This is a genomic window from Pandoraea nosoerga (assembly GCF_902459585.1).
Classification (GTDB): Bacteria; Pseudomonadota; Gammaproteobacteria; order Burkholderiales; family Burkholderiaceae; genus Pandoraea; species Pandoraea nosoerga.
The window spans coordinates 281,205-337,454 of the sequence record NZ_CABPSC010000003.1 but is presented as its reverse complement, the minus strand read 5'-3'; the positions used below and the strand labels follow the sequence as shown (position 1 = coordinate 337,454).

Genomic DNA, 56,250 nt, shown 5'->3' with positions numbered 1-56,250 from the left:
GAGGTGGGCGTCGACGACGGGCACTATCTGCCCATCGACAAACCTCACCCCTGGCTGGCGCAACGCGCGATCGAGTAATTGGGGCGTCGGCAAAACCTGCCGTCCCAATGCAAACGAGCCACCCAAGGGCGGCTCGCGGACGTAGCGCAGTCGATGTCGACTTACAGGCCACCCTTCGTCGAGTGCTTCTGGATCAGCTCGATCTTGTAGCCGTCCGGATCTTCGACGAAGGCGATGACCGTGGTGCCGCCCTTGACCGGACCGGCTTCGCGCGTGACCTTGCCGCCCGCGGCGCGGATGGCGTCGCATGCCTTGTACGCGTCGTCGACTTCCACGGCCAGATGACCGAAGGCGGTGCCGATCTCGTACTTGTCCACGCCCCAGTTGTAGGTCAACTCGAGCACGGTATTCTCCGATTCGGGGCCGTAACCGACGAAAGCCAGCGTGTATTTGTATTCGGCGTTCTCGCTCTGGCGCAGCAGTTGCATGCCGAGCACGCGCGTATAGAAGTCGATCGAGCGCTGCAGGTCGCCAACGCGCAGCATGGTGTGGAGCATTCGCATGATGTTTTCACGGTGTGGGGACAACGAAGCCTCGATTGTACCCGCGCCCGTGGGAATGAGCCCAGTTCACGTGGCGTTGAAACAATCTACGCGGTGAGGCTTGCGCGGGCTCGAGGGCGGCAGTGCACGCTCAGAATTCCGGCAGCCATTCGGGGGCGTGCGACTTGAGCGTGTCGCGGGCGGCCTCGAACTCCGGGAAGATCGACGCCACGGCTTGCCAGAAGCGCGGGCCGTGATTCATCTCCTTCAGATGCGCCAGCTCGTGCGCGACCACGTAGTCGATCACGCCCAGCGGGAAGTGAATCAGACGCCAGTTCAGCCGGATGCGCCCATCGGCGCTGCAACTGCCCCAGCGCGTGGCGGCCGACGACAGGCCCAGCGCGCTGTAGCGCACGCCAAGCCGCTCGCCGTAGACCTCCAGGCGCGTCGTGAAGAGCTTGCGGGCTTCCTGTTGCAGCCAGCCCTGCACGCGGTCGCGCATTTGTTCGGCGGCGGCCTGCGGCGGCAGGTCGAGCCACAGCGTATGCGTGTGGATGTCGTATTGCGCTGCGCCGGCGCGCCCGCCCAGCCGCACGGTCAGCGTGTGGCCGAGGTAGGGCAGCGTGGCGCCGTCGGTCCAGCTCACGCGCGGGATCACGCGCCGCGCGGCACGTTCGCGAAATTCGGCGATCTTGTTGAAGATCCACCGCTTCTTCTCGACGATGGCCGCTTCGACGTCGGCCAGCGTGACCCAGCGCGGCGCCGTCACCGCGAGGCCCGACTCGTCGATGATGAAGCCGATGGTGCGGCGCGACGAGCGCTTGAAGCGGTAGTAGAGCGCGTGCCCGTCGAGCATGATCACGCGCTCGCCGTTGGCGGGCGTGCGGCGCGGGCCGGGCGGCGCCTGCAGCGTGTTGGTGTCGGACGGGGAAGGGCTCAATGCGGCCGTGCCGCTGGGTACGGCCGGCGTGATGGGTGCCGGCCGCGCGAGGGGCGCTGGCGGGGCGAGAGGGGAGAGTGTGACGTCGGTGGCGACGCCGTTCGCTTCCGCGCCCGGGCTGCCGAACAGATCGAGCTCCATCTGGGGAGCAGGCGTCTCATGCCGGGATCGGGTGTCGCGGGTAGCGGGCTGGTCTTTCGACATGAGACGGTCTCGGAATGCGGATCAGGTTCGTGGTGTCGCGTCGGAGGTGTCGGTCGCATCGGCGGCGTGCGTCCTCGGTTTCGACGTATAGGCCGCCGGGTCGATGCGCACCATTTCGCGCTCGATCCATTCGGCCACCTCGGCGTTGACGGCTTCGGCCGTGCGGCCTTCGGTCTGGATCACCGGGCCGATCGACACGATCACTTCCCCCGGGTATTTCATGAACGAATTGCGCGGCCAGACGCGTCCTGCATTATGCGCCACGGGCACGACGGGCGTGCCGGTGGTCGCGGCCAGACGCGCGCCGCCGGATTTGTACTTGTTGCGCGAACCGGTCTTCGTGCGCGTGCCTTCGGGGAACATGATGATCCATGCGCCCTCGGCGAGCCGCAGCCGGCCTTGCTGGACGACGGATTGGAACGCATCCGTGCCCTTGCTGCGATCGATGTGGATCATGCTCAGCAGGCCCAGCGCCCAGCCGAAGAACGGCACATAGAGCAGTTCGCGCTTGAAGACGTAGCACAGCGGGCGCGACATGAGCGCGGGCAACGCGATAGTCTCCCACGCCGACTGGTGCTTCGACAGGATGATCGCCGGCGTGTCCGGCAGGTTCTCGCGGCCGATCACGCGGTAGCGGATGCCGCACAGCGCCTCGGCCACGCGCAGCACCACCCGGCACCAGCCCACCGCGAACCAGTAGCGTTGCACGCGCGACAGGAACGGGAACGAGACGATGCACGCGATCGCATAGGGGACCGTCCAGACGATCAGGAAGATGAAGAACAGAATCGAGCGGAGTCGCAGCATCGGTGGGGTGTGTCGGTATGAGTCGCCTGAGCGATTGTCCTATGCCATTCGATGGCCGTCTTGCGTGATGCGGCGGCCGCCGTTCATGCGCCTTTGGTCTCTGCCTGGGCGAGCAAGTCGGTCACGAACGCCGCCAGGTTGTCGTGAACGCGCGTGCCCTCGGGCAGATCGCCGGCCGCCAGCGTCTTTCGGCCCTTGCCGGTGAGCACGAGGTGGGGCTGCGCGCCCACGGCGGCAGCGGCCTGCAGATCGCGCAGCGAATCGCCCACGGCCGGCACGCCGGTCAGGTCGATCTCGTAGCGTCGCGCGATTTCCTGGAACAGCCCCGGCTTAGGCTTGCGGCAATCGCAGGCGTCGGCCGACGTGTGCGGACAGAAGAATACCGCGTCGATGCGCCCGCCGGCGGCGGCGATCAGCTTCGACATCTTCGCGTGCATCGCGCCCAGCGTCGCCATGTCGAACAGCCCGCGGCCAACGCCCGACTGGTTCGTCGCGACCACCACCCGGTAGCCGGCCTGGTTCAGCCGGCCGATGGCCTCGAGGCTGCCGGGCAGCGGCACCCATTCGTCGGTCGACTTGATGAACTGGTCGGAGTCGGCGTTGATCACGCCGTCCCGGTCGAGAATTACCAGTTTGCGAGCGGCGGGGCCGAGGGTGCGGTCTTTGCGCGAATCCATGTGCGAGCGTCGGAGGCGAAGTGATGCGAAGAGATTATGCGGCGAGCTTCGACAGGTCGGCCACCTGGTTCATCTGCACGTGCAGTTGCCACAGCAGCGCGAGGCGGTTGTTGCGAAGCGTCTCGTCCTCGGCCATCACCATCACGTCGTTGAAGAACGCATCGACGGCGTCGCGCAACTGGGCCAGCGCCGACAGGGCCTGGGTGTACTCGTGCGCCTGCGAGTGGCGCGTGAGCTCGGGCGTGACTTTCTGCAGCGCGGCATGGAGCGCGATTTCGGCCGGCTCCACGAGCGCCGATTCGTGTACCTTGCCCTCGGCCGGATGCGCCGTCTTCTTGAGGATGTTGCCGATGCGCTTGTTGGCCGCCGCGAGGGCTTCGGCCTGAGGCAGCGCCGAGAACGCGCGCACGGCCTCCAGCCGGTCGAGCAGGTCGCCCAGGCTCGCGTCCATCGCATGCGGGTGCGCAAGCACGGCCTCGATGTCGTTCGCCGCGTAGCCGCGCTCGCGCAGATAGCCGCGCAGGCGATCGAGCACGAAGGCTTCCACGTCTGCCAGATAGCCCGACTCGGCCACACCGGAAGCGAACTGCGCGTAGGCCGCTTTCAGCAGGTCCCGGAGCATGAGCGGCAGGCGCTTTTCCACGAGCATGCGCACGACGCCGAGCGCATGGCGGCGCAGCGCGAACGGATCCTTCTCGCCGGTCGGTTGCAGGCCGATGCCCCAGATGCCCACCAGCGTCTCGAGCTTGTCGGCCAGCGCCACGACCGTGCCGGTATAGCCGGCGGGCAGCGCGTCGCCCGCAAAGCGCGGTTGATAGTGCGCCGAGCAGGCGAGTGCGACGGCGGACGGCTCGTTGTCGTGACGGGCGTAGTACGTGCCCATCGTGCCTTGCAGTTCGGGGAACTCGCCGACCATGTCGGTCAACAGATCGGCTTTCGCGAGCAGCGCGCCGCGTTGGGCGAGCTCGGTCAGCGGGCGGTCGCGATCGTCCGCCTGCGCTGTCTCGTCGCCGAGTTCGGCGAGTGTGAGATTGCCCCCGAGCATCTGCGCGATCGCACCGGCGAGCTTGACGAGGCGCTCGGTGCGCGCCAGCTGCGAGCCCAGTTTGTTGTGATACACGACGTTGGCCAACTGCGGCACGCGCTCGGCAAGCGTCTTCTTCTTGTCCTGCTCGAAGAAGAACTTCGCATCGGCCAGACGCGGGCGCACCACGCGCTCGTTGCCCGTGATGATCTGCTCGGGATGCGCGGTGGCGATGTTCGAGACGATCAGGAAGCGATTCGTCAGACGGCCGCCCTCGGCGAGCGGCTTGTCCGTCAGGGCGAAATACTTCTGGTTCGTCTGCATCGTGAGAATCAGACATTCCTGCGGCACGGCGAGGAATTCCTTCTCGAAGTGGCAGGCGTAGATCGCGGGCCATTCGACGAGCGCGGTGACTTCGTCGAGCAGCGCGTCCGGCATGACCACGTGGTCGCTGCCGGCCGTCGCGAGCAATTGCTCGCGGATGGCGTCGCGGCGGCCCGTGAAGCTGGCGAGCACCTTGCCCTCGCTCTCCAGCGTCGCCGCGTAGGCATCGGCATTGGCGACGACGACTTCACCCCTGGAGAGGAAGCGGTGACCTTGCGTCTTGTTACTCGACGTAAGGCCGATGGCCGTGGCCGGCACGATCGTCTCGCCGTGCAGGGCGATGAGGCCGTGCACCGGACGCACGAACTGCACCGTCTCGCCGTCCGGGCGCTGATAGCTCATCACCTTCGGGATCGGCAGCTTGCCGAGCGTTTCATCGAGCGCGGCCTGCAGTGCGTCGGCCAACCGGGCGCCCGCGGCGGTGTAGGTGTGGAAGAACGCTTCGGCCTTGCCGTCCATCGCGCGCTCCAGGCTCGCGAGCGGCAGGTCCGCGAAACCCATGGCGGCGAGTTTCTTGGCCAGCGGCGGCGTGGGGTTGCCGTTGGCGTCCAGCGCCACGGACACGGGCAGCACCTTCGCGCGGATGGTGGCGTCGGGCGCGCGCTCGAGCACGTTCGAGATCGAGACGGCGAGGCGGCGCGGCGTGGCGTAGGGCGTCACGACGCTCTCGCCCGTGACGAGCCCGCGCGCGCGCAGGCCGTTGGCGATGCCGTCGGCAAACGCGTCACCCAGACGCGCCAGCGCCTTCGGCGGCAATTCTTCGGTCAGCAGTTCGACCAGCAGGGTGCGTTGTGCGGTGCTCATCATGCGGCTTGCGTTTGGTGTTGGGCGGCGGGGGCGTTGAGCATCGGGAAGCCGAGCTTCTCGCGCGAGGCGTAGTAGGCCTGGGCGACCAGACGCGAGAGCGCCCGGATGCGGCCGATGTAGGCCGCGCGTTCGGTCACCGAGATGGCGCCGCGCGCGTCGAGCAGGTTGAACGTGTGCGCGGCCTTGAGGATCATTTCGTAGGCGGGCAGCGCCAGTTCGGCCTCGATGAGGCGCTTCGCTTCGCTCTCGTAGTTGTCGAAGAAGCCGAACAGCATCGTCTGATTCGAATGCTCGAAGTTGTAGGTCGACTGCTCGACTTCGTTCTGGTGGAACACGTCGCCATAGGTCAGGCGGCGCTTGACGGGGCCGTTGGCCGTCTGCTCCTCCCACTCGGTCCACACGAGGTCGTACACGTTCTCGACCTGTTGCAGATACATGGCCAGACGCTCGATGCCGTAGGTGATTTCGCCCAGCACCGGCTTGCAGTCGAGGCCGCCGACCTGCTGGAAGTAAGTGAACTGGGTCACTTCCATGCCGTTGAGCCAGACTTCCCAGCCCAGGCCCCAGGCGCCGAGCGTGGGGTTTTCCCAGTCGTCCTCGACGAAGCGCACGTCGTTCTCGGTCAGATCCAGGCCGAGCGCGCGCAGCGAACCCAGATACAGGTCGAGAATGTTCTCCGGCGCCGGCTTGAGCACCACCTGGTACTGGTAGTAGTGCTGCATGCGGTTCGGATTCTCACCGTAACGGCCATCCTTGGGACGGCGCGACGGCTGCACATAGGCGGCGCGCCACGGCTCCGGGCCGATCGCGCGCAGGAACGTGGCAGTGTGCGAGGTGCCGGCGCCGACCTCCATGTCGTAAGGCTGGAGCAACGCACAGCCTTGCTTGTCCCAGTAATCCTGCAACGTCAGGATGACTTGTTGAAAGGTAAGCATGATGAATTCGCGCGGACGAACAGGGAAAAATGCGGATTTTGCGCAGTCTGCTGGCCCGGCCGCGAGCGCGGCCAGCGGACTAAAACGTTGAATTTTAGCGGGAATTCGACCCGAATGGGGGGTTGCCGCCCAGTGCGAGCGGCAACAGGGGGATTTTCACGTCCGCCGGCATCGCGTCAGCGCTTGCGGCGCGTCATCGCCAGACCCAGGCCCAGGGCGACGATGGCAAGGCCCAGCGCGGGTCCATTGCCGAAACGCACGTAGGGAGTGAGGCCGCTGTACGGCTGCACGCTGCCGGTGAGCGCGCCGGTGGTCATCGTCGGCAGACGGCCCTGTACGCGCCCGTGGGCGTCGATGATGGCGCTCGCGCCCGTATTGGTCGCGCGCAGCATCGGGCGACCCGTCTCGAGCGTGCGCATGCGCGCGATCTGCAAATGCTGGTCGAGCGCGATGGTATCGCCAAACCAGGCCAGGTTGGTCGCGTTGGCCAGTACGGTGGCGGGCTCGGCAACCTCGCGCAGCGAGCGTGCGATCTCTTCGCCGAACAAGTCCTCGTAGCAGATGTCGAGCGCCACGCGCTGCCCCCGCACAGGGAAGCCGGACGGCGTGGCGGTGCCGCGCCGAAAGTCGCCCAGCGGGATGTGCATCATTTCGACGAACCAGCGAAAGCCCCAGGGGATGAACTCGCCGAAGGGCACGAGGTGATGCTTGTCGTAACGATAGAGCGTCTGGTCGCGCGGCGTCACGCCGAACAGGCTGTTGGTCAGGTCGGTCGGTCCCCGCTCGGTGAGCGTGGCGCCCACGGCGCCCAGCACCACGTGAGAGCCGGTGCGATCGGCAAACTCGCGCACGGGGCCGGCCACTTCGGGCGGGATGCCCTGCAGCAGCACGGGGAAGGCCGTCTCCGGCGTGATGATCAGATCGGCCGGCGCCGCGACGATCATGTCGCGATACATCGCCATGGCGTGCTCGATGCCGGCGCGCTCGAATTTCATGTCCTGCGCCACGTTGCCTTGCAGCAGACGCACGGTGAGCGGCGTGCCCGACGGGCTCGTCCACGCGTGCCGCGCCAGTCCCGCGCCGGCGCCCAGCAATATCAGCACGCCGAGCACGGCCGCGAGGCGCCGGGCCGGGCGCGCGCCGGCGTGCGCGGGCAGCACGCCGCGCGCGAGCCATGCCGCCGCGAGCGCGGCGAGCCCACCGATGCCGTAGACGCCCACGAGCGGCGCGAAGCCGGCAAGCGGGCCGTCGACGTGGGCGTAGCCGGGCGAGAGCCACGGGAAGCCGGTGAAGACAGTGCCGCGCAGCCATTCGGCAAGCGTCCAGGCGCCGGCGAAGGCGAGCGCGCGCCAGGGGCCGGTCGCCCCCACCCAGCGGGTGAAGAACGCCGCGAGCGCCGGGTAGATCGCGAGATAGACCGAGAACAGGACGACTGCCGCGCCGGCCATCGCGCCGGGCATGCCGCCATACGTGTGCATGCTGATGTAGAGCCACCAGATGCCCGAGACGAACGACGCCACGCCGAAGCCGCCCCCGAGCCACAATGCGTCACGACGCGAGGCGGTGCGCTCGACGAGCGCGAACAGCGCGGCGGCGGCGAGCAGTTGCAGCCACCACGCGTCGCGTGGCGCGAAGGCGAGCGTTTGGGCGATACCGGCCAGACCGGCGAGCGCACGCGCACGCCAGGCCGGCCACGAGCGCCGCTCGGGCGCGTGGACGGTCATTTCCTGCATGGATCGATGGAGGATTACTCGGGCTGAACGGCCGGCGCCGGCTCCACGCGCCGCAGCAGCAGCATGTGGATCTGGCGGCCGTCGGCGCGCAGCACCTCGAACACGAGATTGCCGATGCGCAAACGTTCGCCGCGACGGGGCACACGACCGAACTGGTGCGTGATCATACCGCCGATCGTGTCGTTCTCGGGGTCGACGAACTGGGTGCCGAACGCCTCGTTGAACTGCTCGATCTCGGTGAGCGCGCGGATGCGATACGTGCCGTCCGGTGCGGCGATGATGTTGTCTTCTTCCTCGTCGAAGTCGTACTCGTCCTCGATGTCGCCGACGATCTGTTCGAGCACGTCCTCGATGGTGATGAGGCCGGCCACGCCGCCATATTCATCCACGACGATGGCGATGTGATTGCGGTTGACGCGAAAGTCGTGCAGCAGCACGTTCAGGCGCTTCGACTCCGGAATGAACACGGCCGGGCGCAGCATGTCGCGCACGTCGAAATCGTGATTGGCGTAGTAACGCAGCAGGTCCTTCGCGAGCAGGATGCCGATGATGTTGTCGCGGTTGCCTTCGTAGACCGGATAGCGCGAGTGCGCTTGCTCCAGCACGAACGGCATGAACTCTTCGGGCGTCTGTTCGATGTTGACGGCGTCCATCTGCGCGCGCGGCACCATGATGTCGCGCGCGCACAGATCGGCCACCTGGAATACGCCCTCGATCATCGCCAGGGAATCGGCGTCCATCAGGTTGCGGGCGTGAGCGTCTTGCAGAATTTCGAGCAACTCTGCACGCGACTCCGGCTCCGGGGAAATCAGATCGGTGAGGCGTTCGAGCAGAGAGCGAGGTTTGTCGGTTTTCTTTGGACCGGGTCGACTGGGATAAGGGTCGTTCATGACGGCGCGTCCAAGTTGGGCGGACGCCGAGCTGTTACAGGAAGCTCAAGGATACAACAAATGCGCGGCGGTGCTGCGACAGCCGGTCGCATTGCCGGGGCGGCGGCCCGGCCGCGCGGCGCACGGAATTACGGCGTATTGCGGCGCGCACCGCAGCGGTGCAGCACGGCTTCGAGCGCCGGATCGGGCATGCCGGCCTCGCGCAGCGCCTTGACCGTGCGCGCCACGTAGTCGTGGGTGGTGCCGTAGCGTCCCTGCGCCTGCTCGAACACCTGGCGGATGATGTCGTCGGGCAGCCGGCCCGCGTAACTCTGCACGTCGCGGCGCATCACGAAAGCCAGCGCCGACACGGTGCGGCCGTCGGCGAGCGCGCAATTGAGCCACGCGGGACGGTACGAACCCATGGCCATCTCGCGATACCAGAGCGTCTCGAGCCGCTCGCGGGCCCCGGCCGCCGCGAGCCGCATCGCTACGCCGGCGCACGAGCCGCCGCGGTCGAGCGCGAGCACCAGTCCCGGGCGCTCCGGTGTGCCCCGGTTGACGCGCGACCACAGGTACAGGCCGCGATGATAGCCGTACACGCGGCCGTGCAGGCTTTCCTCGATGGGCAGACCGGGATTCCAGATGAGCGAGCCATACGCGAAGATCCACAGATCCTGCCGGCCGTCCCAGCCGGTGAGGGCGGCGTCGAGCGACGAGGCGAGTTCTTCGGGGCTCAGATGGCGGCCCAGGCCGATGTCCGGCGGATATTGCGTACACCCCGGCCCCCACGATGCGCTGGCCGGTGCGGGCTCGGGGGCGGTCGGGCGCTCGGGATTGCGGTCCATGCGGTTCTGGCGGTGTCGGGTCAGGCCCGGCGCGCGCGGGCGGGCGCCTTTGCTGCCGGTTTGGCGGTTTTCGCGGGAACGGCGCCTGCGGGCGCGGCCGCTGCGGGCTTCTCCGACGCGTAGGGATCGGCATAGCCGAGCCCGGCGAGAATCTCCGTCTCGAGCCCCTCCATCTCCTGCGCCTCGTCGTCGTCCTCGTGGTCGTAGCCTTGCGCGTGGAGCACGCCGTGTACGATCAGATGCGCGTAGTGCGCTTCGAGCGCGATGCCTTGTTCGTTCGCCTCGCGCTCGACGACCGGGCAGCACAGCACGATGTCGCCGCTCACCGGATCGCTCTCGTGCTGCGCGTATGCGAACGTGAGTACGTTCGTGGCGTAATCCTTGCCGCGATAGCCGCGATTGAGTTCCTGGCCTTCCTCGGCGTCGACGAAGCGCAGCGTGAGTTCCGCGTCGGCCAGCAGCGCTGCCTGCACCCAGCGGCGCAGGCGCGCGCGCGTGAGCAGCGCCTTGTGCGCGGCGAAGTCCGCGCCGGCCACGAACTGGCTCGTCAGCGTGAGCGCGTGGCGCGGCGCCGCGGCGCTCATGCCTTGCCTCGCGGCGCGCGCGCGGTGCGCAGTTCCTGCTCGGTCGATGCGGGCAGGTCCAGGCCGGCTTCGGTGTGCTGGGCGTGCGCGTCGTAGGCCTCGACGATGCGCGCGACGAGCGGGTGGCGCACCACGTCCACGCTGGTAAAGCGCGTCATGGCGATGCCGCGCACGTTCTTCAGGATGAGTTGCGCCTCCATCAGCCCGCTCTTCTGGCCGCGAGGCAGGTCCACCTGCGTGGTATCGCCGGTGACGACGGCCTTGCTGCCGAAGCCAATGCGCGTGAGGAACATCTTCATCTGCTCGGGCGTGGTGTTCTGCGCCTCGTCCAGGATGATGAACGCGTGGTTGAGCGTGCGCCCGCGCATGTACGCGAGCGGCGCGATCTCGATCATCTGCTTCTCGAAGTACTTCTGCGTCTTGTCGAAGCCGAGCAGATCGTAGAGCGCGTCGTAGAGCGGGCGCAGGTACGGGTCGACCTTCTGGGCGAGATCGCCCGGCAGGAAGCCCAGACGCTCGCCCGCTTCCACGGCCGGGCGCGTGAGCACGATGCGCTTGACGGCGTCGCGCTCGAGCGCGTCCACGGCGCACGCCACGGCGAGATACGTCTTGCCGGTGCCGGCCGGGCCGATGCCGAAGGTCACATCGTGCGAGAGGATCTGCTTGAGATACTCGCGCTGCGCCGGCGTGCGGCCGTGCAGGTCGCTGCGCCGCGTGTGCAGCACCGGCGAGCCGTCTTCCGACTCGCCCGTGGCGAACGGGTTGTCGTCGCCATGGCGCACGCTCGGGACGTGCCCTTGCCGGGTCTCCACGAGGCCGAGCTGGATGTCGTCGACCGACAGCGGCTCGCTGGCGCGGTTGTAGAAGCTCTCGAGGGCCTGTGTGGCGACTACGGCGCTCTTGCCGCGAATGGAGAAGCGATGGCCGCGCCGCGAGATCGAGACGTCGAGCGCCTGTTCGATCTGGCGCAGGTTTTCGTCGAGCGGGCCACAGAGGTTGGCCAGACGGCGGTTGTCGTCGCGCGGGGCGGTGAATTCCTGGGTGGGTGCTTTCAAGATGGTCCGGCCGGATGCCTGTTCAGGTCAGTCGAGCGAGTCGTCGGGCGGCGGGTGCGCAGCGGCGGTACGCCGGTCCGCTGGCATCGCGCCCGTTCATGTTCGCGGCTTCGTTCAGTGCGTGGTGGCCAGTTCGCCGCGCAGCGAGTGCGGGTAGGCGAACGTGATCACCACGTCGGTCATCTGACCGATCAGCGCGGCGCGCTGCGCCTCGGGGACCGGGAAGTTGACCACGCGGTTGTTCTCCGTGCGGCCCTGCAGCTCGTTCGGATCCTTGCGCGAAACGCCTTCGACCAGAATCCGCTGGCGCGAGCCGACCATGCGCTGGCTGATGCGCGCGGCGTTCTCTTCGATCACGGCCTGCAGGTGTTGCAGGCGCCGCAGCTTCACTTCGCGCGGCGTGTCATCCGGCAGGTTGGCCGCCGGCGTGCCGGGGCGCGGGCTGTAGATGAACGAGAAGCTCGTGTCGTAGCCGATCTCGTGGATCATCGCCATGAGTTTGTCGAAGTCTTCCTCGGTCTCGCCGGGGAAGCCGACGATGAAGTCCGACGACATCGACATGTCGGGACGCACCTGGCGCAGGCGACGGATGATGGACTTGTACTCCAGCACCGTATAGCCACGCTTCATGGCCGAGAGCACGCGATCGGCGCCGTGCTGCACGGGCAGATGCAGGTGGCTCACGAGCTTGGGCACCTTGGCGTAGGTGTCGATCAGGCGTTGCGTGAATTCCTTCGGATGGCTCGTCGTGTAACGAATGCGCTCGATGCCCGGCACTTCGGCCACGTATTCGATGAGCAGCGCGAAGTCGGCGATTTCACCGTCGGCCATCAGGCCGCGATAGGCATTCACGTTCTGGCCCAGCAGCGTGACTTCGCGCACGCCCTGCTCGGCGAGACCGGCGATTTCGGTGAGCACGTCCTCGAACGGGCGAGAGACCTCGTCGCCGCGCGTGTACGGCACCACGCAGTAGCTGCAGTATTTCGAGCAGCCTTCCATGATCGACACGAACGCGGTCGGGCCTTCCACCTTGGCCGGCGGCAGATGGTCGAACTTCTCGATCTCCGGGAACGAGATGTCGACCTGCGCGCGACCCGTCGCGCGGCGCGCCTCGAGCATCTGCGGCAGGCGATGCAGCGTTTGCGGGCCGAACACCACGTCCACGTAGGGCGCGCGCTGCACGATCGCGGCGCCTTCCTGGCTCGCCACGCAGCCGCCGACGCCGATCACCAGCTCCGGCTTGATTTCCTTGAGGGCGCGCATGCGGCCCAGGTCCGAGAATACCTTCTCCTGCGCCTTTTCGCGCACCGAGCAGGTGTTGAACAGAATGACGTCGGCGTCTTCGGGAGTGTCCGTCTTTTCGAGGCCTTCCGCCGCGCCGAGCACGTCCGCCATCTTGTCGGAGTCGTACTCGTTCATCTGACAGCCGAACGTCTTGATGTAAATCTTCTTTGCCATTGAGTGTGCGCCGTTCGCAGTGGTTGACCTGGGGGCGTCCGTTCTGGATGTTTCAGGGGTTCAGTTTCGTGGGGCCGCGGGAGAAAAGCGGCGGCCCAAACGCAAAAGCCGGCGTGGCCGGCCTGTCCGGACCTCCTGGCGGGGCCGGTGTGTGGTGCACGCATTATACCGCGTGCACCGTCCAGGCGCGGCACGCCTAGCGGTTGTCCTTCATTGCCGCGGCGATGGCGCGAATGTTGTGCTGGAACAACTGGAGATATGTCGACGCTTCGGGGTTCTGCGACAGGGCGTCGGAGTAGAGCTTGCCGTCGACCGTGACCTTGGCGTCGTGGGCAATGCGCTGGATCAGACGGGGATTCGAGATGTTCTCCATGAACACCGCGCGGATGCCGGTGCGGCGGATCACGCGGATCAGGTTGGCGACGTCCCTGGCGCTCGCCTCGCTTTCGGTCGATACGCCTTCGGGCGCCACGAACCTGATGCCGAAACGCTGGCCGAGGTAGCCGAACGCGTCGTGCGAGGTCAGCACCACGCGGCGCGCCGGCGCAATCGGCGCGAGCTGCTTGTTGGCCCAGGTGATGAGATCGTCGAGCGCGCCGCGGTAGTTCTTCGCCCGCTCGGCGTAGTACGCGCGCCCGGCCGGGTCGGCCTGCGACAGGGCGGCGGCGATGTTGTCCACCATCGTCTTCACGCGCTCCGGGTCCTGGAACATGTGCGGGTCGGCCACCGTGCGACCCTCGTCGAGCATCGTGCGCGGCTTGAGGCCCCGGGTCACGGTGACGAGCGTGCCGGCGTAGTGGCTCGACTTGATCAGGCGCGGCAGCCAGCCTTCGAAGCCCAGGCCGTTTACGAAGAACAGCTTCGTGCCGGAGATCCGGGCCACGTCCGCGGGCGTCGGCTCGTAGACGTGCGTGTCCTGGTCGGGGCCCACGAGCGTGGTGACGTCGACGCGGTCGCCGCCGACCACTTTCACGATGTCGGAGAGGATGCTGAAGCTCGCGCCGACGGGCAGACGTGTGTCCTGCGCACGCGCCGGGGCGGCGAACGCCAGCGCGAGGGCGAACCCCGCGGCGAGAAGCGTTGCCAGCCACGACCCGCGGCCCGATTTTTCCAATCCGAACATGTTTTCCTCTCTCAAAGCGCCGGGGCACCGGACGTGCCGGACCGGCCCGACGAGGCAAGCAGCGCGCCTAGATAGGCGATGCCCGCCGTCAAAACGATGGCCGGTCCCGAAGGACAGGCCAGGTAATACGAAATCAACAGGCCGATCACGCTCGACGCGCTTGCCACGACCCACGCGACGAGCAGCATGCCGGGCAGCGTGCGGGCAAGCAGCCGTGCCGCGGCGGCCGGCAGCATCATGAGCCCTACGGCCATGAGCGTGCCCATCGCCTGGAAACCCGCGACCAGGTTCATCACCGTGAGCACCGTGAAGCCGAGGTGGTAGCGCAGCACGCTCCCGCCTCGGCCTTGACCGAGGAACGCCGGGTCGGCGCTATCGAGCACGAGACCGCGATAATGCCATCCGAACCACAACAGCGTCACGGAGGCGATCGCGGCGACGAGCAGCAGCGACGGATCGTCCACCGCCAGCACCGAGCCGAATAACAAATGCATCAGGTCGACGCTGTTGCCCCACTTGGAGACGATCACCACGCCGCCCGCGAGCGCCAGCAGATAGAAGCCGGCGAACGAGGCACCTTCGTCCAGGCGCGTGCGGCGGCTCGAGACGCCCGCGAGCAGCGCGACGAGCAGCCCCGCCGCCATGCCCCCGCCCGCCATCCACGGCAGCGACAGGCCGCCGATCAGGTAGCCGATGGCCGCACCGGGCAGCACCGCGTGCGAGAGCGAGTCGCCCATCAGGCTCATGCGCCGCAGCAGCAGGAACACGCCCACGGGCGTGCAGCCGAGCGACAGCGCGAGACTGCCGACGAGCGCGTGGCGCATGAAGTCGAATTCCGCGAACGGACCGATGAGCAGACTCACCACCTGACTCACCGCCGGCCTCCCGGAGCGGGTGATGCGCGCTGCGCCGTCGCTGGCCGCGGCGCGAACGCCGTGTAGCCGCCCGCACCCCACAGGCCGCCATGGTCGCCGCCATGGTCACCGCCGTTCGGCGTGCGGCCCTCCCGCGCACCGCGGCCGCCATAGAGGCAGTCGGCCGGTGCGCCGGCGGCCATCAGCCGGCCGGCGATCACGGCCACGTATTCGAAGCGGTCCATCACCAGCGGCAGGTCGTGGAGCACGGTCACCACCGTGCGGCCCTCGCTGCGCCATTGATCCAGCAAGGCCAGCAACAGTTCCGCAGATGGGACGTCGATGCCGGTGAGCGGTTCGTCCAGCAAAACGACCGGCGTGTCCTCGACGATCAGCCGGGCGAAGCGCGCCCGCTGCCATTGCCCGCCGGACAGGGCTTCGAGCGCCTGGGCGCGCTTGTCGGCCAGCCCGACGCGGGCGAGCGCCTCGTGGGCTCGCCCGAATTCCTCGCGGCTGAGACGGCGCGCGTCGCCGGTGCGGCGCCAGGTGCCGGTGAGGACATATTCCTCGACGCACATGGGGAAGCGGTGATCGGTCTCGGGACGCTGCGACAGATACGCCACCGCCGCGTCGCTGACGACTTCGCCGCTCGACGCTTTCTGCAACCCGGCGAGCGCGCGCAGCAGGGTGGTCTTGCCCCCGCCGTTCGGCCCGACCACGGCGCTCAGCACGCCCGGTGCGAACGTGATGCTCACCGCTTCGAGCGCCACGTTCGGCCCGTAGCGCACCGACAGGTCGCGACAGCCGATCACGAGCCTACCCCTTGCAGCGCCCAGTAGACGAGCGCCCACAGCGGGGCGAGCACCAGCAGCGTCAGGGCGGTGCGCTCCCAGCCGGCGAGACGGTAGAGCCAAACGGAAAAGCGGATCATGAGCGGGACGATGCGCAGGCAAGCCGAGCGGATTGCAACTGGATAATAAATGCAACAAAGTTGCATTATTGCACGAAATATCGCGGCGGCGTATTGGAGCCGACTATTGGCGCCAACATCGGGGCGAATATATCGAGCGCGCATGCGGAGCAGATATATGGGGGAATGCCGACGCGAACCTCGGGGCGAATATCGGGGAATGTCCGGGGAATGCCGACGCGAACCTTGGCGCGAACCTCGGGGCGAATATCGGGGACCAAGCACTCGAAAGCGGCGCGCCGGCAGTGCGAGGGCGGATCGGGCCGACGCGCCGCCGGCAGCAGGGCGGCGCGCCGCGGCGGCCATGCTGGCGTGCCGAAGCCCGCTGCGGCGGGCGATCACGGGCGGCTACACAAGACGTTACATATCGGGGCAGCATATTTTTGCGAACCGGCGTAACATGGGTTCACGCTCGGTCGACTGGCACGCTGTTCGCTTCATTCCAGAGATCGGCAATATGCAAGGCATCGATGAGACGGTGGCATGGTGCGGCGCAAGGTGACGCGGGGAGCATCCCGCGCATCGGGCGGACCGTGCGGCAACATGCCGTTACCGCCGAGGAGGTTTTCCCGTTCGATCATCCGGCCCCCGACTTTCCGCTCGCGGATTCTGCCTTCGCGGCACGACGTTCGCCCGACCATCGCGACCCGCGCACTCGCGACGCTCGCTCAGGAAAGCAATTCTCTCGCGCCCACGTCTTCGCATTGCGTCGACGTCGTCGGGCCACCCACTTTTTTCACGAAAACCCGGCACATCGTGCACTGAATCTTTCCGCTGAATTCTGCCGGATAGATAGGATTCCGTAATGAATTCACGTTGCGACGGAGGCGATTCGAAATGCAGGCAAACCCGAATGCGCAGTGCGTGCGAGATGGCGTCGAAAATCGCTCGAATTTTGGCATGATTCGCGCAACATGCGCAGTGCGTAGATGACGCGGAAACCCTTGTGCGATGCGGGTTATCGCGATTGCTTAGCGCTGCGGAAAATATCTAGCGACAGTTTTTTTGTTTTGTGCATATGATGAGTAAACGGTTGCAATTTCCAGCGACAAGTTTAAAGTCAACCTAAACCGATTTTGAGTCGTTCATGTGAGGGAGGGGACAGTGCGAAGGGTTTCGCGACAGTCGCTCCGGCATGCAGTGAGCCAGGTCGAAACCATTGCGCAGTCATCCGAGTCTTAGGCAACAGAGCGGGCATCGCGTCGCGGTGTTTTCCGATGAAGCGGGGGTGAGGCATATGGATATTTTCAGCCACTACACGACACGTTTCGAAGCACGCAAGGAGGAGGAGTACAGCATCCAGGAATACCTGGAGATCTGTAAGAAGGATCCCACGGCCTATGCCACGGCGGCCGAACGGATGTTGCGCGCCATCGGTGAGCCCGAGCTCATCGACACGCACCACGACCCGCGACTCTCGCGGCTGTTCTCGAACAAGATCATCAAGATCTACCCGGCGTTTCGCGACTTCTACGGCATGGAAGACACGATCGAGCAGATCGTGTCGTTCTTCAAGCACGCCGCGCAGGGTCTCGAGGAACGCAAGCAGATCCTCTATCTGCTCGGGCCCCCGGGGGGCGGCAAGTCGTCGCTGGCCGAGAAGCTCAAGGCGCTGATGGAGGACGTGCCCATCTATTGCCTGAAGGGATCGCCGGTGCACGAATCGCCTCTGGGTCTGTTCTCGCCCGAGGAAGACGGCAAGATTCTGGAAGAGGACTTCGGCATTCCGGTGCGGTATCTGAACACGATTCCGTCGCCGTGGGCCACCAAGCGTTTGAACGAGTTCAACGGCGACATCACAAAATTTCGCGTGGTGAAGGTGCGCCCGTCGGTGCTCCAGCAGATCGCGATCGCCAAGACCGAGCCGGGTGACGAGAACAACCAGGACATCTCGTCGCTCGTGGGCAAGGTCGACATCCGCAAGCTCGAGGAGTATCCGCAGGACGACCCGGACGCCTATTCGTATTCCGGCGGCCTGTGCCTGGCCAACCGCGGCCTGCTCGAATTCGTCGAGATGTTCAAGGCGCCCATCAAGGTGCTGCACCCGCTGCTCACCGCCACGCAGGAGGGCAACTACAAGGGAACGGAGGGGTTCGGTGCGATTCCCTTCGACGGCATCGTGCTCGCGCACTCGAACGAGGCGGAGTGGCAGAGCTTCAAGGGCAACCGCAACAACGAGGCTTTTCTCGATCGCATCTACATCGTGAAGGTGCCGTACTGCCTGCGCGTGACCGACGAGGTGAAGATCTACGAGAAGCTCGTGAAGAACAGCTCGCTCGCCAACGCGCCGCGCGCGCCGAACGTGCTCAAGATGCTGGCCCAGTTCGCCGTGCTCACGCGTCTGAAGGAGCCGGAGAATTCCAACATCTTCTCCAAGGTCCGCGTCTACGACGGTGAGAACCTCAAGGACATCGACCCGAAGGCGAAGTCGTATCAGGAATACCGCGACTACGCCGGGGTGGACGAAGGGATGACGGGCATGTCCACGCGCTTCGCGTTCAAGGTGCTCTCGAAGGTCTTCAACTTCGACAACACCGAAGTGGCGGCCAACCCGGTGCATCTGCTCTACGTGCTCGAGCAGCAGATCGAGCGCGAGCAGTATCCGAGCGAAGTCGAGAAGCGCTATCTGGCCTATATCAAGGAGTATCTGACCGCGCCGTTCGTGGAGTTCATCGGCAAGGAAATTCAGACCGCGTACCTGGAGTCGTATTCCGAGTACGGCCAGAACATTTTCGATCGCTATGTGAATTTCGCGGATCTCTGGATTCAGGATCAGGAGTATCGCGATCCTAACACCGGCGAGATTCTCGATCGCACGGCGCTCAACGACGAGCTGGAGAAGGTCGAGAAGCCGGCCGGCATCACGAACCCGAAGGATTTCCGCAACGAGATCGTGAACTTCGTCCTGCGCGCGCGCGCCAACAACGCGGGCAAGAATCCGCTCTGGACGAGCTACGAGAAGCTGCGGGCCGTCATCGAAAAGCGCATGTTCTCGACCACGGAAGATCTCCTGCCGGTGATCTCCTTCAACGCGAAGTCTTCCAAGGAGGATCAGGAAAAGCACGCCAACTTCGTCAACCGGATGGTGGAAAAAGGCTATACCCCGAAGCAGGTCCGCCTGCTCGTGGAATGGTATCTGCGCGTGCGCAAATCCTCGTAATCCATCGGGGCCACTATGTCAGCAATCATCGACAGACGGCAAAACGGCAAGAACAAAAGCGCCATCAATCAGCAACGGTTCATCAAACGCTACCGCGAGCAGATTCGTCGTGCGGTCGCGAAGGCGGTGGGCGGGCGCAAGATCACCGACATCGATGGCAGCGGACAGGTCTCGATCCCGGTCAAGGACATCTCGGAGCCGTTGTTCCACCACGGGCCTGGCGGGCGTCGGGAGATGGTGCATCCCGGCAATCGCGAGTTCGTGGTGGGCGACAACTTCGAGCGTCCGCCATCGGGCGCGGGTGGCGGCGGCAGCCGCGCCAGCGATTCGGGCGAGGGCGAGGACGATTTCGTCTTCAACCTCTCGCGCGAGGAATTCCTGAAGTTTTTCTTCGAGGACATGGCCCTGCCGGACCTCGCGAAACGCCGGCTCGCCCAGATTCCGGAGTTCCGCAAGGTCCGCGCGGGGTATTCCATCGACGGTACGCCGTCGAACCTGAACGTCATTCGCACGATGCGCAGCTCGCTGGGGCGGCGCATCGCGCTCACGGCACCCTATCGAAAGCAGTTGCGCGAGCTGGAGGCCGAGTACGCCGAGGTGGTCTCGCGCGAGGGCGACACCTCGCCGCGCGCGCTGGCGCTCGCGCACGAGATCACGCACCTGCGCACTCGCGTGGAGGCAATTCCCTACATCGAGAAGCTCGATTTGCGCTATTCGAACCGGATCATGCAGCCGCGCCCGCAGGCGCAGGCCGTCATGTTCTGCCTGATGGACGTATCCGGGTCGATGGACCAGAGCCGCAAGGATCTCGCCAAGCGCTTCTTCATGCTGCTGTACCTGTTCCTGCGGCATAACTACGAGCGCATCGATCTCGTGCTCATCCGTCACCATACGACCGCCAAGGAGGTCAACGAAGACGACTTCTTCTACGCGCGCGAGTCCGGCGGCACCGTCGTGTCGAGCGCGCTCAAGCTGATGACGGAGATCATCGCGGATCGCTACTCGCCGAGCGACTGGAACATCTACGGCGCGCAGGTCTCCGATGGCGACAACTGGGACGGCGATTCGCCGATCTGCCGCGATCTGCTGCTCCAGACGATCATGCCGGCGGTCCAGTACTTCGCGTATGTCGAAGTCGCCAGCGCCGAGCCGCAGAATCTGTGGAACGAATACCTGTCGGTCAAGCAGCAGTACCCGAATTTCGCGATGCAACGCATCATGGAAGCGGCCGAAATCTACCCGGTGCTGCACGATCTGTTCAAGAAGAAGGCGGCCTGATCGCCGCCCGGCGCCGCCCCGGAGCCCGCACCGCAACGAGGACGCATCATGGCGTACATATCCACCGGATCGGAATGGACGTTCGAACTGATTCAGCGCTACGAGCAGGAGATCGCGCGCATCGCGTCGGACTTCCGGCTCGACACGTACCCGAACCAGATCGAGATCATCACTGCCGAGCAGATGCTCGACGCCTACGCCACCGTGGGCCTGCCCATCGGCTATCACCACTGGTCCTACGGCAAGCACTTCCTGTCGTCCGAGCGCGGCTACAAGCGCGGGCAAATGGGGCTCGCCTACGAGATCGTCATCAACTCGAACCCCTGCATCGCGTACCTGATGGAGGAGAACAGCATGACGATGCAGGCGCTGACCATCGCGCACGCCAGCTACGGCCATAACTCGTTCTTCAAGGGAAATTACCTGTTCCGCACGTGGACGAGCGCCGACGCCATCGTCGATTACCTGCTTTTCGCGCGCAATTACATCACCGAGTGCGAGCAGCGCTACGGCGAGCAGGCCGTGGAACTGCTGCTCGATTCATGCCATGCGCTCATGAACTACGGCGTGGATCGCTACAAGCGGCCCAAGCGCCTGTCACTCGCACAGGAGCAGGCGCGCCAGAAGGAGCGCGAGAACTATCTGCAGATGCAGATCAACGACCTTTGGCGCACGCTGCCCAACCACGTGCTGCACGATGACGACGAGGACGACGGGCTCGACCCTACCGAATCGGAGGAGCCGCCGTTCCCGAGCGAGCCGCAGGAGAATCTGCTGTACTTCTTCGAGAAGAACGCCCCGAAGCTCGCCCCGTGGCAGCGCGAAATCGTGCGCATCGTGCGCAAGCTCGCGCAGTACTTCTATCCGCAGCGCCAGACGAAGGTGATGAACGAGGGCTGGGCCACGTTCTGGCACTACACGATTCTCCAGCAGCTCTACAAGGAGAAGCTCGTCAACGACGCTTTCATGATGGAGTTTCTTCACGCGCACACGAACGTGGTCTATCAGCCGTCGTTCGACAGTCCGTACTACAGCGGCCTGAATCCGTACGCACTCGGTTTCGCGATGTTCCAGGACATTCGCCGCATGTGCGAGTCGCCGACCGACGAGGACCGTCGCTGGGCGCCCGACATCGCCGGCAGCGACTGGCTCAAGACGCTCGACTTCGCCATGCGCAACTTCAAGGACGAGAGCTTCATCCAGCAGTTCCTCTCGCCGAAGGTCATCCGCGACCTGAAACTGTTCTCGGTGCTCGACGACGACCGCGACAGCCGCCTGCGCGTCACCGCGATTCACAACGACTCGGGATACCGCGAGATCCGCGAGATGCTCGCGCAGCAGTACAACCTGAGCCAGCTCGAGCCGAACATCCAGGTCGCGCACGTCGACCTGCATGGCGACCGATCGCTTACGCTGCGTCATGTGCAAAGCGATCGCAAGCCGCTCGACGACAGCTTCGAAGAAGTGCTCAAGCACGTTGCGCGCCTGTGGGGATTCACGGTGCGGCTCGAGACTGTATTCGAAGACGGCCGCAGCGAAATGACCCACGAGACCAAGGTCGAGAAGCGGCGGCGCTACGCGTTGAGCGCATGATGAAAATCCCGTTCGTCGCTCTCGACCATGTCGTGCTGCGCACCAACGACGTGGCCCGGCTCCAGCACTTCTATGTCGATGTGCTTGGGTGCACGCTGGAGAAAGCGCAGGCCGATCTCGGGCTCGTGCAGCTGCGGGCCGGCGATTCGCTGATCGATCTGGTCGACGTGGACGGCACGATCGGCCGCCGGGGCGGGGCCGCGCCGGGTGCGGAGGCTCGCAACATGGACCACTTCTGCCTGCGCGTCGAGCCGTTCGATGACGAGGCCATCCGGCGCGGGCTCGCCTCGCATGGGGTGACGCTCGGTGAAGTCGTGCAGCGCTATGGCGCGCATGGTGAAGGGCCGTCGTGCTATCTCAACGATCCGGACGGCAACACCATCGAGCTCAAGGGGCCGCCCAACGCGTCGCGCGGCGGGTGAGGCCGCCCGCGGCGGCCGCCGTTTCGTCCGGCCTGCCACGATCCGGCCTCACGCGGCCATTTGTCCGCCGCCCAGCACACTCTGATCGCGCCCCTTGTGCTTGGCCTGATAGAGCGCCTGGTCGGCGCGCTCGAGCATCGAGCTGATGATCAGCGGCTCGCCCGGCTGCCAGGAGGCAATTCCCACGCTGATCGTGATCGACTCGCCGTCGTCGCGCGCCTTGGCCGGTAGCAGGTCGGTGCTCGCGCGCTTGACCGATTCACGGATGCGATCGGCCACGCGCAGCGCCGCATGCTGATCGATTTCGGGCAGTACCACGGCGAATTCCTCGCCGCCGAGCCGCACGGCAAAGTCGCTCGGCAAACGGATGCAGTGCTGAATCGTGTTGGCGATGCGCTGCAGGACGGCGTCGCCGAACGGATGCCCGTAGCGGTCGTTCACCTGCTTGAAATAGTCGATGTCGATGAGCAGCACCGAGAGCGGAATCGAGCGCTGCTGCACGCGCTCGGCCACCAGACGAATCCGGTTGTCGAAATAGCGACGGTTGTAGATGTGGGTGAGCGGATCGATGAAGACCTTCTCCACCAGATCCGTGTTCGTCAGCGCGAGCGACTGGTATTGGCGGGTGATCTCCCAGACGAGTGCGAGCGTTGCCACGCCCGGCGAGGCCAGCGCGAGCAGGCGCGCGGCGTACCATTGATAGGACGCTTCGCTTGGTGCCGTAAGCGAGAGCAGCAGCTGGCACAGCGAGATGGTCACCACGACCCACACCAGCAGGAAGAGCTTGTGCGACAGGCGCGTTACCGCCGCGACGCGCCACCAGAGCGCCACGTAAGCGACGAAGAGCGCGCCGAGCGCAAGCGTCTCGGCGTCGAGGCCTCCGGCGAGATGCGGTGTGACCAGCGTGCGCCCCGCACCGACGAGCGCGATGAGCGAGAGCGATACCCCCACCCAGATGAACAGGACGGTCGCGCCATAGCGCGCCGCCTCCCGATAGCCCGGCCGCGTGTGCGGATCGCTGCGCGTGCGGGCGTAGCTGCGCACGCTGAGCATGACGTATGCTGCAAAACTGGCTTCGGCCACCAGCGCCAGCCAGAACGGCGCGCGCGTGACATGCGCCGCAATGCCGGCGAGCTGGTTGGCGAGCAGCACGCCCTCGGTGAACATGAACAGGCCGCGCAGCAGAAACGCACAGCCGAACTGGGCGAAATAACGCTTGCCGTTGTAGAGGTACTGCACGCCCAGCAGGCATGCAGTGGAAAGATTGAGGATGCCGCCGGCCGACACGAGGAAGAAGGTCAGCAGCGGGTTCACGGCGCCTTCGAATGCGCGTGTGAGAAACCCCGCGAGCGTCAACGCGGCGCAGGCGACCAATATCGTGGTCGCGGCAGCGCGGTTGCCCTGTTCGGTACGGCTGATGGTACTTTTCATAATTGTTATTCGCCAATCAACGCCTTCGTGCGCTTGCACGATCATCTTGCACCGTTCAATCACCGCACCCGCACGACGGGTCGCAAGGTCATGGCCTCGCGTTGCCGCCGTGTTTCCCCGAATTTGCGCTAAATGATTGAAAACTAAGATAAACCTCGGAGAATACACGAGTTTTATCGCCTTCGCACCCGTTTCCAAACGACGCCTCCAATTATCCGTTCGGCCCCCTGGACGCGCGCCTTGCAGGGCACTTCAAACGGTCGTTACAAATGACGGATGTCATGTGGAAAAATAAAACGACGCGGCACGCAGGACCGCTATGCGGAACGCAAAAATGCAGGATTTCGGGACAAGGGCATGCCGCAGGCCGCTATGCCAGCAATGACGGGCCATTACAGCGCACGCAATTGGTTCGTTGTCCTATGGATGTGAGGAAATTGTGCCGGATTTGCGTGTAATTTCCCGGAATTCTTCACGAAACGCGCTCTATGGGTTGGCATCGACGCACTATCTGTACTAGAATAAAAAAAGCCAATCGCTGCGGTTGGCCCATAGAAACACAGAAATGCAAGCGTTGCCGGTGTTCCTCGTTGCGCCGGCGATCCGTTCCATCAAGCAATGAGTTCGTGCAGTAAAACTTTCGCGCGCTTTCAATAAGCGTGCACCGAGAGGCCCAGGCGCTCATGGCGTCGAAAGCTCGTCTCTCATGTCGCATCACGCGACGCCTGGTTCGTCACCGTCGTCTATCACAGACCTTCGGAGCGAACACTTCACAATTCGCAAGGCAGCTAACAGTTGTCATGCTTGTTTGACCGCGTTGTCACGCGGGGCGATCGCTATTGCCTCGCGCCAGCGCTGCCAACCCATTCAAAGGGAGCATGAACGTGGCGAAGCAGTATCGCATTCTCTATCTGGCCGGCTTCGGGCTGCTCGGCGTCGCCGCCGCAGTCACCGGCCTGGTGTATTGGCTGGGCGTCGACACGCTCGCCAAATACCGGGGTGACCTGATCTATTACACCCAACAGCACCTGAAGCTCGTGGCGATATCGATGGCGCTGGCCATCGCGATCGGCGTACCGGCGGGCGTGGTGATCTCGCGGCCGATGTTCGAGAAGCACGCCGAGCGTGCCGTGCAGGTTTTCAACATCGGCAACACGCTGCCGTCGCTTGCCGTGCTGGCGCTGTCGATGGCCGTGCTCGGCATCGGTGACCGGCCCGCCATTCTGGCGTTGTGGCTCGCGTCGCTGCTGCCCATCGTGCGCAATTCCTATGAGGGCTTGCGCCAGGTACCCGCCGCGTTGCGCGAATCGGCGCGCGGCATGGGCATGACACCGGCGCAGATACTGTTTCGCGTCGATCTGCCCAACGCCATGCCGGTGATCATCGGCGGCATTCGCACCGCGCTGGCGATCAATGTCGGTACGGCGCCGCTCGCGTTCCTCATCGGCGCGGACAGCCTGGGACAGCTGATCTTCCCGGGCATCTACCTCAACGATCCGACGAAGTTGCTGCTCGGCGCGGCCGGGACGGCGCTCCTCGCACTCGTGCTCGACGGCCTCGTCGCCTTCGCGAGCGGCCTCTGGTTCGCACGCCACGGCGCGGCGACGCGTTGAGACAAAGGAGATACACACGTATGCAAGTTTCAATTTCCCGTGCGCTCACCGGCCGCGTGGCTCGCTGGATGCGGGGGCTCGGCGCGGCATGCCTGGCGCTTGGCGTGATGGCCGCGAGCGCTACGGCGGCGCAGGCCGCAACGCTCACCATCGGCGGCAAGAACTTCACCGAGCAGTTGATTCTGTCGGAGATGACGGCACAGTACCTGCGCAGCAAGGGGTACGACGTCGAACTGAAGAACGGGCTGGGCAGCGTGGTCATGCGCCAGGGCATGGAGAGCAACCAGCTCGACATCGTCTGGGAGTACACCGGCACCTCGCTCATCGTCTACAACAAGGTCACCGAGAAGCTCGATCCGCAGCAGACTTACGAGCGCGTGAAGGAACTCGACGGCAAGATCGGTCTCGTCTGGCTCAATCCGTCGACGCTCAACAACACCTACGCCTTCGCGGTGCCGGGCAAGATCGCCCGCGAAGAAGGGCTGGAAACCGTCTCGCAGCTGGTGGAAAAATTCCGCGCGAACCCGAAGATGCAGTTCGCCTTCGACATGGAATTCGTCGGCCGCTCCGACGGCCTCGAGCCGATGGAGGCGCTCTACGATTTCCATCTCGAGCGCCGCAACATCAAGCAGATGGACCCGGGGCTCGTCTATACGGCGCTGCGTAACGAGCAGATCGACGCCGGCCTCGTCTACACGAGCGACGGCCGCAACAAGGGCTTCGACCTGAAGGTGCTGGCCGACGACAAGGGCTTCTTCCCGGCCTATGCCGCCACGCCCGTCGTGCGCAGGGAAGTGCTCGACGCCAATCCGAAACTTGCCGACGAACTCAACGCGCTCGCCGCGAAGATCAACGACGAGAACATGCGCGACATGAACGCGCAGGTCGATATCGATCACCGCAGCGTGTCGCAGGTGGCGAGCGAGTTCCTCAAACAGGAAGGGCTCGCGCAATGATTGAATTTCTGACCCATAACTGGCACCGCGTGCTGACCTTGACGGGCCAGCATGCCTGGTTGGTTGCCGCCTCGGTGGGGGCGGCCATCGTGGTCGGCGTGCCGCTGGGCGTGCTGGTCACGCGTTTTCGCTGGCTGTCGGGCGTGGTGCTCGGCTTGGCCACCGTCGTGCTCACCATTCCCTCGATCGCGCTGTTCGGCCTGATGATTCCCGCGCTGTCCATCTACGGCATGGGCATCGGCCCGGCGCCGGCCGTCGCCGCCGTGTTTCTGTACTCGCTGCTGCCGATCATGCGCAATACATGCCTCGCGTTGCAGCAGATCGATCCGAGCATCCGCGAGGCGGGTATCGGCATCGGCATGACGTTCTGGCAGCGTCTGCGTCTGGTGGAATTGCCGCTGGCCGTGCCGGTGGTGCTGGGCGGCGTGCGCACGGCCGTCGTGATGAATATTGGCGTGATGGCCATCGGCGCCATCGTCGGGGCGGGCGGTCTCGGGGTGCTGATCACCCAGGGGATCAGCCAGAGCGATACCCGGCAGCTCGTCGTGGGTGCGGTGATGGTGAGCCTGCTCGCCATCGTTGCCGACACCCTGTTGCACCGCCTGCAGCGCGTGCTGACACCGAAAGGAATCCGAACCGTATGATTACACTCGACAATCTCACCAAAAGCTTCGTCCAGAAGGACGGTACGCCCGTGACCGCCGTGAACTCGGTCAGCCTCGAGGTGCCGCCGGGCGAAATCTGCGTCTTCCTCGGTCCGTCGGGCTGCGGCAAGACGACCACGCTCAAGATGATCAACCGGCTCATCAAGCCGACGTCCGGACGCATTCTCCTGAACGGCGAGGACACAGGCAAGATCAACGAAATCGAGCTGCGTCGCCACATCGGCTACGTGATCCAGCAGATCGGTCTGTTCCCGAACATGACGATCGAGGAGAACATCACGGTCGTGCCGCGTCTGCTCGGCTGGGACAAGAAGCGCTGCCGCGAGCGCGCGACCGAACTGATGGGCATGGTCGCGCTCGATCCGAAGCGCTACCTGTCGCGCTATCCGCGCGAGCTCTCGGGCGGCCAGCAGCAGCGTATCGGGGTGATCCGCGCGCTGGCGGCCGACCCGCCGGTGCTGCTCATGGACGAGCCGTTCGGCGCGGTCGACCCGATCAATCGCGAGTCGATTCAGAACGAATTCCTGCAGATGCAGCGCCAGCTCGGCAAGACCGTCATCATGGTGAGCCACGACATCGACGAGGCGATCAAGCTCGCCGATCGCATCGCCATCTTTCGCCAGGGGCGTCTGGTGCAGTACGCGCAACCCGATGCGCTGCTCGCCCGCCCGGTCGACGAATTCGTTGCCAGCTTCGTGGGACACGACCGAATTCTCAAGCGCCTGCTGCTCGTGCGAGCCGAAGACGCGGCAACTCCGCTGCCGACCGTCAAACCGCAGACCACGCTCGCCGAGGCTTACGGCATGATGGACGAGCTCGACACGCGTTCGCTGGTGGTCGTGGACGAGAACGCCCGCGCGCTCGGCTACGTTGCGCGGCGCGATACGCGTCACGCACAGGGCACCTGCGGCGAGCGGGTGCGCGACTTCAAGGCTTGCGCGGTGGCGAACGACAATCTGCGCGTGTTGCTCTCGCGGATGTATGAGCACAATCTGGCGTCGTTGCCGGTGCTCGGCGACGACAACCAGTACCTCGGCGAGGTGACGCAGGACTCCATCGCCGACTACCTGAGCTCCGGCAAGTCGCGCGGCAGCACGGGCGGCACGATCATCGCGCCGTCGCAGCCGGGGGCTCCCAGCGTGGTGGCGAGCGTGCCGTTCGGGGCGCCGGTGTAAGTTCGAGGCCGGTTCGCGTGCCGGGCGGGGGACGTCGGTGGCGCCCCGGCCCGCACGGCAGAGGATGACGGCCCTTTGCGGCCGTCATTTTTTTCATTCACCGCGCTCGCCGCATGGCGAGGGCGACGCGCAGCAAGGAGTAGCAGGATGACGTGGGAAGCAATATCGGCGTGGTTCGACGGCGCGCCGTGGGCGCGACTGGCCGGGGCGTTGGCCATACTGGTTCTGACGGCGTTGCTGGTACAGACGATCGCGCAGTTTCTGATCGTGCGCGTGGTGCGCATCGTCGTGCAGCGCACGGCAAACCGCTGGGACGACGCCTTGCTCGCGCATCGCGTGTTCCATCGCGCCGCGCATGTGTTGCCATATCTGGTGATCCAGTTCGGTATCGGGCTAGTGCCGGATCTGCCGCCGAAGGCGGTGCTGGTGATCGGCAACGTCGCCCTGGCCACCACGTTGCTCTATGCCACGCTGGCGCTGGTCGGCATCCTCGACGCGGCGCAGACGGTCTATGCGCAGTCCGAGCATGCACGCACCCGTTCGATCAAGGGATACGTGCAGTTGGGCAAGATCGCCCTGTACGTGGTCGCGGCCATTGCCATCGTCGCCACGATCATCGATCGCTCGCCGTGGTTGCTGCTCTCGGGACTGGGCGCGATGTCGGCGGTGCTGCTGCTGGTGTTCAAGGACACGATCATGTCGTTCGTTGCCAGCGTCCAATTGACGTCGAACGACATGCTGCGCGTGGGCGACTGGATCGAGATGCCGCAAGTCGGGGCCGACGGGGACGTGGTCGACATCGCGCTGCATACGGTGAAGGTGCAGAACTGGGACAAGACCATCACCACGATTCCGACGTGGCGGATGATCTCTGAGAGTTTTCGGAATTGGCGCGGCATGCAGCAATCCGGAGGACGGCGTATCAAGCGCACGCTGTGCATCGATGCGGGCAGCATCGGGTTTCTCGACGAGCACGAGATTGCGCGCCTGTCGAAGCTGCATCTGCTCGCGCCCTACCTGAGCGAGAAGCAACGTGCGATTGCCGAGGCAAACGCCGCGCTCGGCGTGGCCGCGGGCGTGCCGGGAAATACGCGGCGTCTGACGAACATCGGCACGTTTCGCGCCTATGCGCTGGCGTATCTGAAAGCGCATCCGAGCATTCACGAAGGCATGACGTGCATGGTCCGTTCGCTGGCGCCGTCGGCGACGGGTATTCCGGTCGAACTGTATTGCTTCACGAATACGACCGTGTGGGCGGAATACGAACGTGTGCAGGGCGACGTCTTCGACCACCTGCTCGCGATTCTGCCCGAGTTCGGCTTGCGTCTGTATCAGAACCCGGCCGGTGCGGACCTGGTGCGCTGGCAGGCACAACGGGCGGCGTGAGGAGAAAGGCGCGGCCGCCCATCTGCGTGGCCCATCTGCGTGACCCATTTGCGTGGCCCATCTGTGTGACCCATCGCGGCTTCGCTCGTCAGTGCATCGCGCAATCGACAAGGGCTCCCGCGGGAGCCCTTGTCATGGAGGTGTCGGCGACTCGGCGCCGCTTCTGATCCCCCTACGCTTCTGATCCGCTTACGCTGCTGACGTCCTTACGCCGCCGATTCGTCGAGCGTGGGATAGTCGATGTAGCCGCGGGCGTCGCCGCCATAGAGCGTGTCGCGATCGAGCGCGTTGTACGGGCCGCCGCGCTTGAGGCGTTCGACCAGATCCGGGTTGGCGATGAACGGCTTGCCGAACGCGATCAGATCCGCCAGGTTTTCCTTGCGCGCCTTGACCGCCAGCGCCAGGTCGTAGCCGTTGTTCGCCATGAACGTGCCTTCGAAGAGGCGGCGCAGCTTCTGCAGGTCGAAGCCGTTCTCCACTTCACGCGGGCCGCCGGTCGCACCTTCGACCACGTGCAGGTATGCCAGCCCGAAACGGTTCAGTTGCTCCACGGCGTAAGTGAACACGGGCTCGGGATGGCTGTCGCCGCAATCGTTGGCCGGGCTGATCGGTGAGAGACGAATGCCCACGCGGTCGGCGCCCCACACGTCGACCACTGCCTGCGTGACTTCGAGCGTCAGACGCACGCGATTCTCGATGCTGCCGCCGTACTGATCGGTGCGGTGGTTCGTCTTGTCGCGCATGAACTGGTCGAGCAGATAGCCGTTCGCCGCGTGAATTTCCACGCCGTCGAATCCCGCGCGCTTAGCGCACTGGGCTGCATGACGATATTGCTCGATGATGCCGGGGATCTCGGACGTCTCCAGCGCGCGCGGCGTCGGGTGCGGCTCGAAGCCGTGCTCGGTGAACGCCTTGCCCGCCGGTTGAATCGCGGACGGGGCGACCGGCAATGCGCCGCCGGGCTGGAGCGACGGATGCGAGATGCGTCCCACGTGCCAGAGCTGGCAGAAGATCTTGCCGCCCTTGGCGTGCAGGGCGTCTGTCACCTGTTTCCAGCCGGCGACTTGTTCGTCGGTGTAGATGCCAGGCGTGAAGGCGTAGCCCTTGCCCTGCTGCGAGATGTTGGTGGCTTCGCTGATGATGAGGCCGGCCGACGCGCGCTGTGCGTAGTACTCGGCGACCATCGGGCCGGGAACGTCGCCAGCGCCTGCGCGGCTACGCGTGAGCGGGGCCATCACGATGCGGTTGCTCAGTTCGAGCGGGCCAAGCCGGTACGGCGAGAACAGATCCGTATCGAGCGCCGAGAGCGAGGTTTGTTGCGAGTCCGTCATTGCTGAAGGTCCTGTGAAAATGGAAAATGCTGTGCTGCACAAAACCCGTACAGGTTACGGCAATTTCGGAAGATCTGCTGACGGCGCCATCGTCTGCGCACGACGGCCAGCCGCACCGCCGTGGTGCGCGGCGCTTGCGCCGGCCGCCCGCTCACGCGTTGGCCGGCACCGCACTGGTCGGGGCCCGGCGCGCGATGCGCAGCACCATGAACGCGCCGAGAATGCACACGCCGCCCGAGAGCATCGACGCCATCGTGTAGTTACCCAGCGTGGCGCGCAGCGAACCGGCGACGAGCGCTGCGGTGGCGGCGCCCAACTGGTGTCCGGCCACGATCCAGCCGAAGACGATGGGCGCGAGGGTCTTGCCGAATACGTCGGTCGTCAGGCGCACTGTTGGTGGCACGGTCGCGATCCAGTCGAGGCCATAGAACAGCGCGAAGAGCGGCAGCCCGAAGAAGTCGAAGCCGAAAGCGTAGGGCAGGTAGATCAACGACAGGCCGCGCAGTCCGTAGTACCAGAACAGCAGCACACGGCTGTTGTAGCGATCCGAGAGCCAGCCCGAGAGCGTGGTGCCCACCAGGTCCAGCATGCCCATGGCGGCGAGAATGCCGGCGCCCTTCACTTCGGAGATGCCGTAATCGCCGCACATGGCGATGAAATGCGTGCCGATGTATCCGTTGGTGCTTGCGCCGCAGATGAAGAAGCTGAAGAAGAGCAGCCAGAAGTCACGCTTGCCGGCCGCCATGCGCAGCACCGAGAGCGCATGCGCGAGCGGGTTGCCCTGGCCGAGCGGCACGTCCGGGGCGTCCTCCGGGGCGCCGACGGGGCGCAGGCCGACCGAGCCCGGGCGCTCCGGCACGAGAAGCGCCACGAGCGGCAGCACGACGGCGGCGACGAGCGCCACGATCAGCACGACCGGACGCCAGCCGTACCGCTCGGTGATCGCCGCCATCATGGGCAGGAACACCATCTGCCCGGTGGCCGAACTCGCCGTGAGAATGCCCATCGCGAGGCCGCGGTGCGTATGGAACCACCGGTTGGATACGGTGGCGGCGAGCGTGACCGCGGCAACGCCGGTGCCGCCGCCGACCATCACGCCCCAGATCAGCACCATCTGCCACGGCGCGCTCATCAGCGAGGACAGCGCCGTGCCGGAGGCGAGGAGCAACAACGCCACCATCACGGTGGGGCGAATGCCGAAGCGCTGCATCGCGGCAGCGGCGAACGGACCGGTCAGGCCGTAGAGCGCCAGGTTGACCGAGATGGCCAGTGAGATCGTGGCGCGGCTCCAGCCGAAATCATGCTCGAGCGGCACCATCATCACGCTCGGCGTCGCGCGAATGCCCGCCGAAGCCAGTAGAACGAGGAAAATCACGCCGACCACGATCCACCCGTAGTGGAAGCGACCGTTAATGCGCTTTGCGAGAGCAGCCTTCATGGCGGAAATCCTGACAGTGGGCGGCGCTCGAGGCCGCCTCGGGAACGTTTGCGGGGACCGGGCTGTCTACTGGGGTGGCAAGTTGTGACAGATCGGTAACATGAGGTTGCCATGTTATGAACCGATCGGTAACATGTCAAGCATTCCCTGGCGACGGCAGGGGCATTGCCGGCATTGCCGGCGACAGATTCCAGGAGTACCAGAGCATGGCCAAGTCGACAACGTCCGGCGCGCCGGCGCAAGCGATGGCGATGGATGTGCCGCTGAAGGCGGCGGAAATGACAAATGCGGCAAGAGTGGCAAATGGGGCAAGCGGGGCAAACGCCTCAAATGCCTCAAATGCCTCAAGCGTCTCAAACGCCTCGAGCGTGGCCGAAGCCGCGAAGGCCATGATGACGCCGACGCATGCGAAGGCGATGAAGGCGATGAAGGCGACGAAGTCTTCGCAGTCTGCGAAGGCGTCGATCAAGGCTTCCGAAGCGCCCGGGTCTTCCAAGGCGCGCGCGAAAGCGTCGGCAGGCGAGCCGGCCACCGGCGCGGTGCGACGCCGCGGCGCGGCCGCGCGCGGGGGCAAGACCGCCCGCCACGTCACGCCGGCGCCGCTCGCGCAGCAGTACCTGCTCAATGCCGCGGTGGAGCTGTTCCACGCCGAGGGCGTGCGCACCGTCGGCGTGGACGCCGTTGTCAAGCGCGCCGGCGTGAACAAGATGTGCCTGTACCGTCAGTTCGCGTCGAAGGACGAATTGATTCTCGCCTACCTCGAGCATATGCAGACGATGAGCCTCGCGCGCATCGACGAAAGTATCGCCAGGCGCGAGGGCGACCCGCGCGCGCAGATGCTGCAGATCTTCGTGGATCTTGCCGAGCGCGCGAGCAAGCCGGGCTATCGCGGCTGCCCGTTCGTGAACGTGGCGGCAGAATTTCCCGATCCGACGCATCCGGCGCGCAAGGCGGTGGCGAGCTACAAGGCGGAAGTGGTGCAGCGCTTTACTGCACTGGCGACGGCAGCGGGGCTGAAGGCGCCGGCGCCGCTGGTCGATGCGTTGTCGCTGATTCTCGACGGCGGCTACGCCGCGAGCCAGACGTTCGGCCCCGGCTCACCGCCGCTGCGCATCATGCCGGCGGTCGCCCGTCAGATCATCGACGCGGGGCTCGCGGGCGAGCTCGCTGCTTGAGATCGCTGCTTGAGATCGCTACCTGAGCTCGCTACCTGAGCTCGCGGCCTGAGCCGACGGCCGCGCGCAGGGATGGCCGCGTATGACGGCGTGATGGCCTGACGGTGCGCCGCAGCGCCCGGCCGCCGCATCCGCAGCGCCTCGCGCGCGTGGTTTCTCTTCCTCTCAGGCGGCCAGTCGCTGCCGCGCTACGGCGGCCGAAGCCACGGTCCGCTGCGGCGCGCCTGTCTGTCCATGCTCGGCCGACATGCGGAACGCGGCAACGGCCTGGTCCAGCAAGCGCGCCTGGTCTTCCATCGACGCTGCCGCTGCGGCCGCTTCTTCGACGAGGGCGGCGTTCTGCTGCGTCACCTCGTCCATCTGCGTGATGGCGCGGCCCACCTGCTCGATGCCGTGACTCTGCTCCTCGGAGGCCGCCGAGATCTCGCCCATGATGTCCGTCACGCGGCGCACGGCCTGCACGACGTCATGCATCGTCTGACCTGCCTGTGCGACGAGCACCGAGCCGTCCTGCACGCGGCCGTTCGACGCCTCGATCAATTCCTTGATCTCCTTGGCCGCCGCGGCGCTGCGTTGCGCAAGGGTTCGGACCTCGCCCGCGACCACGGCAAAACCTCGTCCCTGTTCGCCCGCGCGGGCGGCTTCCACAGCCGCGTTCAGCGCGAGGATGTTGGTCTGGAAGGCGATACCGTCGATGACGCCGATGATGTCGACGACCTTGCTCGAACTGTGCGAGATGCCCTCCATCGTGGCGACGACCTGGTCCACGACCTGGCCACCGCGCACCGCAATGGCCGAAGCGTTCTGCGCCAGTTGGCTGGCCTGGCGCGCGTTATCGGCGTTCTGGCGCACGGTCGACGTGAGTTCCTCCATCGAGGAGGCCGTCTCTTCGAGGGCTGCCGCCTGCTGTTCGGTGCGTGCCGACAGGTCGGTGTTGCCCTCGGCGATCTCGCGCGCCGCCAGCGTGATGGCGCTGGTGCCGCTGCGAATGCGTCCGATCATCTGCTGCAGGTTGGCCTGCATGCGCTGCATGGCGAAGAGCAGGCTGCCGCTGTCGCCGGAACGCAGGCGCACCTGCGTGAGCAGGTCGCCGTCGGCAATGCGCGTGGCGATGTCCGCCGCATATTCGGGCTCGCCGCCCAGGCTTTGCTGGACGTTGCGAATGATGAGCAGCATCACGCCCGAGACGGCCAGGCCGATCACGGCGAGCATTGCGCCCCAGCGAAGCAGCGCACCGACGAACGCGGCGTTGATGTCGTCGACGTACACGCCTGTCGTCAGATACCAGTCCCATGGGGAATATGCGCCCACGCGGCTGATCTTCTCGACGGGTTTGTCCGAGCCGGGCTTGGGCCAGAGGTAGGTGACGAAAGGATTGTCGGTGCGTGCGGCCGCGACGATGTCTGAAAACATGAGCTTGCCCGAGGGGTCGCGGAATTGGCTCATGTCCTTGCCTTCGAGCTTGGGATTGACCGAATTGAGGACGATCACGCGCTGCGAGTTCAAGATACCGAAATAGTTCTCGCCGTCATAACGAATGGCGCCGATCTGCTCGCGGGCGAGTTTTTGCGCTTCAGGCACGCTGATCTCGCCGCGTTCGGCGCGTCCGGCGTAGTACTTCACCAGACTCAGGCCGGACTCGACCACGTGCGTGAGACCGGCGCGGCGCTCGGCCAGCATGGTGTCGCGCTGCGCCCACGCTCCCCAGATCGCCATGGCGAGCAGGCTCGCCCACATCAATGCGACTGCGGCCCACAACTTCGCTTTCAAACTCAATCGCTGCATTCCTTCGTCTTCCCCACTGATTCCGCACGGTGGTGCCGTTACGGCGGCCGCACGTTGCGCGAGAAGTGTCCCTGCACCCGTCCGGTCCGATTGTCGATCGACCGTCGATGCCTCGCATGGGCACCGACCGAACGTGTGCTAACGGCATTCCGGGCGGGGACTTGAGCGACTGGCGATCGGAAATGCGCCGGCGACGCCGTGCCGGGCCGTGAGTCGCCCCGCGATCAGCCGTGAATCACGACCAGCAATCCGCGCGCGACGGACTTCCCGGCATTGCGAATCGCGTGGGCGCGATCGGCCGGATAGCGTGCAGTCTCGCCGGGCCTGGCGCGGCGCGCGAAGTGGTCGACCTCGATGTCGACCTGCCCGTCGAACACCGTGAAATGCTCGCGCGTACCCGGGTCGTGCGGCTCGGAGACCAGTGCAGCGCCGGGCTGCAGCGTGAGCTCGTACCACTCGTACTTCCCGGCCAGTTCCATCGGACCGAGGATTTTCAGCGTGTAGGCGTGCTCGGCGCCGGCGAGCGTCGGCGTCTCGTGCTTGCCGAATACGCGCACCGGTTCGGGGTCGCCCGAGGGCGCGCCCAGCAACTGGTCGAGCCGCACGCCCAGTGCGTTGGCCAGACGCCACGCGACCGCGATGGTCGGATTGGCCTTGTCGCGCTCGATCTGCGAGAGCATCGACTTGGACACGCCGGAAGCGCGCGAGAGCGTCTCGAGCGTCATGCCGCGCTCCTTGCGCATCTGCTGGATCATGTCGCCCACGGGCGGCGGCGCGATCGGGGACAAGGCGGGCGGGACGGTGGGGCTTGCCATATAAATTCCGGGATATTAGAATTTTTCAATATATTGAAACTAGTTCAATATAAAGTATATTTTCCGATAAGGTGAATGGCTGCATGGTAGCAGAGCACGCGCGGCAGTCTTGGAGCCATTCCACGCTTTCGATACTTTCCGGCATCCACTCGCGCCGGCAATTCACCGGGCGGTGCCGCACAACGGCGCCGGCCTACGCACTCAGGAGATGCGCACGATGACCGTACCCGCCTCGCAGGCCCGCGAGGGCTTCTACCGCCAACTGACCGAACGACTCGAGGACACGCGCCGCCAGGGCCTTTTCAAGCAGGAACGCGTGCTCATGTCGCGGCAGGGGCCAGAGGTCATGTGCGACGACGGGCACACGCGCATCAACCTGTGTGCCAACAACTACCTGGGGCTCTCGGGCAGCGAGTCGCTCGTCAAAGCGGGTCAGAAGGCGCTCGAGGAATTCGGCTTCGGGCTGTCGTCCGTGCGCTTCATCTGCGGCACGCAGGGCCCGCACAAGGCGCTCGAAGCCCGCATCGCCGCTTATCTAGGCACGGAAGACGCCATTCTCTATGCCGCCGCGTTCGACGCCAACGGCGGCGTCTTCGAACCGCTGTTCGACGAGCAGGACGCCATCATCTCGGACGCCCTGAACCACGCGTCGATCATCGACGGCGTGCGCCTTTGCAAGGCCCAGCGTCTGCGCTACGCCCACAACGACATGGATGATCTCGAGCGCCAGTTGCAGGCGGCCGCCGGCGCGCGCCACCGCATCATCGTCACGGACGGCGTGTTCTCGATGGATGGCACGATCGCGCAGCTCGATCGCATCGTGGCGTTGGCCGAGCAATACGGCGCGCTGATCATGATCGACGAGTGCCACGCCACCGGCTTCATGGGGCCGACGGGGCGCGGCACGCACGAGCACCACGGCGTGCTCGGCAAGATCGACATCATCACGGGCACGCTCGGCAAGGCGCTTGGCGGCGCGATGGGCGGCTTCACGGCCGGGCGCCGCGAAGTGATCGAGACATTGCGCCAGCGCTCACGCCCGTACCTCTTCTCGAACAGCCTCGCGCCGGCGATCGTCGGCACCTCGCTTGCCGTATTCGACGAACTGGAGCACTCCTCGGCGCGCCGCGAGCAGCTCCACGAGAACACGGCTTTCTTCCGCCGTGAAGTGGCGGCGCTCGGCTTCACGATCAAGCCGGGCACGCACCCGATCGTGCCGGTCATGCTCTTCGACGCCGCGCTTGCCCAGCGTTTCGCGCAGCGCCTGTATGAACTCGGCGTGATCGCCACAGGCTTCTTCTACCCGGTCGTGCCGCAGGGGCAGGCGCGCGTGCGCGTGCAGCTCTCGGCCGCGCACACGCGCGAGCATCTCACCCGTGCGCTGGCGGCGTTCGCCCAGGCCGGCAACGAACTCGGCATTCTCAAACAAGGTTGAACATGGAACGGATCCTCATCATCGGCGCCAACGGACAGATCGGCAGCGAGCTCGTCGAGGCCCTGGCCGCCCGGTACGGCAACGAGAACGTCATTGCCACGGACATCGCCCCGGGGCCGTCGCGACACGCCGTGCATTACGAGACGCTCGACGTGCTCGATGCCACGCGGCTTGCCGCCCTCGTCGAGCGCTTTGGCATCACGCAGATCTTCCACCTCGCAGCGCTGCTCTCGGCCACCGGCGAGACGCGCCCGCTGCAGGCCTGGACGCTCAACATGAACGGCCTGCTCAACGTGCTCGAGCTCGCGCGCGAGCACAACGCGCGTCATCCCGAGAAGGGCCTGCGGGTGTTCTGGCCATCGTCGATCGCCGCGTTCGGCCCGCATACGCCGGCCGTCGAAACGCCGCAACTCGCGATCATGGACCCGACTACGATGTACGGCATCAGCAAGCAGGCCGGCGAGCGGCTGTGCGAGTACTACTTCACGAAGTTCGGCGTGGACGTGCGCAGCCTGCGCTATCCTGGCGTGATCAGCTACAAGACGCCGCCCGGCGGCGGCACGACGGACTACGCCATCGACATCTTTCAGGCGGCGCGTCGCGGCGAAAGCTATACCTGCTTCCTGAAGGAAGACGCCACGCTGCCCATGATCTACATGCCCGATGCCGTGCGCGCCACGCTCGAACTGATGAACGCGGACGCGTCGCGCCTGCGCGTGCGCTCGTCGTATAACGTGGCCGGCGTGAGCTTCGATCCGAAAACGCTCGCCGAAGCCATCGCGCGCCGCGTGCCGGGCTTCACGGTGAAGTACGCGCCTGACTTCCGGCAGGGCATTGCCGAGACGTGGCCGCATACGCTCGACGACACCCACGCCCGCTACGACTGGGGTTGGCAACCGGCGTTCAGCCTCGATGCGATGGTCGACGACATGCTCGCCAACGTGCCGCTCGACTGGCATGCTCCGGCATTGGGAAACGCGGCCTGAGGCGCAAGTCGGGGCGAAGTCGGGGCGACGTCGCGCAGAAGTACGGAAAAGCAGGGCGAAGGTAGCGGCAAGCGCGGAGATTCGCGGAAAAAAGCGAGACGTTGCCGACGAGGCGCGTGCGATATCGAGTCGTGCGCGCCTCGTTGCATTTGGCGCTGCGCCCGCAGCGAGCCGCGGGCGCGATCCAGGGCCGGGGTGCTTACTTCGGGTGATGGACCGCGTAGTAGGCGAGGGCGGCGATCACTGCGCAGGTCACGGCAAACGCGCGCCGGCGCCAGCGATGGGCGGCCGTGAAGGTCATGGCGCGTCCCCGCCCTTCTTCTTTCGAATGGTAGTAGCTCATGTTGCGTCTTCTCGAGTCTGATACACGGTCTTCGCCGCGGAAAGAACCTGCCCGGGACATGGTTGCCGCGCCCCCCGGCGCGCTCGACTCGCGACGGGCAGGTTCTGAATCGATTATGCGACCGCACAAAACCGACCACGAATCAGTATCTATACCAATAGGTGTGGCCTTTTTGACACGGTGCAAACAGGCGCCGGACGTTTCGACGAATCTCTCGAACGCGACAGACGCCCACTGCCCCGGCGCGCCAGCGCGGCGGAGGGGCCGCCCGGAGGCCGCCCGAAGGCCGCGAGCGGGGGCGACGCTTCGGCGCGGGTGAATCCCGACGATCGGGGTTCGCAAAGCATCCACATTTCTCCGCTTGCGCGGCGCACGGCGCGCTGAAACAATGCCGAAAAACGGCGGCCCACCCGATGGCCGCTTCCAAGTTGTCGTCGAGATCACGCCTGGGGAGGGCCGTGCCATGACGCACAATACGCGCCGCACCATCGCTTGCGGCCAGCGCGCAGCCAGCGTCCGCGTTGCCATGACCCGCGTCGTCATTGCCGGCGCTGCCTTTGCCGGCGTCGCCGTGTTGGCGGCCGGCGCCCATGCGCAGGAAGCCATGCTGCGCGCCAACAACCAGGTGTGGGTCGGGGCCGGCGCCCAGCAGCTGCACTACTGGGAAGACATCGGACCCGGCAAGAGCGATTCGGAACGAGGCACCACGGCCGCATTCGCGCTCGGCGCGTCGACCCAACGCCAGCTCTTCGGCCTCTCCAATCTCTACTTCAGCGGTTCGGTGCGCGTGGCGCACGGGAACGTCAGCTACGGCGGCTATTTGCAGGATGTCGCCGGGCGCGTCATTGAGCCCAACTACAACATGACCACGCGCTCGACCACGACGGACGTCACGCTCAGGGCGGGCCGGGCGTTTCCGTTCCGGCTCGGCCCGTGGAATGCGCAGGTCGTGCCGTACCTGAGCTACAGCTATCGCGACTGGATTCGCGACAGCAGCCGCGATCCCTATGGCTTTTACGAGCGCTATCGCCACCATGTCGTGGGCGCCGGGCTGATGGGGCAGCTCGAGATCATGCCGAAGCTCGTGGCGACGGCAGACATTCGCGCGGGCGCCATGGTCGGCTCGTCAATGACGCTGGCCGGCTCGCAGAACACCTTCACGCTGGGCAACAAGCCGGTCGTGGCGGCCGGCTTCGGTCTGGACTATGCCGTGGCGCGCAACTTCCACGTGAACGCCACCTACGAGTGGTCGCGCTTTCAGTACGGCCGCTCCGACGTGACCCAGGTCGGCCCCGGCACGAGCGCCTACGAGCCCGATTCGAAGACGATCAACCAGACGTGGATGATCGGCGTGGGCTACGCCTTCTGACGAGCGGCGGGGCGACGCTCAGCCGCCGCCTTCCATGTCCTCGAGGCTGAACGTCTCGGTGTGGTCGTTGTACGAGAAGATCTCGGCGTAGCGCCCCCAGTTGATGGCGGTGTCGAGCGTTTCCTGCGCGAGATCGTCCGACATCGAATCTTCCAGTTCCTGCTCGAAGCGCACGCGCGGGGCGCGCTGTCCGCGGCGCTCCTGCAGCACGCTGCGGATCTTCGCCGCGAGCGGCACGTGGCGCAGCAAATGCTCGGCAAACAGCACCTTGCGCTCCTGCGTGCTCATGTCCACGAAGCGCTTGCCCGCGGCAGTGAGCAGAATGTCGCCTTCCTTGAGTTCCGCGAAGCCGAGTTGGTCGAGGATTTCGGCCACGGGGAAGAGGTCGTCCACTTCGAGAAGGAGCGTCTGCGCGATCTCGGGCAGGTCGGCCCGGCCGTTGTACGGCGGCCCGGCGAGCGCCTCGAGCAGACCGGCCATCAGGTTCGTCGACACCTCGTGCAGCGGGCTTGACAGTTCGAGCGGCATCTTCTGCATCGTGTGCGCGCTGCGGCGCGAGGTCATCAGCGCATAGATTTCGTCGACCATCTTGCGGAAGGCCGGGTCGAGGCGGTTGCGGCGATGCGGAAACGGCACCCGGATCTCGGCGACCACGCGCCCCGGATTCGACGACAGCACCAGAATGCGGTCGCACATGAACACCGCTTCCTCGATGTTGTGGGTGACGATCAGGATCGACTTGATCGGCAGCTGGCGCTGGCTCCACAGATCGAGCAGGTCGGTGCGCAGCGTCTCGGCGGTGAGCACGTCCAGCGCCGAGAACGGTTCGTCCATGAGCAGCAGCGTGGGATTGACCACGAGCGCGCGCGCGAAGCCCACGCGCTGGCGCATGCCGCCCGAGAGCTCGCGCGGGTAGGCGTTCTCGAAGCCGTCCAGACCGATCAGGTCGATGGCGGCCAGCGCACGCCTGCGGCGCTCCTTCGGCTCCACGCCGAGCGCCTCCAGGCCGGCTTCCACGTTTTGCAGCACCGTGAGCCACGGGAACAGGGCGAACGTCTGGAACACCATGGCCACGCCTTCGGGCGGGCCTTCGAGCGGCTCGCCGAGGTAGCGGATGTCGCCCGTGCTCGGCTGGATCAGGCCGGCGATGATGCGCAGCAGCGTCGACTTGCCCGAGCCAGAGCGGCCCAGCAGGCCGACGATCTCGCCTTCGTGCAGTTGCAGGTTCACGCCGTCGAGCACCTGACGCTCGTCGCTGCCCTTGCGGAAGCCGCGGCTGACATTCGCCAGCGAGAAGATCTCTTTTCCGGTGGTCGGTTGGGTATCGTTCGGCATCACGGCCCCTTCAATTCAGGCGAAGCTTGCTTTCGGCGACGGCGTACATGGGGCGCCACAGCAAGCGGTTGAACAGTACGACGAACAGCGCCATGACGGCAATGCCCAGCAGAATGCGCGGATAGTCGCCGGCGGCGGTCGTCTGCGCGATATATGCGCCCAGCCCGTGCGCGGCGACCTTGTCGTCGCCCCATTGCACGTACTCCGAGACGATCGACGCGTTCCACGCGCCGCCGGAGGCCGTGATGGCGCCCGTCACGTAATACGGGAAGATGCCCGGCAGCATCACCTGACGCCACCACTGCCAGCCGCGGATGCGGAAGTTCGTGGCGGCTTCCTTGAAGTCGTTCGGGAAGGCCGTTGCGCCTGCGATGACGTTGAACAGGATGTACCACTGCGTGCCCAGCACGATGAGCGGCGAGAGCCAGATGTCCGGGTTGGCGCGGAAATGGACGATGGCCACCACGAAGATCGGGAACAGCAGGTTCGCCGGGAAGGCCGCGAGGAACTGCGCGAGCGGCTGGATGCGCTCGGCGAGCTTCGGGCGCAGGCCGATCAGCACGCCCAGCGGCACCCAGATGACCGACGCGATCGCAATGAGTACCACCACGCGAACGAGCGTGATCACGCCCAGGCCGAACACGCGCAGCACCTCGGCGTAGCCGACTTCGGCCAGCACGAACGTACAGATCTTCCACGCGGCGGACACGCCGAGCACCACCAGCAGCGCGGCCCAGAGCCCGTCGATCAGGCGCGAGAGCGGGGTCTTCGATTCGGAATGGATCGCCGCGGGCAGCGACAGCGGCATGCGCAGCCGAGCGAGCGTGCGCAGCAGCTTGCCGAACGGGCGCAGCAGATACTGGATCGCGCGCGTGCGCTGGATCACGTTGAGCACCCACGACTCGGGCGCGGCCTGCGAGACCGTGTCTTCCAGGCGGAACTTGTCGGCCCAGGCCACCATCGGGCGGAACAGGAACTGGTCGTAGATCACGATGACGACGACCATCGCCAGGATCACCCAGCCTACGGCCTGCAGATCGCGCTGCAGGATAGCCGTGGCCAGATAGGCGCCGATGCCGGGCAACGTGACTGTCTTGTCGCCGACGGTGATCGCCTCGGACGCCACCACGAAGAACCAGCCGCCCGACATGCTCATCATCATGTTCCAGATGAGGCCGGGCATGGAGTAGGGCACGTCGAGCTTCCAGAAACGCTGCCACGGCGAAAGACGCAGATTCACGGCGACTTCCGACAGGTCGCGCGGCTGGGTGCGCATCGACTGGTAGAACGAGAACGTCATGTTCCACGCCTGGCTGGTGAAGATGGCGAAGATGGCGGCGCATTCGGCGCCGAGCACGCGTCCGGGAAAGAGGGCGAGGAAGAACGTGACGGTAAACGAGATGTAGCCCAGCACCGGCACTGACTGGAGGATGTCGAGCATCGGCACGAGCAGCTTCTCGGCGCGGCGGCTCTTTGCCGCGAGCGTGCCGTAGACCAGCGTGAAGAGCAGCGAGGCGACCATTGCCGCGAGCATGCGCAGCGTGGTGCGCAGGGCGTATTCGGGCAGGTTGGCCGGGTCCAGCGAAATGACCTCGGTCTGCAGGTCGGCCAGCGGGGCCCACGTCTGGCGGATGCCCGAGGAGCTGACCATCAGGAAACCGATGATGAGCGGGAAGGCAATGAAGTCCCAGCGATTGGGCAGCAGGCGTCGCGCAGTGGCGGGGATGAACGGACGGGCTACGCGCGTCATCGGTACCTCGAGTGAATGCGGGGGGCGGACGAACAACGGATCTGGAGCGTCTGTGTGCGGCACGGCAGCGACGATGCCCGCGCGCACGGACGGCAGCGGATGCTACCAGATTGCCTCGGCGTTTGATGTTAAAGCGCGTGCATCGGTCTGGCAAACCGGGCATTGCGTGACCGACTGTGGTTTTTATGCTGCACTGCGCAAGTACCATGTTTCGCTGCGTGATACCGAACCGCTGGCTTGCGTTGCGGCGGCGTCCAGGCGTCCAGGCTTGCGGCCGGCGGGGCGCACGGCTGGCGCAGGCGGCACCCGGATCGCGTCAATGGCGACCTGTGGACGTTTTTGCCGCCTGCCGTCTTGTCGTGAAGATATGAACTTTCTGAGCGCGGCGCGGACCAATCCGCGCGGCTTGATTCGGGCCGTGCGGTCATGTAGTGTGCACCGCTCGCACGGGCCACGGCGCCTGTGGCCGCCGGCAATACGCCGCGGCCGAGAAACGGCTTGCCGGCCCGTCCCCTCATCCCCCTAGACAAGCAAGGAATGCGCCGCATGACGACGCCATTGGACGCGCGTTGCGAGCGTGCACGACAACTGAGTGCCGCCGGCCGGCTCGACGAAGCGATCGCCGAGTTGCGTCAAGTACTGAAACAATCTCCCGAATTTCTGCCCGCCCTCGAAGGGCTCGCCTATGTCTCGTTGCGCACGAGCGCGTTCGAAGATGCCGCCGACGCCTTCGACCGGTTGCTCGCACTCGTGCCGCAGGCCGGCGCGCAAGCCACCTACGACGCCGCGATGGCCAGCCTCAAGGCAGGCCGTCCGATCCGCGCTGAGGCATTGTTCGAGGCGACCGTCCAGCAGTCGCCCGACATCATCGGCACGATGCACACGATCGGCCTTACCTGGGCCCAGGCGGGCGACAACGCGCGTGCGCTTCTCTGGTTCGAGCGCACGTCGGCGAAAGCGCCCGCGCTGTGGCAGGCGCATTTCAATCGCGGTCGCGCGCTCGGTGCGCTCGGGCGCTATGACGAAGAGATCGACGCCTACCGGCTCGCCAACGCCATCGCCCCGCAGCAGCCCGATCCGCTGGTCAACCTGGGCGTGGCGCTGCGTGAGCGGCACGAATTTGCCGAGGCGCTGCAGTGCCTGCGTCAGGCGGTCAAGCTCGCGCCCGAACATCCCGGTGCGCGCACCAACCGCGCACAGACCAATCTGCTGCTCGGCGACTTCGAGCATGGCTGGCACGACTATGAATGGCGCTGGCAGGACGGTGGCCAGAAGCGCCGGTTCAGCGAGAAGCTGTGGGACGGCAAGGCGCCGCTCGCGGGCAAGACCGTGTTCGTCTACAGCGAGCAGGGCTTCGGCGACACGCTGCAGTTCGTGCGTTTCGTGCCGCGCCTCGTCGAGATGGGCGCCAACGTGGTGCTCTCGGTGCAGGCGCCGCTCGTCACGCTCCTTGGCGGCTTCGCGCGCGGCGTGACCGTGCTCGGCGAGCACATGCCGGTGCCGTCGTTCGACTGGCAGATGCCGCTGTTGAGCCTGCCGCACCTGCTCGAGATCGGCGGCGACGTTGCCATGTCTTCGCCCTATCTGCGCGCGAGCGCGGCGCGCGAGACGATCTGGCGCTCGATGCTGGGCGCCAGGCCGGAAGGGCAATTGCGCGTGGGCTTCGTGTGGCGCGCACGGCCTTTCCCGCCGAATCGCGACGTGGCGCTCGAGCACTGGGCGCCGGTCTTCGATACCGGCGCACAGTTTTACTCGCTGCAGGTCGACGCGACGGAGGAGGAGCGCGCGCAGCTCGCGGCGCACGGCAATGTGCGCGACATCGGCGCGAAACTCAGCGACTTCGCAGAGACGGCGGCCGTCATCGCACAGATGGATCTCGTGATTGCCGTGGACACGGCCGCGCTGCATGTGGCCGGGGCGCTCGGCAAGCCGGTCTGGGGGCTGCTCGGCTTCACGCCGGACTGGCGCTGGCAGCTCTCGCGCCGGGACAGCGACTGGTATCCGTCTGTCACGCTTTATCGTCAGCCGCAACGCGGCGACTGGGGCAGCGTGATGGCGCAGGCCGGCGCCGATCTGGCCCTGTGGCGGCAAGGCGAGCTCGTCACGCCGTAGGGCGCGCCGCGCCCGGGCGCCGGTGCGTCCGTCGGCCGGCGTCCCGCCAATGATCAGCCGGCGTCTGCCTGATCGCTGTCGTCCTCGCCCATGCGTGTGTAGATGTTCCAGCTCGCGATGAACAGGGCGGCGATGAGCGGGCCGATCACGAAGCCGGTGAGCCCGATGAGCGACATGCCGCCGAGCGTGGAGATCAGCACCACCCAGTCGGGCATCTTGGTGTCCTTGCCGACGAGAATCGGCCGCAGCACGTTGTCGACCAGGCTCACGATGATGCCGCAAAACGCGAACAGGACCACGCCCTTCCAGATCGAGCCCGAAAGCAGCAGCCAGACGCCGACCGGCACCCACACGAACGCGGCGCCGACGGCCGGCAGCAGCGACAGAAACGCCATCACCACGGCGGCGAGCACCGACCCCTGAATGCCCAGCACGGCGAAGATGAAACCGCCGAGCGCGCCCTGCGCCACCGCGACGGCGATGTTGCCCTTCACGGTCGCCCGCACGACGGTCGTGAACTGGCGGATCAACTGGCTCTTGTGGCGCTCGTCGAGCGGAATGGCGCGACGCACGATCGTGCCGAGGATCGCGCCGTCGCGCAGTAGAAAGAACAGCAGGTAGAGCATCACGCCGAAGCTCACGAGCAACTGTGCCGTGTTCTGGCCGATGCTCACCAGGTTGACGGCGACGAAACGCCCGATTTGGGCCGCGCCGTCGCCAAGCCGTTGCTGGATGGCGTTCAGGTCCTGCACGCCGGCCAGGTCCATCACGCGGTGCACGCTGGCGGGCAGGCGGTCGAGCAGTTGCTGAAAGGCGATGGTGAGTTGCGGCAGATCGGTGCGAAAGCGCACGAGCGCCGCGCTGATTTCCTGGGTGAGCATGCCGACGACGAGCGTGAGCGGCAGAATCACGATCAGCAGTACCAGCGCGAGCGTGATGAGCGCGGCCAGATTGCGCCTGCCGCGCATGTGGGTGAGCAGGCGGCGCTGCACCGGCTGGAACAGTACGGCGAGAATCGTCCCCCAGAACAGGGCGCCGAACAGCGGAAACAGAATCCATCCGAACACCACCGTCACGACGAACAGCATGAGTTGGAAGACCTTGTGCTGGTCGCTACGACTGGACATGGGATTTCCTTGCAGAGGAGGGCGGCGCCGAAAGCGCCTTCACCGTTCTTATATCAGAATCGGGCGACGGGCCGAATTGCGAGAGGATGCGCAGCACGAGCGGATGGCCCTCGCCGCGTCGCGAGCGGATCGCATGGATTTCCTCGTGAACGCCGTCGGGCCGGCCGAGCCAGCGCAGGCCGCGCAGCATCGACACGTCGCCCGCGCCGGTCTCGCTCAACGCAAACACGCCCATGCCGCGCGTGGCGAACACGGCCATGAGCGCGCTGTCCTCGAATTCGCCCACGACGTTCGGGCGGATGCCCTGCGCCTCGAACCACAGATCCAGACGGGCGCGCAGCGCCGAATGTCCGGTGGGCAGCAGGACGGGCAGCGTGCTCAGGCATGCGGGGAAGTGGTCGCGCGACGTATGGCGCACGATCGATGCGGGACCGTACCAGTCCACGGGCGACTCCACCAGGCGCTCACTGGCCAGTCGCAGCGTCGGGTTGTACGGCGCGGGCTGGCTCGCGAGCACGAGGTCGAGCTTGTGGAGGGCGAGTTCGGCGAGCAGTTGCTCGTGCTCGCCTTCGTGGCAGACGAGCCGCAGCGAGGGCGTGTCGAGAACCGGCGCGAGAATCGCGTGCGCGGCGAGCTTCGAGATGCCGTCCGCGAGGCCGACCGCAAGGCGCGCGACGCGCCCGCTTGCCGCTTCACGGACTTCATCCGGAATCGATTGTCCGAGGCGGAAGATCTCCTCGGCCCGCCGGAACGCCGCCTGACCCGACTCGGTCATGGCAACCCCGCGCCCGGCCGGCTTGAGCAACTGATGCCCCAGCGATTTCTCGAGTTCGCGCACCTGGGCGCTGATCGTCTGCACGGCCATGTCCAGACGTTCGGCCGCCCGTGCGAACCCGCCCTCCTTGACGACGACCCAGAAATAGTAAAGATGTCGGTAGTTCAACATGATGGGTGACTTCGAAAAAACCGAACTGTTGTGAAGTATATGGCTGGTTTTTGCGAAGCGTGAGTTGCGTGATGATGCTGTCCTGACTCGCACACTACGCAGAGTGCGGGATAACGAAGGCTCTGGATGCCGCCGGGGACGGCGGCGACGGGCCGATAACCTACGGAAACTCTGGCGCACATATGGACTATCTTCTTGCTTTGGCGGTCGACCCGGCGGTATGGGCGGCGCTCGTCACGCTGGTGGTGATGGAGGTCGTGCTCGGCATCGACAACCTGATTTTCATCTCGATCCTCACCAACAAATTGCCGGAGTCGATGCGTGCGCGCACGCAGCGCATGGGCATTGCGCTGGCGCTGGTCATGCGACTGGCGCTGCTGGGCACCGTGGCGTGGATTGCGAAGCTAACGGCGCCGCTGTTCGAGCTGTTCGGTCACGGTTTTTCGTGGCGAGACCTGATCCTGATCTCGGGCGGGCTGTTCCTTGTCTGGAAGGCCACGAAGGAGATGCATCATCACGTCGCGACGGGGCCGGACGACGCGCATGGCGAACCTGGTGAGGCATCCGCGGGCGGCACGCTCGCGACGATCTCGGCGCGCGCGGCGGTGCTGCAGATCCTCATGCTAGACCTGGTGTTCTCGATCGACAGTATCGTGACGGCGGTGGGCATGACGGAGCACATCCCGATCATGTTCGTGGCCGTGATTGCCGCGGTGACGGCGATGTTGTTCATGGCCGGCCCGCTGTCGCGCTTCATTGCCGCGAACCCGACGGTGGTGATGCTGGCGCTGGGCTTCCTGCTGGTGATCGGCATGACGCTGATCGCGGAAGGCTTTGGCTCGCATATCCCGAAGGGTTACATCTACGCGGCGATGGCGTTCTCGGCGTTCGTCGAAGGGTTGAACATGCTCACGCGACGCGCCAGGGCGCGGCGTGACGCGGCGAGGGCGAAGGTCCTGCACTGAGGCCCACGGCGACGGGACGATGGCGGGACTCTGACCATTCGCCGGATCTGACGTGGTGCCCCGGGCGGTGTCGGCGAGAGCTGGCGCCGCTTTTTTTGCGCGCATGTGCGGAAATGAGACGGAAGAGAACCGGAAGAGGACTAAGAGGGCGGGAGGATTCGGATTTTTCGAAGTTTCGCGAATGGAAATGCAGGTTTTTTCGTTGAGCTGCCACCGATACATTGAAGGCGTTGTCTTTTACGTGACGGAGCGAAACGATGAAGTGTCCCGTGTGCGGTACCCCGGACCTGCTGATGACGGAGCGTCAGGGAGTGGAAATCGATTACTGCCCGAGTTGCCGGGGCGTGTGGCTCGATCGCGGCGAGCTGGACAAACTGATCGAGCGCGCGGACGGCGGCGGCACGATGCCGGCGCATCCGGCGCATCCGGCGCATCCGGCGCATCCGGCGCATCCGGCGCATCCGGCGCATCCGGCGCGCGGCGGCGCCGGCGACGAGCGCATGCCGCGCGAGTATCGTGATCCGCACGACCATCGCGAATACGGCGACGGCGCGCATCGCCGCAGTCCCCAGTATGGTCACGACGGCCGCCGTCGTCACTATGAGCAGCCTCGCAGGAAGAAGTCGCTTTTCGAGATGTTCGATTTCGACTGACGCCGGCCAATGGATGTGGGGTGGTGGTTATTTTGTCTCCTTAGAAAGGGGGATAAAAAAGGCCACAAAGCCAGTAACCATGCGGCTATCACCTGCCCCGGGTCGTCGAGAAAAAAATGCAAGAAAGCGATTAAAAACGGCGCAATCTTCAGCAGATTTGCGCCGTTTTTGTCACTTGAATGCGAAGCGATGCCCCGATTTTGAACGCCAGGCTGGCCATAGCGCGGATCGTTGGCAGCATTGCGGCCTCCGTCCGGCGACCCGTACTTCGAATAGCACTGCAACCCCGTAGGACTGGATGACTCCAGCGCATTGTCCAGCGCGCGTTTCAGGGCCTGTTCAGGCTCTTCTTCTTGAAACACGATGCTGCTCTGGTAAAAGCAAAGCAGCAGTATAAATCCTTGTCAATTAGCTCGCTGTGATTTTAAGCAGTCGTTGAACTTCTTCGCTGGTGGCGCCCTTGTTGGTCATGTAATCGTACAAAACCGATAAGACAGCGGCGCGGCGTTCGGGCTTCAGGCGCAGCCCCCGCTCCTGTAGCCATTCTTCCAAAACTCTGTCCACAAACTGGAGTTTCTCCAAATCTACCTTAGGGCCGCCCGGCGTAATTGTGCCGACAACCTCGCCGCGCGCCTTCGGCACCACGGGTTTGTCTGGGGCCGGCGCGGACGCATCCGCCTGGCCCAAGTAACGCGCCGGAATCTCATAGACGCGCCGAGTCCCGCCCAGGCCCTTGCGTTCCTCGAAGTACCAACGCTCCTTTTCCGCCCTCGCAATTACATTGGCCTTCGTCGTCGGGAGGTCGGGCAACGCCATTCGGGCTATTTCCGAGGCTGAGTGCAACTTCTTCATCGATACAGTTCCATGCCCGCTAATCGTATCGCTATCGATACAGTTTGATTTGAAATTGCCATAATTTAAGAGCTTGTTTTCAAAGGATTCTTGATCTGATTGTGCTTGACGACCATGCCGAGCAAACCGTATCGACTGAACCGTATTGACAATACATTTCGATACGGTTAAGCTTCGTTAAAACTGACCTTCGGGACTATCACCCGAACAAAAAACCGGCTGTCACCGGTGATTCAAAAGGAGCCGACATGAGCCGTACCCAAGCCCCTGGCTGGCACAAGGAAGACATCAAGGCCGCCATCCGCAAGCGGGGCACCACGATGAACGCGCTGGCGCGCGAGCGTGGCCTGCCGCCGTCCACCGTGCGCAATGCCTTGGGCCGTCCCGCCTTTTCGGGCGAGCTGGCGATCAGCCAGTTTCTCGGTGTGCCCGCGCACGAACTGTGGCCGGATCGCTGGACACCCGACGGCCGGCGCATTCGCCCCCGCTACGCCCACAAGTATATCGAACCGGAATGCGGCGGCCAGGCTAACGCGCCGGCGTAGTTTTCACACGTCAATTCTAACGCTCAAGTGTTCCGAGCGCACCGGAAACCGTACTGAGGTGACAAGGGAATATCAAAAAATGAGTAAACGTCAACGCGCAGCGCGTACCGAGGCGGCCGAAGGCCAACTCGCGCTCAATTTTGATGTGTTTGCCATCGACACGCCCAGCGGCGTGGTGGCCGTCAAGGGCGAGAACATCCTGGATGCTGCTATCCGCCAGGCCCTGGTCGTTGTGCTGGATGCGGCCTTTGGCCGGGGCCTGTCCCGCGAACGTGTGGCCGAACGTGTGGCCGAACTGCTCAGCCGTCCCATCAACAAATCCCATCTCGATCTGTGGACGGCGCCCAGCCAGGCCGACCGGCGTATCCCGGTCGATGCCTTCATGGCGATCATGATCGTTTGCGAGGATTTCAGCCCGCTGGAATGGATGGCGCATCACGTCGGCCGCAAGGTGCTGACTGCCGACGAGGCGCTGTGTGCCGAATTTGGGGCGATGGCCGTGCTGGATCGCCACATCAAGGCCAAGCAGCGCGCCATCGAAGGCCAGATGGACGAGAAGCTGCTCGGTCAACTGATGCACCGGATCAAGCGGGCCTCCAAATGAGTGCTCTGATAAAAACCCACTACAGCGCGGCGGAATTGGCAGCCATGCGGTTGGCTGGCCTACCAACGACCAAAGCAAACGTGATTGCGATGGCATTAAGGGAGGGCTGGGTCAGCCAGCCACGCTCTGGTCGCGGCGGTGGCTATGAATACGCGCCTCCCGCCAACGTGCTAGCAGCTATCAAAGCCAAGGCCGCCGAACAGTTGGCAGCAACGCTGCCCGCACCGTCGCTGCCCACGCGCCGCGAAGAGCAGTTGCCGCTGATCGAAACCGAAGCCCAGGCGCTCAAGGCCGATGCCCGCAAAGGCGTGCTGCTGGCGCTCGACCTGCTGATGCAGCGCTCGGGCTATCCGATGAAGAAGGCCGCCGCCGTTCTGATCGACATGGCCCGCATTGGCTCCGCCAACGAGCAGTTGGTCGGCATGCTCAAGATGGCCCGCGACGAGCGCGGCCGCAAGAGCCCGGACGGCCTGCCGAGCGTGCGTAGCGTGCTGCGCTTTGTCGAGTACGAGCGCGGTGGCATGCTGGCGCCGAAAAAGCGTGAGCGGGACATGAGCGTGCCCGACTGGGCGCCGTTCTTCCTGGGCCACTACCAGCGCCCGGAAAAGCCCACGGTCGAGCATGCGTATCGCCAGTTCGTTCGGGATTGGCTGCTGGCGCAGCCGATGCGACCAGCGCCGAGCGTGTGGCAGGTGCGCCGCTTCCTGGCCAAGGTCGGTAACGTGTCGCGCGAGATCGGCCGGATGGGCGAGCGTGAACTGAAGACACTCAAGCCTTTCATCCGGCGCGGCTTCGAGCACCTGCTGCCGGGCGACATCTACAGCGCGGACGGGCACACGTTCGACGCCGAAGTGCAGCATCCGTTGCACGGCCGCCCGTTTCGGCCGGAAATCACGACCGTCATCGATATCGCCACCCGCCGCGTGGTCGGCTGGTCGGTCGGGCTGGCGGAGTCCGCGCTGGCGGTGCTCGACGCGCTGCGCTATGCCTGCCTCAACGGCGGGATCTGCGCGGTGTTCTATGTGGACAACGGCTCCGGCTACAAGAACGAGATGATGACGGACGTGGCCACCGGCTTCATGGGCCGCCTCGGCATCGAGATGGTGAACAGCCTGCCGTACAACTCGCAGGCGCGCGGCGTGATCGAAAAGCTGCACCAGACCATCTGGGTGACGGCCGCCAAGGAACTGCCCGGCTACATCGGCCACGACATGGATCGCGAGGCGAAGCTGCTGACGTTCAAATTGTCCCGCAAAGCGATTGCCAAGCCGGGCGAAGTGATCACGATGCCGCTGATGGCCTGGCCGGCGTTCGTGGCCTTCTGCGAGCAGAAGGTGGCCGAGTACAACGACCGCCCCCATCGCAGCCTGCCCAAGCTGACCGACCCACAGACCGGGCGCCGGCGCCACATGACGCCCAACGAAAAGTGGGCGCAGCACGTCGCGCAAGGCTTCGAGCCCCATCGCGTGGCCGACGACGAAGCCCGTCCGCTGTTCCGCCCGCAGGTGCTGCGCACGGTGCGCCGCTGCGAGCTGGAGGTGTTCGGCAACCGGTATTTTGCCCGCGCCCTGGAAGAGTTCCACGGCACCCAACTGCGCGTCGGCTATGACATCCACGATCCGCAGATCGTGTGGGTGTACGACGAGGACGGCCGGTTCCTCTGCACCGCAGAGCTGGATGCCAACAAGCGCGACTACATGCCGAAGTCAGTCATCGAGCGCGCCCGCGAGAAGCGTGCCGCCGGCCGCGAGAAACGCCTGGAAGCCAAGCTGGTCGAGGTGCGCGAAGAGTTGCGCGGCGCCCCGGTGCTGGAGCACAGCGACACCGTCACCATCCCCGGCTTCATGACGATCAATCGCGAGCAACTCGCCCAGCGGGCGCGTGAAGTCGAGGCCAGCGAGCCGGTGTCAATGGTCGCGCCACACCCGGTGGCGGACGTGATGCCCGCGCCAATCACGGAAACGACGGCCTGGGGCGTGCCCGCCACGCCGGAAGCGCGTTGGGCCGAATGGCTGCGCCTGAATCAACTGAACGAGGAGGAAATCGACGACGAGAAAGCAAGGAAATGGCGGCACACCTATCAGGCGACCGCCGAATTTCGGACTTACCAACGGAAAACCGCATAACGATGCCGCACCGCTGCAACGGCAATGCGCATCGCCTTGACCATCGAACAGTTGACGCAGGAAGGCTTCGTGGTCATCGGTATCGAGTACTCGAGCGGTGCGAAACCCACCGTCCAGGTGCAAACGTGCTCCCTGTGCCGCGCGCTGGTCGAGCGCGGCGAGGCGACGTACTACCGCAGCGGCCGAGGTGAGTGCGGCCACTACCGCACAGGCCAATTTCAGCGCAACGGGTGCCGTGTGTTGTGGACCGAGCAAGGCCATTGACGGGAGGCGCAATGAAAGTCAAATGTCCCGCCTGCGGAGCGGTCGCCAGCCTCGATGCTCTGATCGGGCACGACGGCGCGCGCGAAGCCGTATTGGCCGCTCTCCAGATGCCCGCACCGCTCGCGAAGGTGCTGATCCAGTACGTCGGCTTGTTCCGACCGGCTACGCGAGAGCTGTCTTTCGACCGGCTCGCCAAGCTGCTAGGTGAACTGCTGCCCGACGTCAATGCACAGCGCATCGAACGCGGTGGCCAGGTGTTCGATGCGCCGATCGAAGCATGGATCGAGGCGTTGGGTCAGGTGCTGGCCGCGCGGGAGTCGGGGCGGCTCAAAGTGCCGCTGAAAACTCACGGCTATCTCTACGAGGTACTGGCAGGCACGCGCGTCTCGTCGACCTCGGTGATGACGGCGGAGCCGGCGACCGCCCCACGCCAGATGGGCAAGGTCGCTGCCGGCCTGGCGGCACTCGAGCAATTCAAGCATGGCTAACGATCTCGCGTGGCTGCGCGCCGAAGTCGGGACGGGCCTGCAAAAGCTGGTCCTGCTGCGCCTGCCTGGTGCGCCGTCGGCCGAGTTGCTTGCAGCCACCGCAGCGGTGTGGCTTGAAGCGCTGGAGAACCGAACGAAGCGGTGCTCGCGGAGGCGCTGGACGCGGCGACGAGTGAAATTGAAGCGTACCTTGCTGGCCGGTACGCGCTGCCGCTGGCGTCCGTGCCGAAGGTCGTGGCCGGCTTTTGCTGCGACATCGCGCGCTTCCAGTTGTGCGGCCACGGGACGTCAATGACCGACGAGATTCGCAAGCGCTACGACGCGGCCATCGGCTTCTTCAAGTTGGTGGCGGATGGCAAGGTGACGCTCGGCGTTGCGCCGGCCGGTGACGTGCCCCAATCCGACAACGCGGTTCATTTCGTGCCAGGCACCCGCGTGTTTGGCCGAGACGTTCGCTAATCGCTATGACCCATATCCCGATCATTACCGCGATCGAGCTGGGCATCGTCGACCGGCTGACGCGCGGTCTCGGCCGCATGGTGTCGGAGGTCAAGACCTACGGCGGCGAGTTCGATGACGACGAGCTGGACGAAGTGGTGCGCCGCTTCCCTGCCGCATGGGTCACTTTTGGTGGCGTTAAACGTACCGACCCGCACGGAACCAGCAAGGGGAAGTGGAAGGCCGAAGCGGTGTTTGTCGTGATGGTCGGCGCTCGCAGTGTCCGCAGCGAAGAGGCAAGCCGGCATGGCGGCGCCAGTCAGGTGGAAGTCGGCACCAACCTCCTGATCGCGTCGGTTCGCAAGTTGCTGACGATGCAGGATCTGGGGCTGCCCATTCGAGAGTTGGAACCCGGTTCGGTTCGAACGTTGTTCAACACGCAAGTGCGGCGCGAGGCGATGTCCGTATTCGCCCTCGAATTCCGGACGGCATGGATGGAGGAAAGCCTCTTTCTCGGCGCGTATCCCCAGGGCGCTGTGGAAGACCCGAACGGTCTGGGAGCGGTTTTCGAGCAGTACGGCGGCAAGCTCGATCCGCCGACACCGGACTGGAAAACCACGGTGCTCAAGTACTACTTGCAGCCCAAGGACAGCGGCACCCAAGGCGAACCGGATGCCGAGGACAGAGTGTAGATGAAAGAGGAGTGACCCATGTTGGTGAAAGCACGAACCGGCCTGCGCGTGCCGAAAGAACGCGCTTCGCGCGAGTACATCACGGATACGGATGCAATTGAGGTGCCGGATACCGTGTATTACCGCCGTCGAGTTGCGGAAGGCGATCTGGTCATCCAGGGCGCCGAAGGTGCCGTTGTGACGCCGGCCACGGCCGACGGCAAGAAGTCCACTAAGGGAGCGTAATCCATGGCAAGCCCTAACGTCAGTTTTGACACCATCCCGTCCGGTCTGCGCAAGCCGGGACAGTACGTCGAGTACAACACGCGGCTCGCGGTCCGCAACCTTCCGACCAACGAGCAGACTGTGCTCATCGTCGGCCAACGTTTGGCTGGTGGCGCAACGCCGGCCTTGACGCCGATCGACATTTTCTCCGGGGATCAAGCCGCCAGCGCATTCGGTGCCGGTTCACTCGCCCATCGAGCCGCAGTCGCCGCCATCAAGGCCAACAAGTATGTGACGCTGACGGTGATTGCTGTCGACGACGCGGCGGCGGGCCAACCGGCCAAGGGGACGGTCGAGTTCGCGGGCACGGCAACGGCCGACGGCGCATTCGCGTTGTATGTCGCAAATGACCGCGTGGACGTTGCGACCTATGCGGACGACACCGCCGCAATGATCGCCGCTCGCCTGGTCGACACGATTACGCAGACCGAAGCTCTGCCGGTGACCGCGACGCTGGCGGACGCGAAGGTCACCATCACGGCCAAGAACAAGGGCGAGATGGGCAACGCGATCAAGCTCGACCAGTTCAACCGGTCGGCGGGCGTCACCGCTACCATCACCGCCATGGCCGGCGGTCTGAACGATCCGGACATCTCGCCCGCCCTCGACGCGGTCTTCGGGGCAACGTACAACATCTACGTGTCGTGCTGGAACACGCAAGCGACGCTCACGAAGCTGCGGGACCACCTCAAGACCATTTCCAACGCGATCGAAAAGCGCTCCGCGATCGGCGTCGTGGGCACGCCCGACACGCTCTCGACCGGTACGACGTTGGCCGGGGCGCTCAACGCCGAGCGCATTACCATCGGATGGCATCGTGGGTCGGTGTGTTTGCCGGCCGAGATTGCGGCTGGCTATGCAGCCGTGGTCGCGAGCGAGACCGACCCGGCGCGCCCGCTGAACACGCTCGTCATCGAGG

54 protein-coding genes and 1 pseudogene (2 of these 55 running past the window's edge) are annotated in these 56,250 nt (G+C 65.3%); 26 read left to right on the top strand and 29 right to left on the bottom strand.

Annotation, left to right across the window (positions count from 1 at the left end):
- Window positions 1-78: the 3' end of a sulfatase family protein gene (locus PNO31109_RS06530; RefSeq protein WP_150554781.1), read on the top strand. 1,830 nt of this gene lie to the left of the window's left edge; 78 of the gene's 1,908 nt are visible here — the last part of the coding sequence; its start codon lies beyond the left edge, outside the window; the stop codon is at window positions 76-78.
- Between the two features lie 83 nt (window positions 79-161).
- Here the strand turns inward: PNO31109_RS06530 and gloA are convergent, their stop codons facing one another.
- The 16 genes from gloA to PNO31109_RS22295 all read right to left on the bottom strand — a co-directional run bounded on the left by gloA (window position 162) and on the right by PNO31109_RS22295 (window position 15,775).
- Window positions 162-563 (bottom strand): lactoylglutathione lyase, encoded by a 402-nt coding sequence (gene gloA, locus PNO31109_RS06525; protein ID WP_150554780.1) that lies wholly within the window; start codon window positions 561-563, stop codon window positions 162-164.
- 130 nt (window positions 564-693) lie between these two features.
- The gene (locus PNO31109_RS06520; RefSeq protein ID WP_150554855.1) at window positions 694-1,623 is read right to left on the bottom strand and encodes a M48 family metallopeptidase; all 930 of its coding nucleotides are present in this window, start codon (window positions 1,621-1,623) and stop codon (window positions 694-696) included.
- 84 nt (window positions 1,624-1,707) lie between these two features.
- Window positions 1,708-2,493, bottom strand: a complete 786-nt coding sequence (locus tag PNO31109_RS06515) for a lysophospholipid acyltransferase family protein (protein WP_150554779.1) — start codon at window positions 2,491-2,493, stop codon at window positions 1,708-1,710.
- An 83-nt stretch (window positions 2,494-2,576) separates the two neighbouring features.
- Window positions 2,577-3,170 (bottom strand): D-glycero-beta-D-manno-heptose 1,7-bisphosphate 7-phosphatase, encoded by a 594-nt coding sequence (gmhB, locus tag PNO31109_RS06510; protein WP_150554778.1) that lies wholly within the window; start codon window positions 3,168-3,170, stop codon window positions 2,577-2,579.
- A 34-nt stretch (window positions 3,171-3,204) separates the two neighbouring features.
- Window positions 3,205-5,385 (bottom strand): glycine--tRNA ligase subunit beta, encoded by a 2,181-nt coding sequence (glyS, locus tag PNO31109_RS06505; protein ID WP_150554777.1) that lies wholly within the window; start codon window positions 5,383-5,385, stop codon window positions 3,205-3,207.
- Entirely contained in the window at window positions 5,382-6,320 is a 939-nt protein-coding gene (gene glyQ, locus PNO31109_RS06500) for a glycine--tRNA ligase subunit alpha (protein WP_150554776.1), read from the bottom strand. Before glyQ ends, glyS begins: the two co-directional genes overlap by 4 nt.
- Before the next feature lie 176 nt (window positions 6,321-6,496).
- Complete coding sequence (lnt, locus tag PNO31109_RS06495) at window positions 6,497-8,044, bottom strand: apolipoprotein N-acyltransferase (protein ID WP_150554854.1); 1,548 nt, start codon at window positions 8,042-8,044, stop codon at window positions 6,497-6,499.
- 23 nt (window positions 8,045-8,067) lie between these two features.
- Entirely contained in the window at window positions 8,068-8,943 is an 876-nt protein-coding gene (locus PNO31109_RS06490; RefSeq protein WP_150554775.1) for a CorC family transporter, read from the bottom strand.
- A gap of 128 nt (window positions 8,944-9,071) precedes the next feature.
- A complete protein-coding gene (locus tag PNO31109_RS06485; RefSeq protein ID WP_150554774.1) occupies window positions 9,072-9,770 on the bottom strand; it encodes a gamma-glutamylcyclotransferase in 699 nt (232 codons plus the stop codon).
- 20 nt (window positions 9,771-9,790) lie between these two features.
- The gene (gene ybeY, locus PNO31109_RS06480) at window positions 9,791-10,354 is read right to left on the bottom strand and encodes an rRNA maturation RNase YbeY (protein WP_150554773.1); all 564 of its coding nucleotides are present in this window, start codon (window positions 10,352-10,354) and stop codon (window positions 9,791-9,793) included.
- The gene (locus tag PNO31109_RS06475) at window positions 10,351-11,409 is read right to left on the bottom strand and encodes a PhoH family protein (RefSeq protein WP_150554772.1); all 1,059 of its coding nucleotides are present in this window, start codon (window positions 11,407-11,409) and stop codon (window positions 10,351-10,353) included. The genes ybeY and PNO31109_RS06475 overlap by 4 nt, the downstream gene beginning before the upstream one ends.
- A gap of 114 nt (window positions 11,410-11,523) precedes the next feature.
- Entirely contained in the window at window positions 11,524-12,867 is a 1,344-nt protein-coding gene (gene miaB, locus PNO31109_RS06470) for a tRNA (N6-isopentenyl adenosine(37)-C2)-methylthiotransferase MiaB (protein WP_150554771.1), read from the bottom strand.
- Between the two features lie 196 nt (window positions 12,868-13,063).
- Window positions 13,064-13,990 carry a metal ABC transporter solute-binding protein, Zn/Mn family gene (locus PNO31109_RS06465; protein ID WP_150554770.1) on the bottom strand — a complete coding sequence of 309 codons (927 nt, stop codon included), beginning with the start codon at window positions 13,988-13,990 and terminating at the stop codon, window positions 13,064-13,066.
- An 11-nt stretch (window positions 13,991-14,001) separates the two neighbouring features.
- Window positions 14,002-14,814 carry a metal ABC transporter permease gene (locus tag PNO31109_RS06460; protein ID WP_174966305.1) on the bottom strand — a complete coding sequence of 271 codons (813 nt, stop codon included), beginning with the start codon at window positions 14,812-14,814 and terminating at the stop codon, window positions 14,002-14,004.
- A gap of 47 nt (window positions 14,815-14,861) precedes the next feature.
- A complete protein-coding gene (locus PNO31109_RS06455) occupies window positions 14,862-15,656 on the bottom strand; it encodes a metal ABC transporter ATP-binding protein (RefSeq protein ID WP_174966296.1) in 795 nt (264 codons plus the stop codon).
- Window positions 15,653-15,775 (bottom strand): hypothetical protein, encoded by a 123-nt coding sequence (locus PNO31109_RS22295; RefSeq protein WP_277396632.1) that lies wholly within the window; start codon window positions 15,773-15,775, stop codon window positions 15,653-15,655. The genes PNO31109_RS06455 and PNO31109_RS22295 overlap by 4 nt, the downstream gene beginning before the upstream one ends.
- A gap of 1,276 nt (window positions 15,776-17,051) precedes the next feature.
- Between PNO31109_RS22295 and PNO31109_RS06450 the strand changes: the two genes are divergently transcribed.
- From PNO31109_RS06450 to PNO31109_RS06435, 4 genes are read left to right on the top strand one after another with little or no spacing between them, the layout of a single operon-like run.
- Window positions 17,052-18,974, top strand: a complete 1,923-nt coding sequence (locus tag PNO31109_RS06450) for a PrkA family serine protein kinase (protein WP_150554767.1) — start codon at window positions 17,052-17,054, stop codon at window positions 18,972-18,974.
- Between the two features lie 15 nt (window positions 18,975-18,989).
- The gene (locus PNO31109_RS06445) at window positions 18,990-20,252 is read left to right on the top strand and encodes a YeaH/YhbH family protein (RefSeq protein ID WP_150554766.1); all 1,263 of its coding nucleotides are present in this window, start codon (window positions 18,990-18,992) and stop codon (window positions 20,250-20,252) included.
- Between the two features lie 48 nt (window positions 20,253-20,300).
- Window positions 20,301-21,845: a SpoVR family protein gene (locus PNO31109_RS06440; protein WP_150554765.1), complete on the top strand. Its 1,545-nt coding sequence runs from the start codon at window positions 20,301-20,303 to the stop codon at window positions 21,843-21,845.
- Window positions 21,845-22,267 carry a VOC family protein gene (locus PNO31109_RS06435; protein ID WP_150554853.1) on the top strand — a complete coding sequence of 141 codons (423 nt, stop codon included), beginning with the start codon at window positions 21,845-21,847 and terminating at the stop codon, window positions 22,265-22,267. The genes PNO31109_RS06440 and PNO31109_RS06435 overlap by 1 nt, the downstream gene beginning before the upstream one ends.
- Window positions 22,268-22,315: 48 nt before the next feature.
- Here the strand turns inward: PNO31109_RS06435 and PNO31109_RS06430 are convergent, their stop codons facing one another.
- Window positions 22,316-23,698 carry a GGDEF domain-containing protein gene (locus PNO31109_RS06430; RefSeq protein ID WP_174966294.1) on the bottom strand — a complete coding sequence of 461 codons (1,383 nt, stop codon included), beginning with the start codon at window positions 23,696-23,698 and terminating at the stop codon, window positions 22,316-22,318.
- A gap of 878 nt (window positions 23,699-24,576) precedes the next feature.
- Between PNO31109_RS06430 and PNO31109_RS06425 the strand changes: the two genes are divergently transcribed.
- The 5 genes from PNO31109_RS06425 to PNO31109_RS06405 all read left to right on the top strand — a co-directional run bounded on the left by PNO31109_RS06425 (window position 24,577) and on the right by PNO31109_RS06405 (window position 29,493).
- Window positions 24,577-25,311 carry an ABC transporter permease gene (locus PNO31109_RS06425; protein ID WP_174966293.1) on the top strand — a complete coding sequence of 245 codons (735 nt, stop codon included), beginning with the start codon at window positions 24,577-24,579 and terminating at the stop codon, window positions 25,309-25,311.
- A 68-nt stretch (window positions 25,312-25,379) separates the two neighbouring features.
- Window positions 25,380-26,267 carry a glycine betaine ABC transporter substrate-binding protein gene (locus PNO31109_RS06420; RefSeq protein WP_241013696.1) on the top strand — a complete coding sequence of 296 codons (888 nt, stop codon included), beginning with the start codon at window positions 25,380-25,382 and terminating at the stop codon, window positions 26,265-26,267.
- Complete coding sequence (locus PNO31109_RS06415; protein ID WP_150554762.1) at window positions 26,264-26,911, top strand: ABC transporter permease; 648 nt, start codon at window positions 26,264-26,266, stop codon at window positions 26,909-26,911. Before PNO31109_RS06420 ends, PNO31109_RS06415 begins: the two co-directional genes overlap by 4 nt.
- On the top strand, window positions 26,908-28,107 hold the full coding sequence (locus PNO31109_RS06410; protein WP_150554761.1) for an osmoprotectant ABC transporter ATP-binding protein OsmV: 1,200 nt from the start codon (window positions 26,908-26,910) through the stop codon (window positions 28,105-28,107). The genes PNO31109_RS06415 and PNO31109_RS06410 overlap by 4 nt, the downstream gene beginning before the upstream one ends.
- A gap of 147 nt (window positions 28,108-28,254) precedes the next feature.
- The gene (locus PNO31109_RS06405) at window positions 28,255-29,493 is read left to right on the top strand and encodes a mechanosensitive ion channel family protein (protein ID WP_150554760.1); all 1,239 of its coding nucleotides are present in this window, start codon (window positions 28,255-28,257) and stop codon (window positions 29,491-29,493) included.
- Window positions 29,494-29,699: 206 nt separating this feature from the next.
- Here the strand turns inward: PNO31109_RS06405 and PNO31109_RS06400 are convergent, their stop codons facing one another.
- From PNO31109_RS06400 to PNO31109_RS21870, 3 genes are all read right to left on the bottom strand, one after another.
- Window positions 29,700-30,824, bottom strand: coding sequence for an alkene reductase (locus tag PNO31109_RS06400; RefSeq protein ID WP_150554759.1), 1,125 nt, complete (start codon window positions 30,822-30,824; stop codon window positions 29,700-29,702).
- Between the two features lie 151 nt (window positions 30,825-30,975).
- Window positions 30,976-32,262: an MFS transporter gene (locus PNO31109_RS06395; RefSeq protein WP_150554758.1), complete on the bottom strand. Its 1,287-nt coding sequence runs from the start codon at window positions 32,260-32,262 to the stop codon at window positions 30,976-30,978.
- A gap of 136 nt (window positions 32,263-32,398) precedes the next feature.
- Entirely contained in the window at window positions 32,399-32,653 is a 255-nt protein-coding gene (locus tag PNO31109_RS21870; protein ID WP_174966292.1) for a hypothetical protein, read from the bottom strand.
- On the opposite strand from PNO31109_RS21870, the gene PNO31109_RS06385 reads away from it, so the two are divergent.
- Window positions 32,652-33,437, top strand: coding sequence for a TetR/AcrR family transcriptional regulator (locus tag PNO31109_RS06385; RefSeq protein ID WP_306440554.1), 786 nt, complete (start codon window positions 32,652-32,654; stop codon window positions 33,435-33,437). The genes PNO31109_RS21870 and PNO31109_RS06385 overlap by 2 nt on opposite strands.
- Before the next feature lie 165 nt (window positions 33,438-33,602).
- On the opposite strand, the gene PNO31109_RS06380 is transcribed toward PNO31109_RS06385, so the two are convergent.
- Window positions 33,603-35,222, bottom strand: coding sequence for a methyl-accepting chemotaxis protein (locus PNO31109_RS06380; RefSeq protein WP_150554757.1), 1,620 nt, complete (start codon window positions 35,220-35,222; stop codon window positions 33,603-33,605).
- Window positions 35,223-35,446: 224 nt separating this feature from the next.
- Window positions 35,447-36,037, bottom strand: a complete 591-nt coding sequence (locus PNO31109_RS06375) for a helix-turn-helix domain-containing protein (protein WP_174966291.1) — start codon at window positions 36,035-36,037, stop codon at window positions 35,447-35,449.
- A gap of 217 nt (window positions 36,038-36,254) precedes the next feature.
- On the opposite strand from PNO31109_RS06375, the gene kbl reads away from it, so the two are divergent.
- Window positions 36,255-37,472 (top strand): glycine C-acetyltransferase, encoded by a 1,218-nt coding sequence (gene kbl, locus PNO31109_RS06370; RefSeq protein ID WP_150554756.1) that lies wholly within the window; start codon window positions 36,255-36,257, stop codon window positions 37,470-37,472.
- A 2-nt stretch (window positions 37,473-37,474) separates the two neighbouring features.
- Window positions 37,475-38,458 (top strand): NAD-dependent epimerase/dehydratase family protein, encoded by a 984-nt coding sequence (locus tag PNO31109_RS06365; protein ID WP_174966290.1) that lies wholly within the window; start codon window positions 37,475-37,477, stop codon window positions 38,456-38,458.
- A gap of 199 nt (window positions 38,459-38,657) precedes the next feature.
- On the opposite strand, the gene PNO31109_RS21865 is transcribed toward PNO31109_RS06365, so the two are convergent.
- Window positions 38,658-38,801, bottom strand: coding sequence for a hypothetical protein (locus PNO31109_RS21865; RefSeq protein ID WP_174966289.1), 144 nt, complete (start codon window positions 38,799-38,801; stop codon window positions 38,658-38,660).
- Between the two features lie 463 nt (window positions 38,802-39,264).
- Here PNO31109_RS21865 and PNO31109_RS06360 point away from each other — a divergent pair, with 463 nt between their 5' ends.
- Window positions 39,265-40,170 carry an outer membrane protein gene (locus tag PNO31109_RS06360; RefSeq protein ID WP_150554754.1) on the top strand — a complete coding sequence of 302 codons (906 nt, stop codon included), beginning with the start codon at window positions 39,265-39,267 and terminating at the stop codon, window positions 40,168-40,170.
- 18 nt (window positions 40,171-40,188) lie between these two features.
- Here the strand turns inward: PNO31109_RS06360 and PNO31109_RS06355 are convergent, their stop codons facing one another.
- Together PNO31109_RS06355 and PNO31109_RS06350 are read right to left on the bottom strand one after the other, a co-directional pair.
- Complete coding sequence (locus PNO31109_RS06355) at window positions 40,189-41,505, bottom strand: ABC transporter ATP-binding protein (RefSeq protein WP_150554753.1); 1,317 nt, start codon at window positions 41,503-41,505, stop codon at window positions 40,189-40,191.
- Between the two features lie 10 nt (window positions 41,506-41,515).
- A complete protein-coding gene (locus PNO31109_RS06350; protein WP_150554752.1) occupies window positions 41,516-43,255 on the bottom strand; it encodes an ABC transporter permease in 1,740 nt (579 codons plus the stop codon).
- A 546-nt stretch (window positions 43,256-43,801) separates the two neighbouring features.
- Here PNO31109_RS06350 and PNO31109_RS06345 point away from each other — a divergent pair.
- Entirely contained in the window at window positions 43,802-45,367 is a 1,566-nt protein-coding gene (locus PNO31109_RS06345; RefSeq protein ID WP_174966288.1) for a tetratricopeptide repeat protein, read from the top strand.
- Window positions 45,368-45,420: 53 nt separating this feature from the next.
- On the opposite strand, the gene PNO31109_RS06340 is transcribed toward PNO31109_RS06345, so the two are convergent.
- Complete coding sequence (locus tag PNO31109_RS06340) at window positions 45,421-46,494, bottom strand: AI-2E family transporter (RefSeq protein WP_150554750.1); 1,074 nt, start codon at window positions 46,492-46,494, stop codon at window positions 45,421-45,423.
- Complete coding sequence (locus PNO31109_RS06335; RefSeq protein ID WP_150554749.1) at window positions 46,481-47,440, bottom strand: LysR family transcriptional regulator; 960 nt, start codon at window positions 47,438-47,440, stop codon at window positions 46,481-46,483. Before PNO31109_RS06335 ends, PNO31109_RS06340 begins: the two co-directional genes overlap by 14 nt.
- Before the next feature lie 182 nt (window positions 47,441-47,622).
- Between PNO31109_RS06335 and PNO31109_RS06330 the strand changes: the two genes are divergently transcribed.
- Entirely contained in the window at window positions 47,623-48,405 is a 783-nt protein-coding gene (locus PNO31109_RS06330; RefSeq protein WP_150554748.1) for a TerC family protein, read from the top strand.
- A gap of 257 nt (window positions 48,406-48,662) precedes the next feature.
- Entirely contained in the window at window positions 48,663-49,058 is a 396-nt protein-coding gene (locus PNO31109_RS06325; RefSeq protein WP_150554747.1) for a TFIIB-type zinc ribbon-containing protein, read from the top strand.
- Here the strand turns inward: PNO31109_RS06325 and PNO31109_RS06320 are convergent.
- A complete protein-coding gene (locus tag PNO31109_RS06320; RefSeq protein WP_150554746.1) occupies window positions 49,004-49,420 on the bottom strand; it encodes a hypothetical protein in 417 nt (138 codons plus the stop codon). The two genes, PNO31109_RS06325 and PNO31109_RS06320, sit on opposite strands and share 55 nt — an antisense overlap.
- 46 nt (window positions 49,421-49,466) lie before the next feature.
- Entirely contained in the window at window positions 49,467-49,910 is a 444-nt protein-coding gene (locus PNO31109_RS06315) for a MerR family transcriptional regulator (RefSeq protein ID WP_150554745.1), read from the bottom strand.
- A 248-nt stretch (window positions 49,911-50,158) separates the two neighbouring features.
- On the opposite strand from PNO31109_RS06315, the gene PNO31109_RS06310 reads away from it, so the two are divergent.
- The 9 genes and pseudogenes from PNO31109_RS06310 to PNO31109_RS06270 all read left to right on the top strand — a co-directional run.
- Window positions 50,159-50,455 carry a helix-turn-helix domain-containing protein gene (locus PNO31109_RS06310; protein ID WP_150554744.1) on the top strand — a complete coding sequence of 99 codons (297 nt, stop codon included), beginning with the start codon at window positions 50,159-50,161 and terminating at the stop codon, window positions 50,453-50,455.
- Window positions 50,456-50,534: 79 nt separating this feature from the next.
- A complete protein-coding gene (locus PNO31109_RS06305; RefSeq protein ID WP_150554743.1) occupies window positions 50,535-51,059 on the top strand; it encodes a hypothetical protein in 525 nt (174 codons plus the stop codon).
- A gap of 44 nt (window positions 51,060-51,103) precedes the next feature.
- A complete protein-coding gene (locus tag PNO31109_RS06300; protein WP_244958137.1) occupies window positions 51,104-53,185 on the top strand; it encodes a Mu transposase C-terminal domain-containing protein in 2,082 nt (693 codons plus the stop codon).
- Window positions 53,186-53,209: 24 nt separating this feature from the next.
- Window positions 53,210-53,449, top strand: coding sequence for an HI_1482 family protein (locus PNO31109_RS06295; protein WP_174966287.1), 240 nt, complete (start codon window positions 53,210-53,212; stop codon window positions 53,447-53,449).
- Window positions 53,450-53,460: 11 nt separating this feature from the next.
- Window positions 53,461-53,937, top strand: a complete 477-nt coding sequence (locus tag PNO31109_RS06290) for an HI_1489 N-terminal domain-containing protein (protein ID WP_150554742.1) — start codon at window positions 53,461-53,463, stop codon at window positions 53,935-53,937.
- A gap of 135 nt (window positions 53,938-54,072) precedes the next feature.
- Window positions 54,073-54,396 (top strand): annotated as a pseudogene (locus PNO31109_RS06285) (gp436 family protein); the annotation flags it as partial.
- A 5-nt stretch (window positions 54,397-54,401) separates the two neighbouring features.
- Window positions 54,402-55,067, top strand: coding sequence for a DUF1834 family protein (locus PNO31109_RS06280; RefSeq protein ID WP_150554740.1), 666 nt, complete (start codon window positions 54,402-54,404; stop codon window positions 55,065-55,067).
- 18 nt (window positions 55,068-55,085) lie between these two features.
- Window positions 55,086-55,292, top strand: a complete 207-nt coding sequence (locus PNO31109_RS06275; protein ID WP_150554739.1) for a DUF2635 domain-containing protein — start codon at window positions 55,086-55,088, stop codon at window positions 55,290-55,292.
- Between the two features lie 3 nt (window positions 55,293-55,295).
- A protein-coding gene (locus PNO31109_RS06270; protein WP_150554738.1) for a phage tail sheath subtilisin-like domain-containing protein crosses the window boundary here: on the top strand, window positions 55,296-56,250 show its 5' portion. It continues 467 nt past the right edge of the window; 955 of the gene's 1,422 nt are visible here — the first part of the coding sequence; its start codon is at window positions 55,296-55,298; the stop codon falls past the right edge of the window.

Coding starts and splice junctions, on each gene's coding strand:
- PNO31109_RS22295 (WP_277396632.1), bottom strand. CDS start 15,775: ATGATCCGCTTTTCCGTTTGGCTCTACCGTCTCGCCGGCTGGGAGCGC.
- PNO31109_RS06415 (WP_150554762.1), top strand. CDS start 26,264: ATGATTGAATTTCTGACCCATAACTGGCACCGCGTGCTGACCTTGACG.
- PNO31109_RS06335 (WP_150554749.1), bottom strand. CDS start 47,440: ATGTTGAACTACCGACATCTTTACTATTTCTGGGTCGTCGTCAAGGAG.
- PNO31109_RS06520 (WP_150554855.1), bottom strand. CDS start 1,623: ATGGAGCTCGATCTGTTCGGCAGCCCGGGCGCGGAAGCGAACGGCGTC.
- PNO31109_RS06365 (WP_174966290.1), top strand. CDS start 37,475: ATGGAACGGATCCTCATCATCGGCGCCAACGGACAGATCGGCAGCGAG.
- PNO31109_RS06375 (WP_174966291.1), bottom strand. CDS start 36,037: ATGGCAAGCCCCACCGTCCCGCCCGCCTTGTCCCCGATCGCGCCGCCG.
- PNO31109_RS06385 (WP_306440554.1), top strand. CDS start 32,652: ATGATGACGCCGACGCATGCGAAGGCGATGAAGGCGATGAAGGCGACG.
- PNO31109_RS06275 (WP_150554739.1), top strand. CDS start 55,086: ATGTTGGTGAAAGCACGAACCGGCCTGCGCGTGCCGAAAGAACGCGCT.
- PNO31109_RS06380 (WP_150554757.1), bottom strand. CDS start 35,222: ATGCAGCGATTGAGTTTGAAAGCGAAGTTGTGGGCCGCAGTCGCATTG.
- PNO31109_RS06425 (WP_174966293.1), top strand. CDS start 24,577: ATGAACGTGGCGAAGCAGTATCGCATTCTCTATCTGGCCGGCTTCGGG.
- PNO31109_RS06340 (WP_150554750.1), bottom strand. CDS start 46,494: ATGTCCAGTCGTAGCGACCAGCACAAGGTCTTCCAACTCATGCTGTTC.
- PNO31109_RS06345 (WP_174966288.1), top strand. CDS start 43,802: ATGACGACGCCATTGGACGCGCGTTGCGAGCGTGCACGACAACTGAGT.
- PNO31109_RS06315 (WP_150554745.1), bottom strand. CDS start 49,910: ATGAAGAAGTTGCACTCAGCCTCGGAAATAGCCCGAATGGCGTTGCCC.
- PNO31109_RS06330 (WP_150554748.1), top strand. CDS start 47,623: ATGGACTATCTTCTTGCTTTGGCGGTCGACCCGGCGGTATGGGCGGCG.
- PNO31109_RS06310 (WP_150554744.1), top strand. CDS start 50,159: ATGAGCCGTACCCAAGCCCCTGGCTGGCACAAGGAAGACATCAAGGCC.
- PNO31109_RS06295 (WP_174966287.1), top strand. CDS start 53,210: ATGCGCATCGCCTTGACCATCGAACAGTTGACGCAGGAAGGCTTCGTG.
- PNO31109_RS06395 (WP_150554758.1), bottom strand. CDS start 32,262: ATGAAGGCTGCTCTCGCAAAGCGCATTAACGGTCGCTTCCACTACGGG.
- glyQ (WP_150554776.1), bottom strand. CDS start 6,320: ATGCTTACCTTTCAACAAGTCATCCTGACGTTGCAGGATTACTGGGAC.
- ybeY (WP_150554773.1), bottom strand. CDS start 10,354: ATGAGCGCCGCGGCGCCGCGCCACGCGCTCACGCTGACGAGCCAGTTC.
- gmhB (WP_150554778.1), bottom strand. CDS start 3,170: ATGGATTCGCGCAAAGACCGCACCCTCGGCCCCGCCGCTCGCAAACTG.
- PNO31109_RS06515 (WP_150554779.1), bottom strand. CDS start 2,493: ATGCTGCGACTCCGCTCGATTCTGTTCTTCATCTTCCTGATCGTCTGG.
- PNO31109_RS21865 (WP_174966289.1), bottom strand. CDS start 38,801: ATGAGCTACTACCATTCGAAAGAAGAAGGGCGGGGACGCGCCATGACC.
- PNO31109_RS06410 (WP_150554761.1), top strand. CDS start 26,908: ATGATTACACTCGACAATCTCACCAAAAGCTTCGTCCAGAAGGACGGT.
- lnt (WP_150554854.1), bottom strand. CDS start 8,044: ATGACCGTCCACGCGCCCGAGCGGCGCTCGTGGCCGGCCTGGCGTGCG.
- PNO31109_RS06450 (WP_150554767.1), top strand. CDS start 17,052: ATGGATATTTTCAGCCACTACACGACACGTTTCGAAGCACGCAAGGAG.
- PNO31109_RS06355 (WP_150554753.1), bottom strand. CDS start 41,505: ATGCCGAACGATACCCAACCGACCACCGGAAAAGAGATCTTCTCGCTG.
- PNO31109_RS06305 (WP_150554743.1), top strand. CDS start 50,535: ATGAGTAAACGTCAACGCGCAGCGCGTACCGAGGCGGCCGAAGGCCAA.
- PNO31109_RS06430 (WP_174966294.1), bottom strand. CDS start 23,698: ATGAAAAGTACCATCAGCCGTACCGAACAGGGCAACCGCGCTGCCGCG.
- PNO31109_RS06445 (WP_150554766.1), top strand. CDS start 18,990: ATGTCAGCAATCATCGACAGACGGCAAAACGGCAAGAACAAAAGCGCC.
- PNO31109_RS06290 (WP_150554742.1), top strand. CDS start 53,461: ATGAAAGTCAAATGTCCCGCCTGCGGAGCGGTCGCCAGCCTCGATGCT.
- PNO31109_RS06465 (WP_150554770.1), bottom strand. CDS start 13,990: ATGTTCGGATTGGAAAAATCGGGCCGCGGGTCGTGGCTGGCAACGCTT.
- PNO31109_RS06490 (WP_150554775.1), bottom strand. CDS start 8,943: ATGAACGACCCTTATCCCAGTCGACCCGGTCCAAAGAAAACCGACAAA.
- PNO31109_RS06435 (WP_150554853.1), top strand. CDS start 21,845: ATGAAAATCCCGTTCGTCGCTCTCGACCATGTCGTGCTGCGCACCAAC.
- PNO31109_RS06405 (WP_150554760.1), top strand. CDS start 28,255: ATGACGTGGGAAGCAATATCGGCGTGGTTCGACGGCGCGCCGTGGGCG.
- PNO31109_RS06420 (WP_241013696.1), top strand. CDS start 25,380: ATGCGGGGGCTCGGCGCGGCATGCCTGGCGCTTGGCGTGATGGCCGCG.
- PNO31109_RS06440 (WP_150554765.1), top strand. CDS start 20,301: ATGGCGTACATATCCACCGGATCGGAATGGACGTTCGAACTGATTCAG.
- gloA (WP_150554780.1), bottom strand. CDS start 563: ATGCGAATGCTCCACACCATGCTGCGCGTTGGCGACCTGCAGCGCTCG.
- kbl (WP_150554756.1), top strand. CDS start 36,255: ATGACCGTACCCGCCTCGCAGGCCCGCGAGGGCTTCTACCGCCAACTG.
- glyS (WP_150554777.1), bottom strand. CDS start 5,385: ATGATGAGCACCGCACAACGCACCCTGCTGGTCGAACTGCTGACCGAA.
- PNO31109_RS06280 (WP_150554740.1), top strand. CDS start 54,402: ATGACCCATATCCCGATCATTACCGCGATCGAGCTGGGCATCGTCGAC.
- PNO31109_RS06485 (WP_150554774.1), bottom strand. CDS start 9,770: ATGGACCGCAATCCCGAGCGCCCGACCGCCCCCGAGCCCGCACCGGCC.
- miaB (WP_150554771.1), bottom strand. CDS start 12,867: ATGGCAAAGAAGATTTACATCAAGACGTTCGGCTGTCAGATGAACGAG.
- PNO31109_RS06325 (WP_150554747.1), top strand. CDS start 48,663: ATGAAGTGTCCCGTGTGCGGTACCCCGGACCTGCTGATGACGGAGCGT.
- PNO31109_RS21870 (WP_174966292.1), bottom strand. CDS start 32,653: ATGGCCTTCGCGGCTTCGGCCACGCTCGAGGCGTTTGAGACGCTTGAG.
- PNO31109_RS06300 (WP_244958137.1), top strand. CDS start 51,104: ATGCGGTTGGCTGGCCTACCAACGACCAAAGCAAACGTGATTGCGATG.
- PNO31109_RS06460 (WP_174966305.1), bottom strand. CDS start 14,814: ATGCGCCACGCGCTCGTCGGCAGTCTCGCGCTGTCGCTCGGCTGCACG.
- PNO31109_RS06350 (WP_150554752.1), bottom strand. CDS start 43,255: ATGACGCGCGTAGCCCGTCCGTTCATCCCCGCCACTGCGCGACGCCTG.
- PNO31109_RS06400 (WP_150554759.1), bottom strand. CDS start 30,824: ATGACGGACTCGCAACAAACCTCGCTCTCGGCGCTCGATACGGATCTG.
- PNO31109_RS06360 (WP_150554754.1), top strand. CDS start 39,265: ATGACGCACAATACGCGCCGCACCATCGCTTGCGGCCAGCGCGCAGCC.